The following is a 57,671-nucleotide window of genomic DNA, read 5'->3' on the forward strand; positions in this document are numbered from 1 at the left end:
ACTACCCGGTCGTCGAGGCCCTGCCGTCCATCCTGTTGAAGCGCAAGCTCAACCGCGGTTTCGAGGCGCTGACCGTGCTGCCGGGCGGCGATCTGGTCATGGCGGTGCAGAGTCCCCTGCTGGTGCCCGACGCCACCGCGGGACAGGCGTCCCGCAATGTACGACTGCTGCGCTTCTCCCCCGAGGAGGAAGAAGTGACCGCGGAGTACTCCTACCGCTTCGACGCGGTGAACGTCGTCGATCCGTCCGAGACCGACACCTCCGAACTGAAGCTCTCCTCGCTGGTTCCCATCGACGATGACACCGTCCTGGTGCAGGAGCGTACGGACAAGTCCTCGCGTCTGCACCGGGTGAACCTGCCGAGCGGTGAAGGCATCCTGGGCAGCCGCTGGGACGACCTCGCGACCTCCCCGAGCTATGAGCAGCTCGATGACCCGGCGGCGGCCGGAGTCCCCGTGCTCGCCAAGCAACTGGTCGTCGACTTCGGCAAGGTACCCGGAGTGCCGGGCAAGGTCGAGGGCATCGCCGCCGTGGGCCGCGACACCCTGGCCCTGATCAACGACAACGACTTCGGTATGTCCGACGGTCCTGAGGCGTTCGACGCCGAGGGCCGGCTGGTGGACAGCGGTCTGGAGACCAGGGTGACGCACGTCAAGCTGCCGCGCCCGCTGCGCGGCTGACCTGGGGCGATACCCAGTTCAGCGAGGGGCGGTCGCTGGGACTCACGTTCCGGTGGCTGCCCCTCGCGGTCTCCCGATGCGGCTTGTTGCCCGCAAGGGGCCGGGCCGATGGCCTGTCACCGAGCGGCCCGCGCCCGCGTCAGCAGCCGCGGCGTTCCGACCGGGTCCGTGGCCACGGGTCTGCGCCCCTCGCTGGCTGGCCCGAGCGGGCTGGAGCTGTGCGGGCTGGAGCCGTGCCCAGCGGGCTCGCCGCTCCCCTGGCCCGACGCACCACCGCGGCACACCCACCCCTGATGCCTCCGGGGGGGCGCTTCCTGACGAGCCCCTGACTCATCCGGCCCACCGGCTGTGCGACACCAGGCACCTCGGGAGCCGCGACATCCCCGGGCGACGACTCCCGGCGGGAGATCCTCAGATCGACCTCGACCGCCGGCCAGCGGACGGGTCCGACGTCCCTACTTCTGATCACCGCACCAGGAGAGGCCCAATGGATCGCAGAAGACTCCTCCAGGGCGCCGCCGCAGCGGCGGCCACCAGCATGCTCGCTTCCACCTCCCGCGCCCACGCTGCCAACGGTTCGGCAGCCGACCCCCTGCCCGATGCTCCCAGGCAGTCGCCGGGCACCGCACCCCTCAGCAGCACGGACTACCCCTCCGCGCAGTGGATGGCCGCCGCCTCGGCCAACTACACGGTCTCCAACCGGCCTTCCTCGTACTCGATCGACTTCGTCGTCATCCACGTGGCCCAGGAGACCTTCGCCGATACGGTCAGCATCTTCCAGAACCCGGCGAAACAGGTCTCCGCGCATTACGTCGTCGGCTCGTCGGACGGCTCGGTCGCGCAGTGCGTGCGGGAGCGGCACATCGGCTGGCACGCCGGCAACTGGGACTACAACACCCGCAGCGTCGGCATCGAGCACGAGGGCTGGGTGGACCAGCCCGCCTACTTCACCCATGCGCTCTACGAGAGCTCCGCCGCGCTCACCGCATCGATCTGCGACCGGTACGGCATCCCCAAGGACCGCGCGCGGATCATCGGACACCATGAGGTGCCCGGCGCCGACCACACCGATCCCGGTCCGCTCTGGGACTGGGGGCGCTATATCCGCCTGGTGAACCTCGCCTGACCACCCCGGGCCCCGGGCGGTGACGACCAGGGGTCAAAATACCGGAGTGGGAGCCTACTGACTGCACGTCATCTGACGTGGTTGTCCGGCTCGGCGCGCTAGGTCACGATGGTTCCAGGGAGGCCGATTTGACCGATGCATGGGTGGCCCTGGAACCAGGCGCGGATCCGGTGACGCGGATCGCTGACCTGCGCAGGGCCTACGACTCGTATGTGAGTGCGGGCCGGGTGGAGCGACCGGTGCGATCCGTGGTGGCCGACTCCTGGCGTCGGTCGGCCAGGGCCCAGGTCAGCCCCGAGGGCGTGGCGTCCATCGAGTTGAACGACGACGCGCTCACCACGTATCGCGAGAGCCATCCACTTGCCCGGGTGATGCCGCTGATACGGGAGCTCACCGGTGCCTACGCGATGGACGGCGACCATCTGGTCGCGGTGTGCGACGCGCATGGGCGCATGCTGTGGGTGGAGGGTCCGCCCAGCACGCGTCAGCGGGCAGAGGTGATGAACTTCGTGCCGGGCGCACGCTGGTCGGAGGCCGTGGCCGGGACGAACGCGCCGGGCACCGCGATCGCGGTGGACCGCCCCGTCCAGGTCTTCGCCGCCGAGCACTTCCGCCGCCCGGTACACGCTTGGACCTGCGCTGCGGCGCCCATCCACGACCCCGGTACCGGACGGCTGTTGGGCGCGGTCGACATCACGGGCGGGGACCGGCTGGCCCATCCGCACAGTCTCGCCTTCATCACCGCGGTTGCCCGGGCCGCCGAGTCCCAACTCGCCCTCCTCTCCCCCGCACCCGCCGAGGGAAGCGTGCGGCTGACGGCCCTCGGCCGCAACGAAGCCCTGCTGCTGGCCGACGGGCGCACCTTACGACTGAGCCGCCGCCACAGTGAGATCCTGGTACTGCTGGCCCACCGCCCCGAGGGCGTGTGCGGCGACGAGTTGTTGATGGAACTGTACGAGGACGAGTCGGTCACCCCGGTCACCCTGCGCGCCGAACTGTCGCGGCTGCGCCATCTCCTGGGCACCGACCTCCTGCGTTCAAGGCCCTACCGTCTCGCCTCGCTGGTGGACACGGATTTCGGTGCGGTGATGCGAAGGCTCGCGTCGGGAACGGTGACCGGAGCGCTCAGCGCCTACGCCGGGCCTCTCCTGCCAGCGTCCCTGGCGCCCGCGGTGGTGCGGCTACGGCGTCGGCTCACCGACCAACTGCGGGCAGCACTGATCTCACGGGGGGACCCGGGACTACTGGCGGACTGGGCGTACAGCCCCTGGGGCGAAGATGACCTTCCGGTGTGGCGGGCGTTGGCGGGTGTGCTCCCCGGGGCCCAACGTCCGGCGGCGCTGGCGCGCATCCGGGAGTTGGACGGCTGGCAGGGAGCCTGAGTCGCGGCGTCCCCCCGCGGCGCGCCTCCTGTACGCGGGGTGCCCCTCGCGGGCCGGCGCCTCGGGCCGGCGCGCTAGGGAAGCCTGAGTGTGGGGTTGTAGACATCCAGCCACATGGCGAAGTCCAGGGTCCGCTCCAGGCCCAGCCGGGTCAGTCGGTCCATCGAGGCCGATTCCCGTCGGGTCGCGTCCTCCAGCCACTCGCGGTCCAGCAACTCGAACACTCCGTGGTTCCGGCGCGTCAGCAGATCCTTGGCCTGCTGTTGGAGCTCTCGGGTGTAGTAGGGGTCTTGGGTCGACGGATAGGCGCTCTTGGGCCGCCAGGCGACCGAGGAAGGCAGCATGTCCTTGATGGCCCCGCGCAGCAGGCTCTTCTCCCTGCCGTCATAGGTCTTCAACGACCAGGGAGTGTTGTAGACGTACTCGACGAGCCGGTGGTCGCAGAACGGCACCCGGACTTCGAGCCCGACCGCCATGCTGAGCCGGTCCTTGCGGTCGAGCAGGAACCGCATAAAGCGGGTCAGGTGCAGGTAGATCATGATCCGCATGCGGTACTCGAAGTCGTCCTCGGAGTCGAACTCATCGCCGGATTCGAGCCGCTCGACCTCTCTGAGGGCACTTTCGTATCCCTCTCGCCGGTACTCCTCCAGGTCCAGACCGGACCACAGCTGCGGGTTCAGGCCCGTGCCGTCCTTGTCGAACGCACCGATGTTGAGGGCGATCCACGGGAAGGTCCGAGCCTGCTGGATCTGGGGTATGTGCATGTGCTTGTACCCACCGAACAGCTCGTCCGCCGCCTCGCCGGACAGGGCCACCGTCGACCTCTTGCGGATCTCGCGAAAGAGCAGGTACGCCGAGAAGTCGATATCGCCGATACCCATCGGCACATCACGGGCGATGACGGCGGCCTTGCGGACCTCGGGATCGGCCAGTGCCTTCGGGCCGATCACGATGTCGGCGTGTTCCGAACCGACGTGCTTGGCGACTTCCCGCACATAGGGCGCGTCAAGGGTGTCGCGCAGGTCGTCCGAGGTGAAGTTCTCGGCCTGGTCCATGAAGTCGACCGCGAAGGTCCGCACGCGCTCCTCGCCCAGATGGGCAGCGGCCAGCGCGGTGAGGGTGCCGGAATCCAGGCCGCCGGAGAGCAGGATGCAACGTGGCACATCCGCGACGAGCTGCCGGCGCACGGTGTCGTCGAGCAGTTCGCGGACACGCCGGACGGTGGTGTCCACATCGTCGGTGTGGGGTCGGGTCTCCAGCCTCCAGTAGGTGCGGGTACGCGATCCGCTGACGTCGACCGTGACCACCGTGCCGGGTTCGACCTGCTTCATTCCTGACCAGATCGCGTGTCCCGGTGTGAAGCAGTACGAGAGCGACTCGCGCAGCCCGTCGGCGTCGACCACGCGCTGGGCGAGCGGATTGGCCAGTATCGCCTTCGGCTCCGAGCCGAACAGCAGGCCATCTGATGTGGGGTAGTAGTAGAGCGGCTTGATCCCCAGCCGGTCGCGGATCATGACCAGCTTCTGGTCCCGTGCGTCCCAGATGGCGAACGCGTACATACCGTTGAGCCGATCGACCAGCGCCTCGCCCCAGTGCAGATAGGCGCGCAGTACTACTTCCGTGTCACTTGAGGTGTCGAACCGCTCCCCACGCCGAACCAACTCATCGCGCAGTTCGACGAAATTGTAGGTCTCGCCGCTGTAGACGAGCGAGACCTCGCCGTTCGGCGTGTGTACGGACATCGGCTGCTTGCCGCCCGGCAGATCGATGACGGCAAGCCTGCGGTGGCCGAGTGCGGCGTGCTGGTCGACCCATGTGCCGGAGGAGTCCGGACCTCGACACGCCATGGTCTGCGTCATCGTGTCGAGGGTCTCGCGTTCGTGCGTGAGGTTGCGGTTGAACGAGACCCAACCGGTGATTCCACACATCTGCCCGTCCTCCTCAAGGTCCTTGGAGTGATTCCGTTCCCCGGCTCGCCTGCGGCGCCCGTGGGGTCACCTGGGTCCTTCGGGAGCCCAGCGGTCAGTCACCACGTCGGCGTGGGGGGTCCTGGCTCTCCCCGACGTACTCGTCGATCCATTCCTTCAGCGGCATGATGGCGTTCCACACCTCGCGCACCGTGTCGATGGCCTGCGGCCGGTGCATCCACTCGGCCCGCTCGTACTCCTTGATCACCACCGCACCCTTCCAACGGAGGATCTCCGCACGGTGATGGTCGGCGGGATAGTCGGCGGGGGTGCGCTTGAGGACGGGTTGCACGCCTGGCCCCACGGGGAGTTGCCTGTCGGCCAGTTGTCGCCGGATGTCCTCGAACTCATGGGCGGATCGTCCGTCGGCGACGGCGGACCGGAATCGTTTGACCTGGTCCGGGGCGAAAGCCATGGCCCCGCCGGCCAGCCGCATATCGTCGCTCTCGATGCGGAGGAAGGCTCCGATCCCACCCACGGCCCGGTCGCTGGTCGTCACACCGACCCAGGTCTTGTAGGGGGACTTGTCCTTGGAGAACCTGACATCGCGATGGGGCCGGAAGGTGCGCAGCGGACCGAACTCCTCCTCAAGGTCCGCCATGAGTTGGTTGACCGGCCCCTTGACGTATTCCTCCCAGGTCGCCCGGTTGGCCTCCCAGTAGGTCTTGGAATTGTCCTTCTCCAAGCCTTCGAGGAAGGCGAACAGTTGAGGCGGGAAGCCATCGAAAGGCGGGGTTACCTGAACGCCTTCGTCAGTTGCCACTGCCGCTCACCTTCCCGTTGTATTCCAGGGCTTCGTTCATCCAAGAACCGAAGGCCTGATCCGATTCGATCCCGTACTCGGCGATCACGATCCAGCCCTTACCCATTTCCTTGCCGCGCATTTCCGCCACGTCGGCTCCATCGCGCTCAAGTAAGGCCTCGGCCCTGTCGGGGTCGCAGCGCAGCATGAGTTGGCCGCTGGGATTCGCGGCGACCGCCATCTTGCCGTTGACCATAAAGGCGAGGCTGCCGAACATCTTCACCTCGCGTACCTGCTCCTCGCCCGAGAGGAATTCACGAACACGGTCGGCGAGATCTTTGTCGTATGCCATTTCCGGCCCACTCCTAGACTGTGGCGACCAGGGGCAGCGAAGGGTCACCGCTCCATTCCACAAGGCCGTCATCGTAGATGGCGACGTCGGGCACGCCCAGCATCTTCAGAGCAAAGGCGTCGAGAGTCGCATCGACCCCCGCCGCGCAGTAGGCGATGACCTTTCCGGAGTCTTTGGCACCGACCGCGTCGAGTTGGGAGGCGAGCTGCTGGTGGGGCAGGAAGCTGCCGGTGGCCGGGTCGATGAGTGATGCCGCCGGAACGTTCACACTGGAGGGGATGTGCCCCGTTCGGCCGTGCGCGACCGGGATCCGGCCGGCGTGCTGGTCGGGGGAGAGTGCGTTGATCAGACAGACGTCGGGGTCTTCGATGGCCCTCTGCACCTGCTCGCGGGTGACGAACAGCTCGGGGCGGGGTTGGGGCACGAAGGTGCCTCGGATCGCTGTTGGAGCGTCGGTGGCCACGGGCCGGCCCTCGTCGGTCCACTTCCGCCAGCCGCCGTTGAGTACGGTGGCGTTCGTGTGGCCCACCGATTGCAGCAGCCACCAGAGCCGGGTGGCGAAGGCCGTGTGCGCCCTGTCGTAGAGGACCACCGTGTCGTCGTTGCTGATGCCCAGCTTCTCGATGGCGGCAACCAACCGATCGGTCGGCAAAAGCCCGAACGGCTTGGGCGCTGTGAGGTCGGAGAGTTCGATCAGGAGGTCGGCGAAGACGGCACCGGGGATATGGCCCTGGCCGTACCCTTCCCGACCGCTGCCGAGTTCGACTCCGCCCTCGGGCAGTGGGCGGAAGTCCACCGTGCAGTCGACGACGACGATTCCCGGTTCCCCCAGGCGCTCGGCAAGCCACCCGGTCTCGACAAGCGCCGACCCCGGGCTGGTGCCCTTCTCGCCCGTTCCGCCGGGGAGGGCGCCCTCGCCAGGATCGGGTAGCCGCCCACGGGTCATCAGGGCGTAGGCGAGCACGGCGATGAGCAGGGTGCAGCCGGCGCAGATGAAGAACGCGACATGGATGGCGTCGACGAAGGACTGGTTCACCGCCGCGGTGAAGTCCGCGCTGCTGATGGGGAGGTCCCGGAGCTGGTCGCTCGCCTGCCCCGCACCCGCGCCGGCCCCGCCGACCCGGTCCGCGATCTGATCACCGGCAGCGGCGGGCACACCGAGGTCGGAGAGTGCGGCGACGACCTTGTCCTTGAACTGCGAGACGACGACCGTGCCCAACACCGCCGCTCCGGCGGTGAATCCGGCGACGCGGGTGGTGTTGATCACCGATGAGCCCAGGCCCGCCCGCTCCGGTGGGGTGGAGGCCATCACCGCCACGGTCAGGGGCGCGAACATGCAGCCGATGCCCCCGCCGACGAGGGCGACCTTCCACCACACCGCGCCGAAGCCGGTGCCGGGCTCGACCGTGGTCAGCAGCAGGAATCCCACGGTCACCAGGAGTCCACCCACGATGATCGGGACGCGTGGCCCGGTCCTGCCGGCCACAACGCTGGCCAGGGGCGAGAGGAAGAAGATGCCCAGTGTCAGTGGGAGGAGGCGAAGGCCGGACTCCAGCGCGGAGTGCTCCTGCACGTTCTGGAAGTACTGGGCCATGAAGAACATCGCACCGACGATGACGAACCCGAGGAGTGAGGCGATCGCGCCGGAGGCCGCGAAGGTGCGGTTGCGGAACAGCTCCAGGGGGAACATCGGTTCGCGGCTGCGCTTCTCCACCGCGATGAACCCGCCGAGCATCAGCACCGAGCCGACCAGAAGACCGATGATCATTGGCGAGTCCCAGCCCTCCCGCTCCCCCTGGATCAGCCCCATGATCAGGCAGAACAGGCCGCTGGTGGCGAGGATCTGGCCGGGGACGTCGAGGGGGCTGGCGTCCGGGTTCCGCGACTCGATCAGCCAGCGGGCGCCGAGGACAAGGGCCAGGACGCCGACCGGCAGGTTGAGCAGGAAGATCGCGTGCCAGCTGAAGGACTCGATCAGCACGCCACCGAGCAGGGGCCCCAGGGCGAGAGCGACACCGGAGACAGCGGTCCAGATGCCGATTGCCTTGGCTCGGCCCAGGGGGTCGGTGAACGTCGACACGAGCAGGGCCAGACTCGCGGTCTCGATGGCGGCGGCGCCGACCCCCTGCACGACCCGGCCGAGGACGAGCGTGCTGAAGCTGTCCGCGTAACCGCACAGGGCGGAACCCACGATGAAGAGCACCAGGCCGGTGAGGAACACCCGTTTGCGGCCCAGCCGGTCTCCCAGGGTGCCCGTCATCAGCATCAGCGCCGCAAACGGCAGGGTGTAGGCGTCGACGGTCCACTGCAGGTGAGAGATCTCCGCACCGAGATCCCGCTGGATCTCGGATAAGGCGACGAAGATGATGGACCCGTCAAGCAGGACCATGAACGTACCCAGGCTGGTGACCAGGAGGGTCAGTGCCCTGATCCTGCGTGATGTTGTCTGCATGGTGCGTGAGCTCCCTGAGAAATGGCGCGAGCCGCTTGCGGGGTTCTCAGCCGGCGACCGGCTGCTCCTGGTACTTCGGGAAGAGGCCGAGGAACTGCGGAGGGACGAGGAACGGGTGCACCTCGACGCGGTCCCAGACCTTGTTGATGACGTAGGGCTCGCTCCTGAGCCATTCGTCGACTTCTTCGCGGGTCTCGAAGTCCACGATCAGCACACCGCCGGTCATCTTTCCGGCGCCGTCCAGGATGCCTCCGCCGAAGAGGAAGGAGCCGTCGGCCATCATCTTCTCGCCGTTGGCCATATGGGCCGGCCGGACGCCCATTCGTCGCTCGAATGTTCCTGGGTCGGTGCTGTCATGGGCTATGACTGCGTACAACAACGCCGCCGTCCTCTCTGTGGGAAAACGATGGGGATCAGTCCTCGGCTCGCTGTCCCCACACCGCGACGGTGATCGGGGTGTAGAGGACGGTGTCCGAGGGCTGTTGGAGCTGATCGAAGGCGGCCTCGACCTCCTTCCGCCCCATCAGTCCGATCTTGGTGATCATGGGGGCGAGCTTGGCCAGGCTCAGCGCGACGGTCTGCATCTCGGGGCTCCCCGCCTGTACCGCGGTGAGCTGGCAGTCGGTGCCGAGGAACTTGAGCCCGGTCCGGCGGAACGCGGGCAGGAGCTTCATCCCGTATCCGGGGTCGGCGCCACCGAAGTAGAAGAAGGTCTCCAGAGCGGTGGCTGCCCGAGTGAGCAGCGGTGAGGGCGGGTCGACGCGTTGGATGCTGCGGATGTCCGCCTCTTCGACGAGAAGGTAGCCGCCTGGCTTCAGCGCCTTGGCGAACTCGCCGAGAACGCGCTCCCGGTCCGCCAGATGCATCAGAAGGATCTTGCAGTGCACAAGGTCGTAGGTGCCCGCCTCCAGCGGCGTTGTGGTGATGTCCTGCTGGCGGACCTCAAGGTTGGGGGCGGTGACCCCCTCCATGTACTTGGGCTCGATGTCGATGGCGTGGACCTTGCCGAAGTGGCCCACGCGGTTGGACAGCCATCGGGCGATCGACCCGGCACCCGCCCCGACTTCGGCGCAGGTCCAGCCCTCGCGCACCCCGATCTGTTCGAGGTAGCGGATGGTGGCGGGGTCCGTGAGGGCTGCCACCTGCTCAAGGCGGACCTTCTCGGGGTCGGCTTCTGGTTCAGCCAGATGCTGCACGTTCGTCAACTCCTCAGGAAGGTGTGCGCAGGAGGGTTCCGAGGCAATGGCGGGAGCCGGCGGTTGACCAGGTCATCCGTTGCCCGGCAGGGGTGTTCAGACGCCGGTCTCAAAGAGCCCGGGCACCTTCATCGCGAGCATCATGTCGCCCTTGACCTTCAGCTTTCCGGTCATGAAGGCGCGCATCGCGTCCTGCCGTCCCTCGGCTATCGCCACCCATGTCTCACCGCTGGTGATGAAGGTGGTGTCCGGGTTGTCCACTCCGCCCGGGATGAGGCGGCCGTGGCCGTCGATGATCTCAAAGGCCCATACGCCGGGGTCCTCGTCGGTGATCTTCCACTGCAGGGTCCGGGTAAGACCGGCCGCGGCCTCATGGTTGAACCGGGTTGAGAGTGCCGCGAACAACTCTCCGACGGTCATGGACATGGATCGGCTCCTTGTGGTCAGCCCAGGCCGAGCTGGCGCTGGATCTCCTTGACCTGCGGATAGACATCGAACAACTGGAGGTAGTTGCCCGCGGGGTCCTTGACGCCGAAGGTGCGGCCCGAACCCATGTCGACGACCGGGGTCCTGATCTCGTAACCACCGTCCTGGGCCGTCTTGTGGGCGACCTCGGCGTCATCGACGGCGAATCCGAGCATCAGCCCACCGCTGGCCTCCGGGATGAGCGCCTGCGTCGGCTTGTCGGCCCTGGTCGCGACGTCCTGGACGATGATGCTGGTACTGCGCTTCTCGGAGCGCAGCCAGATGAAGTCGGCTTCAGGAGAGGTGAACTGGGGAACGACGCTGAAGCCCAGAAGATCTGTGTAGAAGGCCTTGGTCCGTCCCACATCGCTTGCGAAGATGGTCACCGCATCCAGATGCGAGAGCATGCTGCGAGTCCCTCCCTCGGGGTTGTGGTGGTGAGGGGACAGCCCGTGGGGGCTGCTCGGTGAAGCTAGTACCGTCGACTTACCGGTTGCTTACGGGTCGCGAAAGTGGCGATGCCCGGTCCCGCAGGCGAGGGCGGATCGGCGGACCAGCGCAGAGGTCCCGGTTCCGGGCGATCAAGTCGTGCGGATCGGACACGACTTGGTCGGCGAGCACATGCTTCGTGGCGGGCCGCGAATCCGTCGTGGGCCGGGTTGGGGAAGCCCTCCAGGGCGAAGTGGCGTATCGGTCGAAGCAGAGGCCGAGGACGATGTTCGTCACGGCAGGGCATACGGGGGCTCCATCTGACCGGGCGGCCCCCAGCACCTGAGTCGGGAGCCGCCCTCGACCGCGACCAGATGAGTCGAGACGGTGTCACCGCGGAAGGTGGCCCGGTCCAGCCGCTCTCCGCGGAAGGCCTGGTGGAAGGCGTAGCCGTCGGTGGTCACCCGGCCCCATCGTTGTTCGGGGCGGGTTGATTCTCCGGGGTTCGCCCCGGTCGGGCGTGGGCGAGGCCCACACCGACGTAGAGGGGGTGGATTGGGGGAGCACCGGGCCCGGTGGCCGAGGCATCGAGTCGTCGCCTCCGCGGTGTGACGGCGTCCGGCGCCGCAGGCCCCGGTAGGCCCGCGTCTCGACTCGGCTGGTGGAAACCCGCTGCCCAGCAGGTCGGGTCATTCGATCCCCTCCCCTAGCACACGGGACTCTCCATCGGCGGGACTACCGCCGGCTTACACCCGGTGTAAGGCTGGCTGATGGAGAACGTCCCGCCCGTCGTCGTACCGCGGGACCATGGCTGGTCAGGCGCGAAAGACGGCGCCACCAGTCGGGCCGGGGCGCGTCGTGGGGTGGCACGTAAGCGATGAGCACGACGGCGTCGGGTGGTTTGCAGGATGCCGCGAGGGGAACTATCGGTCGAACACCTGACGGTGTTCCAGGGGGCGCTGGGGGGACAGATGGACCGATCACAGGAGGCTGCGCCGACGCCGATATCACCCGTATCCGCGGGGGGTGGTGGCATACCGCAGGGCGGTGCCCAGGAGGGTGATGGAGCGCGGCAGGAGTATGAGGCGTGGCTCTTCGGCCCGTTCCGGGTGCATCGCGGAGGTGCCCCCTTGGGAGACCCACGAGGAGGACGGGCGAGTGCGCGCCCGCTGCTCAAGTGGTTCCTGCTGAACCCCAGGCAGAAGTTCCGGGACATCGAGCTCTCCGAGTTGCTCTGGCCTGGCCGGGTGGGGAATCGAGCGAATGGTCTCCATGTGACGCAGCACTCCCTGCGCCGGGTGCTGGAGCCGGAGCTCGCCAGCCGACAGCCTTCGAGGTTCATCCGGTCGGACCCCAGCGGCCGCTACTGGTTTGACCCGTCCGACTGCTGGTGGACCGACGTTGATGATGTCGCTCAGCTGTCGAGAACGGCGTGTGCCGCACGACGGGCGGGTGAGTCGGCGGCGGCGATAGCGGCCTACGAGCGGTTGCTCGCCTACTACGATCAGGGCTTCCTGCCGGAGGAGATGTACCAGGACGCCTTCGCGCCCTTCCGGACGACCCATGAACGCGGGCACGAGGAGGCGCTGATCCAGTTGTTGCGCCTGCACCGTCAGGCCGGCCATCTCTACGAGGCGTTGACCTGCGCGACCAGAATCCTCGATGGTGATCCCTACTCGGAGGAGGCGGCCACATCCGTCGTGGAGATCCACCTGGAGCAGGGCAGCCTGACCGGAGCGATCTCGCAGTTGGAGCAGTTCATCCGTACCCTGCACGAGGACCTCGGTGTGTCGCCGAGCCCCGAGCTCCTCTCCTTGCGGGAGCGGGTGAGAACTCCGCGATGACAGTTGGCGCGCCGCATCGCGCCCCAGGCAGCGGACAGCCGCCTACCGGGATTCCCCTCCCCGGTCGGCACGACTACTCCCGGCGGGCGCGTACCTGCTGGCTGACTGCGGCCAGGCGGGGCCAGTCGCCCGCCATCCCGGCACGGTGCCCGATCTCACGCATCACGGCTGCGAACAGCGCTCCCGACTTGACCAACTGCGGACGCACATGTCCGAAGACCTCCAGGGTCACAATGCCGTACAGCTGTGCCCAGGAGAGTTCGAAGAGCCAGAGCAAACCCAGCCCGTCCCTCCCCAGGAGTCCGGCGAGGTCGGGCTTGCCCTCCTCAGCGGGCGAGTGGACTGCCACGAAATCCTCATCGAGCTCCTCGCGGGCGGGCAGGGGGAACGGGTTCTGCTGCGCCAGATTCATGAAGATCCGCCCGAAGAAATCGGCGAACATCTGCACTCCTCCGGCGGGGCTTCCCGCACTGGCCGGCGCGAGCGGGTGGAGCGACTGCCCTGCCTCCGACCGGGCGACATGCTCTCCCGAGAGTGAGTTCGTGTGGAACACCAACTGGAACTCGTCGATGTGATCCAGCGCCCAGTAGCGGAAGGTGGTGGCAGCCGCCACCATCTGCGCCGCGGGGTCGTTGTCCCCATAGGGCTCGGCGGCCGCGGCCATCTCGCGGACGATCTCGGCGAAGATGTCGTCTGACAGCAGTTCGTTGAGCGCGGCGACGCTGCCGACGTACCGGTACAGCGCAGGCGCGGTGAAGCCCATCTCCGCCGCCACAGCACGCAGCGTCACCTCTCGCCCCGCACTCAGCAGCGACCGGCCGACCTCAACGATCTCTTCGAGAGTGGACTGCCGAAGACGCTCCCGGCGGTTCAATGTCGGACGCGTCTGCTCGGTGCGTCCGGGACCGACCTGGCTCATCCGACACCTCCAAGTTGACCGTAGGGGCGCGCAGAAGGGCAGGTGCGCCGTACCCACCGGTTCTACGGTAACGCTTGACAACCCTCGTGAACACCCTTCACCGTTAACGCCAGTAACTGACCCTATACCCATACACGATCGCTAGAGAAATGTCGGGGAGGGCGAACGTGCACGGTATGACCTCAGGGACAGCCCTGCTCCCAAGATCCGAGTGGGTCCACCCGCGCGAGCGGGAGCATGTGGCCACCTACCGGGCCTACTTGTTCGGCCCCTTCCGGGTCTTCAAGGGCGAAGAGGTGCTGGGCCAGCGCCGACAGCGCAGGGAGAAGGCGCTGCTGCTGCTCAAGTGGTTCCTTCTGAACCCGGGCAAGCCGGCGTCCATGGACCAACTCATCGACCTCGGGTGGCAGGACACCGCGCCCGAGAAGGCGGCCAGTGGCTTTCACGTCGGGATGCACTGCCTGCGGCGGATGCTTGAGCCGGACCTGCGCCCGGGGCAGGAGTCGTCCTTCATCCACCGCAGTGGCACCAACTTCTACCGCTTCGAGGCCAACGAGGGCTGGTGGAGCGATGCCAACGAGGTCGAGCGGCTCTTCGAGCAGGCGCGCGCCAGCGATGCCCACTGCGACGCCCGCCGCGCCTGCTTCTACTACAGCCGCGTCGCCGCCTACACCGTCCGCCGATTCCTTGAGGACGAGGAGTCACAACAGCAGTGGCTCGCACCGTACCGGAGGCAGTACGAGGGACTCTGTTCGCAGGCACTGATCCGTCTGATCCAGATCCACCGGGCGAGGGGAGAGCTGGACGAGGCCCTGGAGTACGCCTACGAGAAGCTGCGGCTGGATCCGTACAACGAACTCGCGGCCACCACCATCATCGAGGCCCACCTCCAGCTCGGCCGGCCGACCCATGCACTACGCCAGCTGTCGGTGTTCCTGCTGTCCCTCGAACGCGACCTCGGTGCCGCGGCCGGCAGCAACCTCCTGGCCCTGCGGGAGAAGATCATGCGTATGCCCCCGAACGGCCATGGTCCCGGGGCGTCCGCGCCCTGCCCGATCGGCGGGTGAGGCAACACCTTCCCGGGACGTTCTGCCGGTGGCCCCACGCAGCCTTCAGCGCACAACGAAGTGCTCCAGGGCCGATGGACGGATACGGCGATGTGTGGAGTGCCCTGCTGGCGGCGGCGCTCGTCCGGATGAGCGGCCAGAACCGGTTCGCTACGTGGGACATGACGTTGTGTCGGATGCCAGCCGACGCGTACCACCCCCTTCGCCCAGCGCCCTCCCGGCCGTGGCCGGACGAGAGGGCGACGCAGCGACCAGGGGGCGACCGAGATGGCGCTGGCCGTCTGGCGACGGGCCCACTGGGGCGGTCAGGACCCGTTCGACGCGTTCTGGGCGGCGATGAAGGGCGCCTGGTCGAAGACGATCCGGATATGCGTGATGGTGCCGTCCTTGACGGTCAGGCACTCGGCGCCCGGGGCGCTCTCGACCGGCAGCGTCTTGGTGTCGTACATCAGTAGCGCGGTCGTCTCGTCGCCGAACGCGGCGATCAGGTGCGAGTCGGTGAGGATGTGGGTGAACGGCTCCATGAAGCCCCGGAAGGCCTGCGCGCCTTGGAGCCGTCCGGCCGGTGCCTCGCACGCGATGTCGTCGGCGATGTAGGTCATGGCGCGGTCGAAGTCATGACCGGTCCAGGCCCGGTGGTAGGCGAGGGCGGTGTCCAGGGCTGGGCTGGGCGCGGCGGTCATAGCGGTTTTCCCCTTGTGCGACGAGTTGTACCCGCCAGCGGTCGGTCAGGCCTCCGATCGCCGGTGCTTTCCCAACGAGGGACCGCCCGTCCGGGACACGCGGCTGCCCGCACCGGGCAAGGGCATCTCGCGCGGGCGAAGCGCACGCGCCTGACCAGGATGTTCACCGGCCGAACTGCTCAGGGTAATGCGGGAGCGAGTCCCTCAGCTTGCATCTGAAGTAAGTCGTCCGTAATCCCTCCCTCGGAGAGTCAACTGAGATGAAGGGGGACGTATGACCCAACCAGCACGGCATCGGATATCTGACCTGTCCGCCGAGAAGCGGGCTCTGCTCACCCAGAGACTCCGCAGACGCGCCGCCGAGGGAACCACCGAGCCCGACCGTTACGACGTCGTGGTCCTGGGAGGCGGTGCCGCCGGCCTCACTCTCGCACTCCACCTGCGCCGGGTACGTCCGGGCATTCGGGTACTGGTCGCCGAGCGGCAGGAGCACCCGGTGCCCGAGGCCGCGCACAAGGTCGGTGAGTCGACCGTGGAGATCGCCGCCCACTATCTGCGTGACGTCCTCGGACTCGGTGCACACCTGGAGACCGAGCAGATCCGCAAGTTCGGTCTGCGCATGTTCTTCAGCGGCCACGCCAACGACGACATCGCCAAGCGGGTCGAACTGGGCAGCTCGGTCTTTCCGCCCCTGGCCACCTACCAGCTCGACCGCGGACGCCTGGAGAACGCACTCGGCGCAGCCTGCGCCCGCGAGGGCATCGACTTCCGCGCGGGGAGCAAGGTGCTTCAGGTGGAGTTCTCGACCGACCGTTCAGAGCACGATGTGCAACTGCTCGTGGACTCCGAGAAGCGCAGCGTCCAGGCCCGATGGGTGGTCGACGCCACTGGCCGCGGCCACTTCCTCCAGCGGCGGTTCGCCCTCCGCAAGGACGTGGGGCACAAGGCCAACGCGGCCTGGTTCCGGGTCGGCCACCCCATCGATCTCGGAACCTGGAGCGACGATCCGGATTGGCACTCCCGAATCCGGGAGGGCCGGCGCGAACTGTCCACCAACCACCTGATGGGGCCCGGCTACTGGGTGTGGCTCATCCGGCTCGCGTCCGGGGCCATCAGCATCGGCATCGTCGCCGACGACGCGACCCACTCCTTCGAGGGATTCAACACCCTGGAGCGCGCCCTGGACTGGCTCGCAGAGCATGAGCCGCAGTGCGCCGAGGCCGTGGAGGAGCACCGCGACAAGATCCAGGACTTCCGCGTCATGAAGGACTACTCCTACAGCTGCGACCAGGTCTACGACGGCGCTGCGCGCTGGTGCCTGACCGGCGAGTCCGGAATCTTCCTGGACCCGCTCTACTCCCCCGGCCTGGACCTGATCGCCGTCAGCAACGGGCTGGTGGCCGACCTTGTGACCAGGTCCCTCGACGGTGAGGACGTCACCGTCAGGGCGTCCGTGCATGACTCGCTCTTCCGGCGCGTCACCGACATGTGGCTCGCCATCTACGAGAACCAGTACGCGTTGATGGGCAACGCCCGTGTGATGGTCTCGAAAGTCATCTGGGACACCTCCTTCTACTGGGGAGTCTTCGGGCTGCTCTTCTTCCAGGGCAAGTTCACCACGGTGGCCGAGAGCCCCTCCGTCGCCTCCGACCTGGAGCGCCTCGCCGACATCAGCAATCGGGTCCAGGCGTTCTTCCGCGAGTGGGCCGCCATCGACGACTCCCCCCTTGAGGCCCGATTCGTCGATCTCTACTCCCCGTTGAACTTCATGGTGCAGCTGCACGCGGGCATGGCCGATGACCTGTCCGACGATCAGTTCCCCGAGCGCTTCTCCGCCAACACCAGGCTCTTCGCCCAGTTGGCCGGTCAACTGGTCACCGCGGTCATCGATGCCCATGGCGACCGATACGGCGACGACCGGGTCATCGCACAGGTCCAGAGCTGGCAGCGCGACCCCCTGATCGCCGACCTGATCGCCATCCATCGACAGGAGAGGCATCGCAACCGCACCAGTGAGGGCTGGATCGTCCTGCGCGAGCCTGGCGCGGGAGAAGGCACCGCAGGTCACGAACGGGACGGAGCGGACAGCATGGAACAGCACAGCAGCGAGGTCAGCTATGTCTGAGACCTCCGAACGCTTCGATGTGGCGATTCTCGGCGGTGGCATCGCCGGACTGACCCTGGCTCTCCAGCTCAAGCGCACCGACCCCGATCTCCATATCGCGGTGCTGGAACGGCAACGGCATCCTGTGCCCGAGGCCGCGCACAAGGTCGGTGAGTCCAGTGTGGAGATCCAGGCCCACTATCTGCGCGATGTCCTCGGGCTCGAAGAGCACCTCAACCGGCACCAGTTGCACAAGTTCGGCCTGCGGATGTTCCTCTCCCACGCGGGGAACGAGGACATCACCAGACGTGTCGAGTACGGCCAGATCGCCGAAGCGCCCCTGGCGGCATACCAACTCGACCGCGGCCGGTTGGAGAACGCACTCGGCACCATCGTCACCGGTCTCGGAGTCGACTTCCGACAGCGCTGCAAGGTTCGGGAGGTTGACCTCAGCACCACCGGTGACCACCACGTCGTACGCGTCCTCGACGGGGAGGACGAGCGCACCCTGAAGGCGCGCTGGGTCGTCGACGCGTCGGGACGCGCCGGCCTGCTCAAGCGCAAACTGGGCCTGGCCAGGGCGGTGGGACACCGCGCCAACGCCTCCTGGTTCCGCATCGACAGGGAAGTCGACGTACAGCAGTGGTCCAAGGACGAGCAGTGGCGGGCCCGGGTGAGCGACGGTCTGCGCCGCCTGTCGACCAACCATCTGATGGGACCCGGCTACTGGGTCTGGCTGATCCCGCTGGCCTCAGGGTCGACGAGCATCGGCATCGTCGCCGACGACGCGACCCACTCCTTCGAGGGATTCAACACCCTGGAGCGCGCCCTGGACTGGCTCACCGAACATGAGCCGCAGTGCGCGGCCGAGGTCCGGCGGCATCTGGCGAAGATCCAGGACTTCCGGGTGATGAAGGACTACGCCTACGGTTGCCAACAGGTGTACTCCGAGGACCGCTGGTGCCTGACCGGTGAGGCGGGCGTCTCGATCGACCCGCTCTACTCATCGGGCGGCGACCTGATGGCGATCAGCAACGGACTCATCACCGACCTCGTCATCAGGGACCGCCGGGGCGAGGACGTCCAGGAACGGACCGTGGCGCACAACCAGGTCTATCTGGTGCTGAGCGAGATCTGGTTGGTCGCCTATGAGGGCCAGTACCCCGTCATGGGCAATCCGCAGGCGATGGTGGCGAAGGTCATCTGGGACACGATCATCTACTGGGCGGTGCCCGGCCTGCTGTTCTTCCACGACAAGCTCCGCAGCCTGGGCGAGAGCCCCAGGGCCTTCGCCAACCTCCAGCGCACCTGGCTGCTGCACACCCGGGTGCAGGAGTTCTTCAGGGAATGGCACCTCGTCAGCAACGAGCCGGCGTCCGATGTGTTCGCGGATCCCTACAGCCTGATGGAGTTCATCGTCGATCTGCACAACGGCATGGCCGCCGGACTCGATGACGAGGAGCTTGAGGAGCAGTTCGGACGCAATGTGATCCTGCTGGAGGAGCTCGCGGGTCAGTTGGTCAGCACCGTCATCGAGCGGCTGGAGCAGCGCGGCGCGGACGACGACGCCAAGGCCCGGATCGGCCAGTGGCGTACCGATGAACTCCTGCGGGAGGCCGTCGAGCGGTACCAGCAGCGCGACCCGGACGATCCCATCGACAGCGCCTGGATCACCCTCGGGGCGCAGAGCGCGGCGGTGGCGCCATGACCGATGAGAGCGCGACGATCGGGCGGGACGGGATGGAAGCGGATCCGGATGGTGTCGTGGATGTCGCCGTGGTGGGTGGCGGAGCCGCCGGGCTGACCCTGGCGCTGCACCTGCGCGAGCAGCGTCCGGGCACTCGGATCGTGGTGTTGGAGCGCCAGGGACACCCGGTGCCGGAGGCGACCCACAAGGTGGGTGAGTCCACCGTGGAGATCGCCGGCTACTACCTGCGGCAGATCCTGGGGCTGGAACACCATCTGCAGTCACAGCAGTTGAACAAGTACGGGCTGCGGGTCTTCTTCTCCAAGGAAGGAAACGACGACATCACCCGCCGGGTGGAACTCGGACACTCGGTCCGTCCATCGGGGGCGGTCGGCACCTACCAACTCGACCGAGGCCGCCTGGAGAACGCGCTGGGCCACGAACTACTCGCGCGTGGCGTCCAGTTCGTCTCCGGGGCGAAGGTCGAGAGCGTGGACCTGCTGCCCGAAGCCGACCACCATCGGCTCCAGGTCCGCACCGACGACGGCGTCACCCGTCAGATCCGTGCGAGGTGGGTGGTCGACGCCACCGGCCGGACGTCCCTGCTGAAGCGCCGGCTCGGTCTGGCCAAGAAGGTCGGCCATCGGGCCAACGCCGTCTGGTTCAGGGTCGGCTGCCCCATCGATGTGGATCAGTGGTCCGACGACCCCCAGTGGCATGCCAGGATCGAGGAGGGCAGGCGCGAACTGTCCACCAACCACCTGATGGGACCCGGCTACTGGGTCTGGCTCATCCGGCTCGCCTCCGGATCCACCAGCGTGGGCATCGTCACCGACCCCGACCTCCACCGGTTCGAGCGGCTCAACCAGTTCGAACGTGCTCTGGAATGGCTTGGGCAGCACGAGCCGCAGTGCGCGGACGTCATCCGCGAGCACCGCGACAAGCTCCAGGACTTCCGGGTCATGAAGGACTACGCCTACAGCTGCGAGCAGGTCTTCTCCGAGGACCGCTGGTGCCTCGCCGGGGAGGCCGGTGTCTTCCTCGACCCCCTGTACTCCCCGGGTCTTGACCTGATCGCCATCAGCAACGGCCTGATCACCGACCTGATCTCGCACGCCCTCGACGGCGACGACGTCGGGGAACTCGCCGCGATCCACAACCAGGTGTTCCTGTTGATCGCCGATGGTTGGCTGAGTATCTACGAGAACCAGTACGCGCTGATGGGCAACGCCCGGGTCATGCTCGCCAAGGTGATCTGGGATACGGCCGTGTACTGGGCTGCTCCTGGGCTGCTCTACTTCCACGACGCGCTGCGGCACCTGGTGGACCGGCCCGACATGGTGACCGGCCTGGCCCGCTTCAGCGCGGCCGGTCGGGAGGTGCAGCGCTTCTTCCGGGAGTGGGGTGCCGTCGACGATGAACCACGCAATCAGACCCCCTTCGTCCGCTTCTACGACTTCGACTTCATGAGCCGCCTCCACATCGGCATGACGGCAGGTCTCTCGGACGCCGACCTGGACGCGCAGTTCGCGGACAACATCCGTTTTGTCGAGCATCTGTCGGGCCAGTTGGTGGTGACGGTTCTGGAGGAGTTCGAAGCCGAGCCCTGGAACCCGGCCAAGCGGGAGCAGGCGCGGCGATGGCGGTCCGATCAGGCCCTGATGTCGCTCGTCGAGGTTCATCTGCGAGAGCGTGAGTCGACGCCGATCAGTGACCAGTGGATCAGGCTCCAGCCGGCCGATGAGACCGTCGGCACGGGAGAAGTCCGATGAACGGCGTGCTGGGTGAGGGCGCGATCCCGCACGAGCGCATCGCGCGACTTCCCCAGGACAAGCGCGCCCGTCTTGTCCAGCGTCTGCGGAGCCAGACAGAAGACGGCCACGGCGTGGACAGGTGGTTCGTCCGGTACTCCGCCGTCGATCGGCCGGCGGTCCGGCTGTTCTGCTTTCCCTACGCCGGTGGCGGCGGCTCCGCGTTCCGTGGCTGGAGCGAAGGGCTGCCGGCAGGTGTCGATGTCTGGGCTGCCCAGCTTCCGGGCCGGGAATCCCGGGTGACCGAGCCCGCCCTGCGGCGGCTCGACCCTCTGATCGAGACCTTGCACGAGGCCATCCTGCCGAAGCTGGACCTGCCGTACGCGTTCTTTGGCCACAGCATGGGCGCGCTGGTGGCGTTCGAGCTCACCCGGCGCCTGCGACGCGCCGGGGCGCCCTTGCCGTCCCGGTTGCTGCTCGGTGCGTTTCGGGCACCTCAGCTGCCCAACCCCCACATCAGGATTCACCATTTGCCCGACGAGGTACTGAAGACGGTGCTCGGTAAGGAGGGCACGCCTCGGCAGGTGCTGGAGAGCGAGGAGTTGATGCGCGCTCTGCTGCCGACGCTCCGCGCGGACTTGGAGATCTGCGACACCTACCGATACCGCGAGGAACCTCCCCTGACCATGCCCATGTCCGTCTTCGGAGGACATCAGGACGTGCGGGTGAGCCGCGGTGATCTCGATATGTGGCGCACCCAGGCCAACGGGCCGTTTCGGCTCGTCATGCTCCCGAGCTCGCACTTCTTTCTCCACAGTTCACAGGACCTGCTGCTGGCCGAGCTCTCCCGGGAGCTCGGGTCGGCACCTCGCCCAGCGGAAGGGGAAAGGCGCCATGACTGACCTGCCGCCCGCCGACGCGCCGCCAGAACCCATCGCCATCATCGGAATCGGTTGCCGTCTTCCCGGCGGTTGCGCCACTCCCGCGGAGTTCTGGAACCTTCTGTGCGCCGGCGCTGACGCGACCAGTGAGCTGCCTCCGGACCGCTGGGACGCCGGCAAGTTCTACGACCCGGACGCCGCCAAACTCGGCAAGACCAGCACCATGCGGGGAGGGTTCCTCGACCGGATCGACGCGTTCGACGCCCAGTTCTTCGGGATCTCCCCGCGCGAGGCCATCTGGCTCGACCCGCAGCAGCGCCTGCTGCTCCAGGCCGCCTGGGAGGCCCTGGAGGACGGTGGCCAGGTGATCGACAGCCTCGCCGGCAGCGACACGGGCGTCTTCATGGGCGGCTTCACCCTGGACTACCAGCTGCTCCAGAACTACGGCGTACACAGCCGCTACGAGCTCCAGTCCCACTCGGCCACCGGCATGATGATGACGATGCTGGCCAACCGGCTGTCGTACGCGTTCGACTTCCGGGGGCCGAGCCTGGCCGTGGACACCGCCTGTTCGGGCTCGCTGGTCGCGGTCCACCTGGCGGCGCGGAGCATCTGGAACGGCGAGTCCTCGCTGGCGCTGGCGGGTGGTGCGAACGTCATGATCGCGCCCAATATGACCATCGCTGAGTCCAAGGGCGGATTCCTCTCCCCCGACGGCCGCTGTAAGGCGTTCGACGCGTCCGCCGACGGATACGCGCGCGGCGAGGGCGTCGGTGTCGTCCTGCTCAAGCCGCTGGCGCGGGCGGTTGCCGACCGCGACCCGATCTACGCGCTGATCCGCGGATCGGCCGTCACCCAGGACGGCCACAGCAACGGCATCACCGTCCCCAACGGCGACGCACAGGAAGCGGCGATGCGCGCCGCCTGCCGGCAGGCGGGCATCGCGCCGCACGAGGTCCAGTACGTCGAGGCCCACGGAACCGGGACCCCGGTGGGGGATCCCGTCGAGGCCGGCGCGATCGGCCGGGTCTTCTCCGAGGGACGCCCCGCTGGTCAGCGCCTGGTCATCGGGTCGGTCAAGACCAACATCGGACACCTCGAAGCGGCCGCCGGGGTGGCAGGTCTGATCAAGACGGCGCTCTCCCTGAAGCACGGCCGGATACCCGGGCAACTGCACCACCGCAGACCCAACCCCGCCATCGCGTTCGAGGACTTGCAACTCCACGTCCAGACCGAGCTGGGCGACTGGCCCTTGGTGCCCGGCCCGCGTCACGCCGGGGTCAACTCCTTCGGCTTCGGTGGCACCAACGCCCATGTGCTCCTCCAGGAACCGCCCTGCGGGCCGTCCCACGCGCCGCGCGCCGGGGAGCAACGGCGCTGTCTCGTACCGCTGTCGGCCCGCGCCCCCGAAGCGCTGGCGGACCTGGCGGCATCCCTGCGCGGTGTCCTGGCCGAGACCGCACACGACCTGAAGGACATCGGATACACCCGCGCCCTACGCCGCGGCCACCACGACCACCGGCTCGCGGTCGTGGCGGCCACCGCGGCCGAGGCCGCCGAGAAACTCGGCGCCTACGGCGCGGGGCACGAGACCAGGGGCGTCGCGGCCGGACGCGCTCCTGCGAAGGACCGGCCCAAGCTGGCCTTCGTCTGCTCCGGTATGGGGCCCCAGTGGTGGGCCATGGCACGACAGCTGCTGGAGACCGAGCCGGTCTTCCGTGCCGCCGTCGAGCGATGTGACCGGGAGCTGGGCAAGTACACCCAGTGGTCCCTGCTCGATGAGCTCCTCGCACCGCGGGAGACATCCCGCATGGACGAGACCGAGATCGCCCAGCCAGCCAACTTCGCGGTCCAACTGGGCCTGGCCGAGCTGTGGCGTTCGTGGGGAGTCGAACCCGACGGCATCGTCGGGCACAGCACGGGCGAGGTCGCCGCACAGTACCTCGCGGGTGTTCTCAGCTTCGAGGACGCGGTGAAGGTGAACTTCTACCGCAGCAGTCTCCAGCAGCGGGCATCCGGGACCGGCCGCATGCTCGCCGTGGGCATGACCCCCGAGACCCTCAATCAGGCCGTGGCCGACGCGGGTCCCCTTGTTTCGGTGGCGGCCATCAACAGTTCGACCGCGGTGACCCTGGCCGGTGACGCCGGAATCCTTGAGGGCATGGCGGCCCAGCTCCAGACCTTCGGGGTCTTCCACCGCATGCTGACCGTCAAGGTCCCCTACCACAGCCACTACATGGACCCGCTGCGGGAGGACCTGGAAAAGGGACTGGGCGACCTCCGCCCGGCTTCCGCCGCCCTCCCCCTGTACTCGACGGTGACCGGCACCCGCATCGACGGCCGGGGCGCCGATGCCCACTACTGGTGGCAGAACGTCCGCGCGACCGTCCTGTTCGCGGCGGCCGTCCGCCAGATGCTGGCCGACGGCTACACCCGGTTCATCGAGCTCAGCCCGCACCCCGTACTGGCCGGTTCCCTGCGCGAACTGCTCGCGGAGCAACAGCAGGAGGGGCTTGTGGTGCCGTCCCTGCGGCGCGACGAACCCGACGACGCGGTGCTCCTCGGTTCGCTGGGTGCCCTCTACAGCCAGGGCCAGGACGTGAACTGGGAGGTGTTCTACGGCGAGGACTCCCGTCTGGTGGAGCTGCCGTCCTATCCGTGGCAGCTCAAGAGCTACTGGAACGAGTCGTTGGAGGCCTTCGAGGACCGCCACTACACAGAGGTCCACCCCCTGCTCGGGCAGCACGTCAACGCCACCCATCCCACATGGGAGAAGGAGGTCAACCCCCGGCTACTGCCCTGGCTGGCCGACCACCAGGTCCAGGGACACACCGTGCTGCCGGGCGCCGCGTTCATCGAACTGGCGCTGGCCGCGGCGCGCGAGGTGTACGGCGAAGGCGACTACACCCTCGAAGACCTGGAACTGCGCAAGGCCCTCATACTCCCCGGCACGGCCGACCCTCGGCTGCGCACCACCCTCTACCAGGAGTCGGGCCGGGTCGAGGTCTCCAGCTACGCGGCCTCGCCCGGCGGGGACCGCGCCTGGAGGCTGCACGCGACCGCTCGGCTCAACCAGCGCCCACCGGACCGTACGCACACGGACCTGGACGGTGCGCGTGCCCGGTGTGAACAACACATCCCCCGCGCTGAGTTCTACGAACTGGCCCAGCAGATGGGCTTCGGTTACGGGCCCGCTTTCCGGACGGTCGAGGAGATCGCCACCGGCCCGTCGCACGCCGTTGGGCGGTTGCGGATCCCCGAGCCCGTGCGGGTCGGGCTGGAGAGCTACCGGTTCCACCCCAGCCTGATCGACGCGGCGTTCCAGGTGCTGCTGACGTCCGCCATGCCACGGGCGGCGGAGGGGCCCCTTCCGTCCAGCCCCTACCTGCCGGTGGGCATCGACAGCATCACCGTCCTCGGTCACCCGGCCGAGGAGATGTTCGTGGTCGCCGAGGTCACCGAGGCCGACGCGCGGGTCATCGTCAGCGATATCTCCTTGTGCGACGCCCGGGGCAGGGCTCTCGTCCTCATCCGGGGGTTCAGGGCGCAGTCCCTCGACACCGCCTCCAGTCTGACCCCAGAACGCATCGACCAGGGACTCTACGAAGTCCAGTGGCACCCCGCGCCGCTTCAGGACGACCGGGAGCCCAAGGACGGCGACGCCGCCGACGACGACCCGTCGGGCACCTGGGTCCTGTTCACCGGCACGAACGGGGTCGGCGTCGAGGCGAGACGTCAACTGACCCGGGCCGGACGCCGTGTCGTCACCGTGTCACCCGGCGCGGTGCCCGAGCCCCTGGAGACCCCGGACGGCGGCTATGTGCTCGACCCCAGCCGCGCCGAGCACTACCGGTGGCTGCTGGGGAAACTCGCCCAGGAGACCGGGATCGGCAAGGTCGTGCACCTGTGGAGCCTCGATGCGCCCTTCAGCGAGGACAGCCCGCTCACGGCACTCCAGGACGGCCAGGACCTGGGCGTCCTCTCGGTTCTGCACCTGATGCAGGCGCTCTCGGCCGAGGTCACCCAGCGGCTGCCGCAGGTGTGGCTGGTCACCCGTACGGCACAGGCAGTCGCCCACGCCCCGCGGCCGCTCGCGCTGTCGCAGGCTCCGATGTGGGGGATCGGCCGGGTGATCGGGCACCAGGAGTTCACCGGCATGTGGGGCGGCATCGTCGATCTCGACGCAGGGCCGGACGCTCAGCAGGCACGCCACCTCGTCGATGAGCTCACCGCGCGACACGGTGAGGATCAGATCGCGTTCCGGAACGGGCAGCGGTACGCCGTACGTCTGGCGCGTTGCGAGAACATCGCCCCGCCCTTCCCGGTGACCCTCCGCGATGATGTGACCTACCTGGTCACCGGGGGTACGGGGGCGCTCGGACGGGTGGTCGCCCGGTTCCTGGCGGATCGGGGCGCACGCCACCTCGTGCTGATGGGGCGGACTCCGGTTCCCCCGCGCGACACCTGGCGCGATCTACCCGCCGAGCACGATCAACGCGACCTGATCGACGAACTGCTGCGGTGGGAAGGCAGCGGGGTGCGGGTCCACTGCGCTGCGGTCGACTGCGCCGACGAGGCGCGGTTGCACACGTGGTTCGCGGAACACCAGCGGCTTCACCGGCCGCCGATCGCCGGAGTCGTGCACGCCGCCGGTGTCGTCGAGGACGAGCTGATACCGCGGATGAGCCGGGAGACCTTCCAACGGGTGATGCGACCCAAGTTGCACAGCGGTTGGCTGTTGCACCGCCTGTTCGCCGACGCCCCGCTGGAGTTCTTCGTCCTGTTCGGATCCGTGGGGTCCGTCATCGCCTCCCCCGGACAAGCCAACTACGCGGCCGGGAACGCCTTCCTCGACGCGCTCGCCCAGCACCGACGGTCCCTGGGCCTGCCTGCGCTGAGCATCAGCTGGGGCCCGTGGTCGGTCGGCATGGTGGAGAAGCTCAACCTGGAGCAGTTGTACGCGCGGCGGGGCATCGAGCTGATCACCCCCGAGGCCGGCACCCGGATTCTGGGCCGTCTCATCGGTCAGCGCCTGGCCCATGTCGTGGCGATCACAGCCGACTGGGCAACCGCCCGGGCGACGTCCATGGCAGGACGACTCCCGCCGATGTTCGGCGGGCTCGGCCAGGAGCAGGCCGACCATCAGGCAGCGGACGAAGGGCCCGGCGCCGAAGCCGTACTCGCCTCCCTGCGGCGCACACCGCAAGCAGACCGTCCGGGTGTACTCGCGGCACATCTGCACAGCGTCGCCGCGCTGGTGCTCAAGCTGGACCCGGCGGAGTTCGGCGACGAGGAGAACCTCAGCAACCTGGGCATCGACTCGCTGTTGGCAGTCGAGGTCAAGTACCGCGTCGAGGCGACACTGCGCGTGGACGTCTCGGTCCTTGACCTGCTCCAGGGGGTGAGCGTCCTCGACCTCACGGCCCGGATCCTGCCGCTTCTCGTACTGGAGGAGGAGTCTGGCGAGCCCTCCCCCGCCGCACCGGCCGCCACCGGTGCGGACACACCGGACCAAGGACGTCAGGAGGACGAACTCGCCGCACTGCTCGCGCGGGTGCCTCCCGACGAGTTGGAGCGGCTGCTCGACGAACTGGAGCAGGACCCCACCGAAACCCGTCGGGAGCGATGAGCCATGTCCCTGTCGCTGAGGAGAGTACGTCGTGCCGTGATGGGAGTCTCGGACGCGGAGGCGACCGCCTTCAGCCGGGGTGACACCCCGACGTGGAAACACCTGGAGACCGCCGTGCGCAGCGCGGTCGGCGGATATCACGAGGTCCTGGACGGCAGTCACTTCGAGGACCTGATCCCACGGCTGGATCGGACACCCCTGGAGTTCCGCGGATACGCCTACGAGGGCGCGGCCATGGGACTGACCGGCCTGGACTGCTTCCTGCCGGGCAGATCCCGGCTCCAGGCCTATCTGGCCGGCCCCGGTAGCCCCCACATCTATATGGCCCATATCGGAGCGGGCGAGGCACTGGCCAGACTGCGCCGCAAGCCGGAGCCGTTGATGCGGCGCCTGGCCGATCCGGCGCTGCGGTGGCTGGTGATGGACGGATACGGCTTCCACGAAGGCTTCTTCAAGCAGCGCCGGTTCGTGGAGCGGCAACAGGTTCCCGTACATCTGTCGGCCTTCGCCCGGCGCGTCTTCGACCAGGGCATCGGGCGGAGCATCTGGTTCACCTCGGGCGCCGACGCCGACCGGATCTCCCGCGCGATCGCCGCGTTCCCAGCCCACCGGCATGCCGACCTCTGGTTGGGCATCGGCGTGGCCTGCGGGTACGTCGGCGGAGTCGACCGGGCGACCATCGAGGCACTGCGTGCGGCCGCCGGTCGGCACACCTCCCAGGTGGCGGTCGGAACGGCCTTCGTGGCCAAGGGGCGGCTTCGCGCCGGCAACCCGATACCCGACACCGAACTGGCCTGTCAGGTGCTGTGCGGAATCTCAGGCCAGGCGGCCGCCCGACTGGTCGACGAAGCCTTCGAGGACCTGCCCGACACGCCTTCCGCGCCGGCCTACGACACCTTGCAGCGACGCCTGGCGACCAGTCTCGCCGCCTCCCCTTCCGCCGCGGGGGATGCCTCATGACCCTGTTGGGTGCCGTGATGAGGCCACTGTTCGAGGTCACCCCATCCGACCTTCCGGCCGTCGCGGTGGGCTCGGGCGCCACCGCGGAGCGACTGAGCAGAGTGGTCTTCACCGTGACGGAGTGCTGCGAGGTCACCCTCCTCAACCGGCGGGAGTCGACGCTGGTCGACAAGTTGGACGCGTACCCCGAGGAGCTACGCGGGTTCGCCTACGAGGGAGCGGGGGTCGGGCTCGCGGCCCTGGACCATCTGCTGCCGTGGAAGCAGCGCACCCGCCGCTTCGTGGACGGGGCCGGGAGCCCGTATGTCTTCGCGGTCTATCTCGGTGCCGGCATGGGGCTGGCACGGCTGGGCCGAAACCCCGAGCCGTTTCGCCGACGGCTGCGGGACGAGGTGTTCAACTGGGTGGTCCTCGACGGATACGGCTTCCACGAGGGCTTCTTCGCCCATCGCCGCCATGTCCAGGAGCGCGCCACACCCAGGCATCTCAGCGGCTATGGGCTGAGCGCCTTCGACCACGGTCTGGGGCGCAGTATCTGGTTCGCCACGGGTGCGGACGTCAGGCGGGTCGTGGCAACCATCGAGGCGTTCCCCGAGTTGCGCCGGGGCGATCTATGGGCTGGTGTCGGTCTGGCCTGCGGATACACCGGAGGGGTGGACGAACCGACGGTCAAGGCACTGCGCGTGCGTGCGGACGCCTACCGCGGGCGACTCGCGGAAGGCGTGGTCGTCGCGGCCAGGGCCCGGCACCAGGTGGGCAACACGGCCGAGCACAACGAGATCGCCTGCCAGGTGGTCTGCGGAATCGACAGCCGCGAGGCGGCGGACCTGGCCGCCACCGCTCTGGTCGATCTACCGACCGACGAGGTCGAGCCGGCCTATGAGATCTGGCGCCAACGCATTCGCGGTCAGTTCGTCTGAACCATCACGTCGGCACCGCCTCGAAGATGGGGGAAAAGTGTCCAACTCGGAAATCGCCATCCATTTCTTCCTACAACTGACCGTGATTCTCGCTGCCTGCCGCCTGGTCGGTCTGCTCGTCCGGAGCATGGGGCAACCGCAGGTCGTGGGAGAGATGATCGCCGGCGTCCTGCTCGGGCCGTCCCTGTTGGGAGTGGTGTTCCCCGACTGGCAGGAGAAGCTGTTCCCGACCGGGCCGTCCATGACGATGATCTATGTGATCAGCCAGGTCGGACTGGTGCTGTACATGTTCCTGATCGGCCTGGAGTTCGACCTCGGGCTGATTCGCCACCGGATACCCAGTGCCGTCTCGATCTCACTGGCGGGAATCCTCGCCCCGCTCATACTGGGCGCGCTGACCGCGGCCCTGCTGATGCGAGAGGGCGACACCTACTTCACCGACGGCGTCAAGACCTGGCAGGCCATGCTGTTCATGGGATCGGCCATCGCCATCACCGCCTTCCCGATGCTCGCCCGCATCATCTTCGAGCGCAAACTGACCGGGACCTCGCTGGGCACCCTCGCACTGGCGGCGGGAGCCACGGACGACGCGGTCTCCTGGTGCCTGCTCGCCGTCGTCCTCGCCGTCTTCAAGGGCGACATGATGATCGCGATCCTGGCGGTCGGCGGCGGCATCGTCTACGCCATCACCGTGCTGACCATCGGCAGACGGCTGCTGAGCCGGCTGGGGACCAAGGCCGAACGGGAGGGCGGCGTCAGCCCGAATGTCCTGGCACTGGTGCTGACGCTGCTCATGCTGGCGGCGTGGTTCACCGACTACGTCGGTATCTACGCGGTGTTCGGGGCGTTCATCCTCGGGGCCGCGATGCCGCGCGGTGTCTTCGCCGAGCGCATACGCAGCGGTTTCGAGCCGCTCGTCACCTATCTGCTGCTGCCTCTGTTCTTCGTGTTCTCCGGTCTCAACACCCAGATCGGCCTCGTCAACAGCCTCAGCCTGTGGGGAGTGGCACTGCTCATCCTCCTGGTCTCCGTGCTGGGCAAGGGGGTCGCCTGCTGGTTCGCCGCAAGGCTCAACAACGAACCGCAGCGCGAGGCGCTGGCGTTGGGAAGCCTGATGAACGCGCGGGGCCTGATGGAGCTCATCCTGCTCAACATCGGGCTCCAGGCCGGACTGATCACACCGACCCTCTTCACCATCCTGGTCTTCATGGCCATCGTGACCACGCTCATGGCCACCCCGCTGTTCGAGTTCGTCTACGGCCGGTTCCGTTCCCAGCCGCCTCCAGCGGCCACCGCCGCCGACGGCGAGACCGCCACGAGCCTGGCCAAGGCGCCGGGGGGCCGATGATGCCCCTGCCACTCGGTACGCTGCTCAAGCCGGTCTTCCCGCTGTCCGCGGACGCCTTCCCGAAAATGGCAGCCGACCGTTTCGGCGCCCAGGAGGACATGGACAAGACCTGGCTCACCTTCGAACCGGTCGCCCGCACGCTCGTGGACAGCTTCTACATGACCCTGGACCACCCGGAGCACAGGAGCCTCGTCCCTCGGTTGGACGCATCGCCACCCGGGCTGCGGGGGATCGCCTACGAAGGCGCCGGCATGGGGCTGATGCTGCTTGACAGCCTGTTCCCGTACAGGAGGCGACTGCCGGCGTTCATCCACGGACCCGGCGCGCCCTACCGCTGTCTGATCTACATCGGTGCGGGACTCGTCCTGCCTCGCGTCCCCGTCAGCCCACAGCGCTTCCTCTCCCGCCAGGACCCCTTCCTGCGCTGGCTGGTGATGGACGGCTACGGCTTCTACGAGGGCTTCTTCTCCTGGCGGGACATCGTCGAACGACACCGGACCCCGCGCGGGATCCACGGATACGCGGCCCGCGCCTTCGACCACGGTCTGGGGCGCAGCCTGTGGTTCTCCACCGGGGCCAATGTCGAACGGATCATCGACACCATTCACACCTTTCCGGCCCGGCGGCAGGGCGATCTATGGAGCGGCATCGGCCTGGCCTGCGCCTACGCCGCGGGAGTCATGGATCGCAACGCCATCGTCACGCTCTTGGAGGCGGCCGGTCAGCATCGCGCGGACCTCGCCACCGGCACCGCGATCGCGTCCATCTTCCGTGAACAGTCCGGGCAGCCCGCCCCGCACACCGACCTGGCGTGCGACGTCGTGTGGCGGAGGGAAGCGGCGGCGGTCGCCGCGATCGCCCACAGCGCCGGCCATCCCGTCGCACGGGGAGGCATCGCCGACGGTGCGAGCCCCGAACCGGCCTACGAACGGTGGCGCCAGGAGATCCGAGCGGTCTGGCTCGGCACACCGGTTCCCGCCTCGACAGCGAAGGAGCCGGGCGCATGACCGCTGTGGGAACCGTCCGCAGACGACTGTTCGGAATCCCCTCCGCCAAGGCGGTGTTCTCCCGGCCGGGGTTCGCACCGGAGGCGTGGGAGCGCTTCGCGCCGGTGGCGTGCTCCCTTATGGAGGGCTACCACGCGGCTCTTGAGGACCCCCGGTTGAGCGTTCTCGCGGCGCGTTTGGAGGCGGTGGAGGACCCGTTGAAGGGGTTCGCCTTCGAGGGAGCGGGTATGGGCCTCGCGGCGTTGGACGCCGTCACACCGTGGCGGCGACGACTCGATGCCTTTGTCGCCGGGCCCGGTGCTCCCCATATCTACCCCGTCTACGTCGGTGTGGGCCTTGCCTACGCCCGACTGGGGCGAACCCCGGAGAGCCAACTCGCCCGCCTCGACCCGCTACTGGGCTGGGTGACCGCCGACGGCTACGGCTTCCACCAGGCCTTCTTCAAGCGCCGACGCCATGTCGAGCAGCACGCCGTACCGACCCGGCTGACCGCCTATGGCCGCCGGTTCTTCGATCAGGGAGTGGGCCGGGCCCTGTGGTTCTCCAGCGGCGCGATGGTGGACCGCGTAGCCCGTCTCATCGCCGGATTCCCGTCCGACCGGCACGCGGACCTCTGGAGTGGTGTGGGCCTGGCATCGGCCTACGGCGGCGGTGCGGACGAGGCCGCACTGCGTTCGGTCCTCACCCACGCGGCCGCCTACCGGCCCCAACTGGCCCGCGGTGCGGCGACCGCGGCATGGGGACGTCTCAAGGCCGGCAACCAAGCCGCCCACACCGACCTCGGCTGCGAGGTCTTCTGCGGTCGTAGCGGCTCCGATGCGGCGGCCGTCGTCGAGCAGGCGGCCCACGACCTGCCCGTGATCAGTGTGGAACCGGCCTACGAGATCTGGCGCCGGCGCACCGAGGACAGGCTCATGGCCTGAGGTCGACAGCACCGGTCGAGCGGCACCACCGATTGATCCATTCACGTCCGGAGCCACCCGAAGGAAGGGAATCAGCCGTGTACGACGCCATCGTGATCGGTGCCCGTGTGTCCGGCGCACCCACTGCCATGCTGCTCGCCCGGAGGGGATACCGGGTGCTGCTGCTGGACCGGGCCACTTTCCCCAGTGACACCGTCTCGACTCATATGATCACCGTCGAGGGCAGCGCCCAACTCAGGCGCTGGGGCCTGCTCGGCCAGATAGAGGCCTCCCGATGCCCCGCCGTGACGAACATCGTCCTCGACCTCTGCTTCGACCGGTACGGCCACTTCACCCTGGAGGGCTTCCCCTACCCGGTCGACGACGGATTCGCCGCCCTGTACGCGCCCAAGCGCACGATCCTGGACAAGATCCTGGTCGACGCGGCAGCGGCTGCGGGCGCCGACGTCCGCGAGGGGTTCTCCGTCCGGGAGGTGCTCACCGAGGACGGCCGAGTGGTGGGGGTCCGCGGGCGCGGGGCCAGCGGCATCACCATCACCGAGCGGGCGCGTATGGTCATCGGCGCGGACGGGCTGCGGTCGATCGTCGCGCAGACCGTCTCGGCGCCCGAGTACCACGTCGTTCCCCCCAAGGCGTTCGGCTACTACACCTACTGGGACGACGTGGAGCTCAGGGGCCTGGAGTTCTACACCCGCCCGGGCGGCACCGTGATCGCGTTTCCGACCCATGACGATCAGGCCGCCGTGTTCGTCGAGCGGCCCGAGCGCGACTTCGCCGACTTCAAGGCCGATGTGCATGCCGGCTACCGGAAGACGGTCGACGACATCGCTCCCGACCTGGGCTCGCGCCTCGAAGCCGGGAGACTCGCGCACCGGTTCATGGGAGCGGGAAACCGCCCCAACTTCTTCCGGAAGCCCTTCGGACCCGGGTGGGCCCTGGTCGGTGACGCGGGCGTCCACAAGGACCCGATCACCGCCCAGGGCATCACCGACGCGTTCCGGGATGCCGAACTGCTCGCTCAGGCGCTCGACGACGGGTTCTCCGGGCGGATGCCCGTCGAAACAGCTCTGCGTACCTACGAGTACCGGCGCAACGAGGCACTCAAGCCCCTCTACGACTTCATCGTGGACCATGCCGCCATGGAACCGTTCGAACCCGCCTTCCAGGACGTGCTCGCCGCGATGCGGAACGACCAGGACGCCGTCAACCGGTTCTTCGGAGTCATCCAGAACACCGTCCCCTGGGCGGAGTTCTTCTCCCCCCGGAATCTGTCCGCCCTCATGGGCCTCACCGACCCGGACGTTCCCGCCAGGCCGAGACTCGCCGACGTCGGCTGAGCGGGCACACCCCAGACGGTCCCCGGGACCCGGTCCCGTTCCATCCCTCACTTCCATGTGGAGGCTCCCATGGCCTATGTGATCACCGAAGCCTGCGCCGGGAACAAGGACACCGCCTGTTGGGAAGCGTGTCCTGTCGACGCGATCCACCCCGGCCCCAACGAGGCGTCCTTCGGCGAGCACACCCAGCTCTATATCGACCCGACCGAGTGCATCGACTGCAGCGCCTGCGAGCCGGTGTGTCCCGTGGAAGCGATCTTCCCCGAGGACGATGTGCCGGAGGAGTCGCGGAACTCCATCGCCGTCAACCACCACTTCTTCGGTGCCCAGACGTCCTGATGCCACCGGAACTCCGTCACTGGTCGGTTGGCTGTCGGGTCCCAGCGGTGGCCGTCCGTGGGGTAGCCGTACAGCAGCCCTCGCATGAAGTGCGTACAGGCTGTTTGTACGTACAGTGCACGCAGACTGTACGGACCTCAAGAGGGCAGGCAGGATGGAAACAGCCAGCAGTAAGCACTCCGAGCGTTCCCGGGCCACTCGGAGCGCGCTTGTGGCAGCCGCCCGGCGGCTGTTCGCCGAACGCGGTTACGCCGGTGTGGGAACCGAGGAGATCGTCAAGGCGGCGGGAGTGACCCGCGGGGCGCTCTACCACCAGTTCCGCGACAAGTCCGACCTGTTTGACGCCACGGTCCAGGCTGTCGAGGCGGACATCACCCAGCACATCAGGACCGAGGTCCTGGCGACCGCGCCCGACCCGGTCCAAGCCCTCAGGGAGGGCGCTCGTGCCTTCCTCGACGCCTTCACCGAACCGGAGGCGGAACGCATCCTGCTGCTCGATGCCCCGGGAGTCCTCGGATGGCGGCGTTGGCGCGAGATCGGCCAGGAACACGGCCTCGGGGTGATCACCACCGCCCTGGAGGCGGCGATGGCCAAGGGAGCTCTCGCCCCGCGTCCCGTCCACCCGCTGGCGCATGTCCTGCTCGGCGCACTCAACGAAGCCGCGCTCACGGTCGCCCACTCCGATGACCCCGAGGCCACCCGCGCCGAGATGACCGATGCCCTGGATCATCTACTGGACGGACTCCTCGCCCGCGGCGGGAACTGATGGCACCACCCGCTGTCGCCCACCCGGGCGGGCGGGCGGGTGCCGGGGGCGGTCCGCCGGGATAGGGGCGGACTTCCGCTAGCGCACCGACGTCAGTGAGGCGTAGACCACCACGTTGTCGGAGTATCGGCGTGTGGTCTCGTCGTACTCGCCGCCGCAGGTGATCAGTCGGAGTCCGGCGTGATCGAGATTGCGGTAGACCTCAACCGTGGGGAACTCGTCCTTGGCGTAGCGGACGGTCCGGTCGACCGTGAAGACGGCCGTCTTTCCATCCGCGCGGCCGACCTCGATGAGGGTGCCCTTCTCGGCCTTGCCCAGCTCGAAGAAGACGGCGGGTTCCTCGTTCCAGGTGACGTGTCCGGCGATGACAGCGGGCCCGAGTTCGCCGGGGGTGGGGCCGGGGGTGAACCAGCCCGCCCTATCCGGGTCGTCGGGTGTCTCCATGGCCTTCTCGGCGTCGAGCCCGAGGTCCAGCAGGGTGGAATCGACGCCGAGGGCCGGGATCGCGATCCGCTCGGGCGCGGACTTGCTGAGCACGGCTCCTCGCGGGGGCCCCGAAGCGTCGTGCCCCTCGTGGTTGCCGCTCTGGTTCTCGTCGGGTCCCGCGGGCGGGCCGGATACCCCACCCGAAGCCGTGGGGACCGTATCGGCCTGCGGCGGGGCGGGTTCCTGACGCAGGCCCCCCGCGGTGAGCAGCGCGATCGCCAGGACCGCCAGGACGGCGGCCGCCGTGAGCAGCACCCGCCGTCCCGTCGCCGTACCGGTTACCCGCTCCGGATGCCCGTCCCCGTCGGCCGGGGTCGGGGGTTGCGGACTCTCGTTCATGACCGGGGCTTCTTCTCAGCGACCGGGTCGGCTGGTACGGCGGGCCGCCAGGACCAGGGCTCCAGCGGCTGCGGCAACTGCGGCACCACCGGCGGCCAGCAGCTGCGGCGACTCGGTGCCAGCGGTGCCGCCCGTACCGGTCTCCACTCCGCCGACCGGCACGGAACCGACCGCGGCGCCCTTGAGCATGCCGCAACTCGCGGGCGCGGTCGCCTCCTGCGGGAGCTTGGGGTCGAGCTCGCTCTTGCCCTTGTTGAAGTCGTAGGTGCCGTTCTTGTTGGTGTCGATGCCGTGCTGGACGACGTGCAGGTCCTTGATGTTGTCGGCGACCTTCCGCGAGACGGTGATGGTCCGCTCGTAGGACACATGGCCCTTGGCGTCGGCCACCGGCATCCGGTCCACCGCGAGCCCGCTCTTCTTGCTGATGTCGCCCTTGGTGGTCAGCGAGATATTGATGTCGCCGTAGGAGGGCAGGCCCTCCGCCGTGCTGACGACACCGTCCCCGTTCTTGTCGGCACTCGCGTCAGGGCAGTGGAAGTCGTGGCCGTCGGTGGAACCGTGGATGTGCTGTGCGTGCGGTGCGTTGGGGACGAGATTGTCGGCCTCGATCTTCACCGTCAGCTTCCGGCCGTCCAGGGTGAGCATGGCCGTGCCGGTGGCGCCGGAGTTGTTCAGCTGCGCCAGATCAACCTGATGGGTCTCCCCGCCGGCGGCCCCTGCGGTCCCCGCGAAGCCGAGCGCGAGGGCGGCGGGAAGAACGGTCAGAGCAGCGAGGCGGGTGGTGCGTCGAGTCTTCATGGGCGGGCTACCTCCGTCGTCGTGGTCCCCCGGGTACGGGAGCCCACAGGTGCGGTGACGAACTCGGACCGCCGGTACACGGCTTCCTCAAGGCGAAAGCCGGGACGGTCTCACATGGGTTGTTCGGAGCCGCCGCCCCCGCGGATTGGTCATATGTTCGAAGAGTCGACAATCCGTGCCCTCTGTCCACGGGCTCAACACTCCCCATGGCCCGTTCCGCCACTCCAGGACTCCGACTGCTGGCCAGGGACCCCCGGCCCGCCGCCGGGCCGCCGCCGGGCCGAGTTCCGGCACAGTGCCAGTGCCGGGCTCTTGAACCACCTCCGGTCCACCCTGCGCCGCTGCCCGCCCGCATGGCCGACGTCCCCTTGACGAGGGCACCAGGAGCTTGGGGCAAGCATGTCGTTGGTGTCCGCTGCGGACGCCCCGACCATGAGGGGGCGCCCTGGGCCGACGACGCTTTCGCAGCGATGCCGTCGGTCATCCGGCCCGGTGTTCCCGTACCGGTGGCGGGTCTGTTTCCGCGGGGATCGGGTCAACTGCGATACACCGAGGGGGTATTGACAGTCGCGGTTATCGGCGTCACGGTGAGGGTTCTTCTGTGGCCTGAGAGCGGAGGTCGCCCCTTGACCGGTTCGTCAGCACCTCGTTCGGAGACCGACCTCGTCGACCGCTTACGTGAGCTCCGGCCGCTCATCCGCTCGCACGCGGCGCGCGCGGAGCAGCAACGGCGGGTGACGGGCGAGGTGGTCGAGGCCCTCACGGGCGCCGGTACGCTTCGGATGAACGTACCCCGCCACTACGGGGGCTACCAGACCTCGTTGCGGACCCAGGTCGACGCACTGAGCGAGGTCTCCGCCGCGTGCGGGTCGGCCGGGTACCTGGCGGTGATCCAGGCCGGGACTGCGTTCATCGCGGCCCTGTTCCCCGACGAGGCTCAGGACGAGATCTTCACCAGTCCCGATGCACGGGTCGGTGGCACCCTGATCCCCAGCTCGAAAGCCGTTCCGGCGGCCGACGGTTATGTGGTGAGCGGAAACTCCCCCTTCGCGACCGGCTGCCAGGACGCCGACTGGCATCTGCTGACCGCGCTGGCAGACACCGGGGAAGGCCCCCCGGAGGTGCTGTGGCTGGCGATCCCCATGGCCGATCTCCAGGTGCTGGACGACTGGGACGTCACCGGTCTGGCCGGGAGCGGCAGCAACACCGTCGTTGCCCAGAACGTTCACGTGCCCGCCCATCGCGTGCTGCCGGTGGGACCGTTGCTGGAGGGTGCGTTTCCATCGCAGCGCAACAGCACCGACCCGTTCTACCGGATGCCGGTGATGCTGCTGTTCTGCGCCTGGACGGCCGCGAACGCCCTCGGTCTGGCACAGGCGGCCCTGACGGAGTTCGGGCAGCGCATCCATCAACGGGGCATCACCTACACCTTCTACGAGCGCCAGCACGAGGCCCCGGTGACGCACCTCCAGTTCGCCGAGGCCGCGATGAAGGTCTCCTCCGCTGAACTGCTCACCGCCGACTTCGTGGAGCTGATCGAATTTAAGGCGGCCAGCGGAGAGCCGTACACGACGCAGGAGCGGGCCCGGATCAGGGCGCAGTGCGGGTATCTGGCGCGCTTGTGCAAGGAGGCCGTCGACCTGATCGGGTCCGCTTCGGGTGCCTCGTCCCTGCACCGGGAGGTGCCGATCCAGCGGATCGTGCGGGACCTGAACGCCCTGAACCTGCACTCGTTCGTCAACCCGGCCGCCAACCTGGAGCTGTATGGCAGGGTGCTGTCGGGGCTCGACGCCGGGACGCCCTTCCTCTAGGAGTGCTTCAGGGCGGCGGGCAACGCGGTCCAGGACCGGGAGCGGGAGCGGGTCGTGGCGGGAGAAGCCCAAGGCGTCCGCTCCGCCGAGGCCCGGGGCCGCCGATGTGTTCTCGGCCAGGGCCGCGGCGGAACCGCACAGAACGGGCTCCCCCACCGACACCCTTGGTGACTCAACACGACTCCCATGGTGTCCAGCGCCATGGAAAGCCCGCAGGTCCCGGTGTTCCTCTGCGCCAGGGCTCCCCCGGTTCGAGGGCATCCGGGATCATGGGGCATGCTCCCGGATGAGTGGTACCTCACCCAAGATGTCGATGACTTCCTTGCCCGAGTCGGGGACTTCCTGCTCTCGCGCCCCGCCCTGCACAACACTGCGCTGACGGACATCGAGAAACTGCGAGTACACGGAACGGCCGAACGCGACGCCGAAACCGCCGTCTTCGGCCGAATGGAGTCGGACGGCGAGGTCCGCGCGATCTGCTATCTCACTCCGCGCGGCCGCCTGGGCCTCACCGCGCTCTCCGTCGAACAGACCGATACCCTCGCTACTCACCTTGCTGGCCTCGGCCACTCCCCCGCCAACGTCATCGCGGACCACGACACCGCCGCCGCCTTCGCCGAGTCATGGCAGCGGCACTCCGGCGCGGCGCCGGTGCCCTTCTGGCGGACGCGTCTGTACCGTCTCGGTACGCTCACCCCACCGCGGGCGCGCCCAGCGGGGCGGGGTCGCGTCACGGGCGCGAAGGACCATGAGCAGGTCGTGCGCTGGTGTCGTGAGTTCTGTGCCGCCGTCGGGGAGCGGTCCTCCATCGACCTGATCGATGCCGGCTGCTGGGGGGACTCGCGTTTCGCCGACCGGCACTTCACCTTCTGGGAGACCCCGGACGGCACCCCCGTCTCCATGGCGGCCGCGACCTCGATCGTCGGCGGCATGGTCCGGGTGGACCCCGTCTACACCCCGGCCCACTTCCAGGGCCGCGGCTACGCGGGGGCCGTGACGGTCGAGGTGAGCAGGACCGCGCTGGCCGCGGGCGCGACGGACGTCGTCCTGTTCACGGACCCGGCGAACCCCATCAGCAATGCCCTCTACCAGCGCACCGGGTACATCCATGTCGCCGACTTCGCCGGGTACGAGTTCTCCTCCAGCGCACCACACGGGGGCCAGGTTCATGATCGACTCAACGCACTTGCCACCAGCACCAGCCGCGAGGGCCGCGAGGCGCCTGCCGAAGGCCGTGGTGAGCGAGCCGATCAGCACCGAGGTCAGTGACGCTCAGGAGTCGGGTCGCCCGGGGAGTCCCTCTCCCCCGTAGGGCCGGGCACCGGTCACTGGCCGGCACCGGCCCTGGCGAAGGGCGGGCAGAACACCTTGCTGGACCGGAGGGGATCTCCCCAACCCGAGGAGCCGAGCACAGCAGCATGACTCAGGGCCGCTGTCGCGGCCCGGCGAGGACACGCCCAACCGCTGGCGTCCCGGCCGTGGAACCACCGACCATCGCGTCCCGGATCGGAGATCCATCCAGCGGTGGGCATCAACGTCATATGCGCTCTTCTTGATCCTCAAACCTTTGCGGCTTAGCCACTTAAATATTGACACCAAGGACCGCCAACGACTGCGATCCACTGCCCGAACGGCACAACGGAGGGTTTCAGGGTATATCGATCCACCCTAGATGCCCACACTCGGGCGACAACAGATGATCATCACGCCCTTGACCTGCCTCTGGACGGGGAGCTAAATTTCGATTAGTGGATAGGCCACTATGTGGGTTGGCTGAGGTACGAGGCCCTTAGAGGCCACCCGGTCTTCCCGCCGCCGCACAGAGCGCGACCGTTTATGAGGGGGCACACCGTGTCGTTGCAGGAGTTCATCGCCACTCCGAAGTTCGACGACTACCGGGAGCAGTTCAAGGACTTCTTTCACCTTGAGCGAGCCGACGGAGTCATCGTGGCCAAGGCGCACACCCTCGGAGGGCCCATCCAGCTGAGCGTCCAGAACCATCGCGCGCTCGGCCAGATGCTCAAAACCATCGGAGCCGATCCCGAGAACGAGGTCCTGATTCTGACGGGCTCCGGCGACGAGTTCATGATGGACGCGGACCCCGAGGGTTTTGCACTCGAAGACGAGGACATGCCGTACTGGGCGTACGAGTACGCCTACAAAGACGGCCGCATCAACGTCAGTTCACTGATCAACGACCTGGAGATTCCCACCATCGGGATCTTCAACGGGTCGGGATTCCACTCCGAGATCGTGTTGATGTGCGACATCACACTCTGCGCGCAGGACGCTACCGTATTCGACCTGCACTTCGACATCGGCTCGGTTCCCGCGGACGGAATCCACAGTTGCTTCCAGGAGCTGCTGGGAGTGAAGCGTGCCGCCTACGCCCTGCTCACCGGTGAAGCGATCTCAGCACAACAGGCCCTGGAGTGGGGCATGGTCAACGAGGTACTTCCGCGCGAAGACCTCCTGGACCGCGCGCAGGTCATCGCCCAGCACATCATGGGGCAGCCGCGCATCACACGCCGTCTCACCACTCAGATCATCCGTCGTCCCTGGCGTCGGCGCATCACCGACGACCTTGACGGCGGCTTCGGAATCCAGATGTTCGGACATGTGGTGAAGCAGAAGTCGATTCACAGCAAGGGGCACATCGCCGACACCGTCGGCTATGTGCGCGAGGGCCGCAAGAACAACTTCGACTGAGCCAGCCGGGGTCGCGGACGATTCCTGACACACAGCCGCTGGTGGTCGTGATCGAGGTAGCTTCGATCACGACCACCAGCGATGTCGCGTTGTCGAACCAGGCAGCGGCCGGCCGGCTTCATTGACTCGCCCGCAGATGCTTCATCATCACCTCGTGGTGGTGACGCACCGCATACAGCGCCCCGTCGACGTCCCGCTTCTGCACGGCGCGGAGGATGGGCTCATGGATCGCCGTCAGCGCGTCGATCTGGGCGGACTCAAGCCAGCTGGGGACCGTGCCCTTGTCAATCCAGGCGCGGTACTCATAGTTGATCAGTGCGGTGTGAACGCTGTCGAACACGGCGGCGAGATAGGCGTTGTGCGACGCGCTGATCAACGTCGCGTGGAAGTAGGTGTCGGCGCTCATCCAACTGGCCGTGTCTCCCGCGCTCTGCGCAAGCCGGCACAGGGCGCGCTCCGCTTCCGCGAGTTCGTCAGACGTGGCCCGCTCGATCGCCTTGACGATACCGGTCGACTCAAGGCCGAGCCGCAACTCCGCCAACGCGTCGACCGAGCCCGGTTCCACATCGAGCATCAGATTGATCGATGTCGCGAGATTCACCTCGGGCCGCATCCGAACGTACGCCCCGGAGCCGCGGCGCGATTCCACGAGCCCCTTGACCACGAGAATACGGATGGCCTGGCTCACCGTGGCACGGCTTGTCGACAGGAGAACGGCGAGATCACGCTCGGACGGCAGCCGTGACCCGTCAGTGAGCTCCTGAGCCAGGATCAGCCGCTGGACGCGTGCCGCGATCTCCTCCGCTGCGCCCTCCGGCTGACTGAGTCCGATGCCCTGGAGGGCCTGCCACGGACTGTTGGCCAAAACTTCCTTCGTTCGGGCCACTTGAATCCTCCACCCGTCCATTCGGTCGTGGGCCGCACGAGGGACCCGCCAGGAGGCGCGCACAGCCCATTCTCGTCCCCGTAGCCCGCGCATACCGGGAAAGCGCGCCGAGCCGAGCACGGAGCAGGCCGGTCAGATCCACGCACCGTCCACACCGGCCCCGCTGTTCCCTCCCCCGTACGCTACCCCAGGCCTCACCACCCACAAGAGCGGCCACGGTTCGCTGCGACAGGAACGGTGCCCCCCATCCGGTTCAGCAAGGAAAGGACGGAAGGCCCGCTCGAGGTTCACACCGCGGAATCCACACCGCGGACGGAGCCGAAACCGTTCTGGAACCACTTCCCGCACACCGCTCGGTATGACCGCCGCTGGCAGTTCGTCACCGGGTGCGCGACGGCTCGGTGGCGGGAGCATGCGGCTCGGCTCGCAGCCGCCACCCCGTGCTCTGTTCCCGCTGGTGCCAGAACTCGTGGAAGCGTCCGCGAGCCGCCAGTAGTTCCTCGACGGTGCCGTCCTCGACCACGGTGCCGTCCGCAAGGAACAGGACCCGGTCGGCGTTGCCGACGGTGGCCGGCCGGTGGGTGACGACAACCCGGGTCCTCGGCCGGCTTTCGGCAGTCAGGGCGTCCACGACGGCGGCCTCGTTCTCGGTGTCCAGGGCACTGGTGGCCTCGTCCACGAGCAGCAGCGGGGCGGGCTTGAGCAGGGCGCGGGCGATGGCGATGCGCTGTCGCTCGCCGCCCGAGAGCGCTGTGCCACCCTCGCCGACGCGGCTGTCCGCGCCGTCTGGCAGCCGGTCGGTGATCTCGTCCACCCGGGCCAGTGCGAGGGCCTGCGCGAGCCGTTCGTCATCCGCGTCCGGGTCGCCGACCAGGACGTTCTCGCGGATCGTTCCGTCGAACAGATAGGAGTGCTGGAAGATCATGCTGCTCAGTGCCCGCCGGGCCTCACCGTCGAAGGTGGCCGTGTCCACGTCGTCGGCGAGTACGCGTCCGCGGGTGGGGGTGTGAAGCCCGGCGAGCAGGGCGAGCACCGTGCTCTTGCCCGAGCCCGAGGGGCCCACGATCGCGGTGGTGGTGCCCGCCTCCAGGGTGAGGTTCAGGCCGCGCAGGACCCGGTGGCCGTTGTCGTAGGCGAAGTCGACGTTGTCGAACTCGATCCGCGGCGCCTGGCCGTGGCCGACCGCGGTGCCGGTGGCAGTGGTGGGTGCGGTGATCACGGCGTGGACCCGGTCGAGGGTGGTCCGGACGGTCTCGACCGCCGGGGCCAGCTCCGCCAGCGTGGTGAACGGCTCCAGGTAGCGGACGACGACGATGATGAGGGCGACCGCCTCCGGTGCCGTCAACTCCCCGCGCAGCGTCAGCACCGCGGCGACACCCGCGAGCAGTACGAGCGCCACCTGGCCCGCCAGGCTGAACAGCAACTGGCCCGGGATCTGGAACAGCAGCAGCCTCATCGTGGACCCGTGCTGCTCGGCGAGGGCCCGTCCGACATGGCTGTGTGCGGGATCGACCCGGCGTGCCGCGCGCAGCGCCTGCTGGGTGCCGGCGAACTCGATGAGCCGTTCGGTCAGTGCGCTGTTGGTCTCGGCGGCGATGGCGTCGGCACGGCGACTGATCCGGCCGGAGGCCCACAGCGCCCCGAGCAGCACCGGCACGCCGAGCGCGGCGGCCAGTGCGAGCTGCCAGGCGACCGGCACCAGGGCGATGGCGATCGCGGCGGGGAGCAGGATCGCGCCGATCAGCGGGGTGAGCAGATGGGCGAACAGGCCGACCAGTTCGGGCCCTCCGGAGGCGATCGCCCCGCGTGCTGTCGCGGTGTTACCCGCCAGCCAGCTCAGCCGGACCTGGGTCAGCCGGTCCGTGACGTCGTGCTGAACGCGATCCAGGAGTGCGAAGCCCAGGTCGTAGCCGAGCCGGGCGGCGACCGTGTCGGCCGCCCATCCGGTGGCGGTCACGGCGGTCAGTGCGCCCAGCCAGGGCAGTGCGCCGGCTGGATCGTCGCCGAACAGCTCGCGCAGCAGCGGCACCAGGAGTACGGCGCCCGCGGCACGCAGCAGCACCGAGAGCAGTGCGAGTGCGCCGTAGGCGGTGATCCGGGTGCGGCGGTCCGCCGGCAGCAGTCCCAGCAGTGAGCGGATCACGAGGTCACTCCTTGGGTGAGGGTTCCGGCCGGACCCGTGACGGGCTGCTCGGGGACGTTCCCGTCCGGGGCGTCACAGCGTGTGGGCGCCTCCTCCGGTGCGGGTCCGGCGCCGTCGGAGTCCCATAGACGGCGGTAGCGGCCGTCTGCGGCGAGGAGTTCATCATGGGTACCGGTCTCGGCGATCCGGCCGCCGTCCAGGACGACGATCCGGTCCGCACCGGTGACGGTGTGCAGTCGGTGTGCGATGACCAGGACCGTACGGTTTCGGGTGAGCCGGTCAAGCGCGCGCTGTACCAGGAACTCGGACTCGGGATCGGCGAAGGCGGTGGCCTCGTCCAGGACCAGGACCGGGGTGTCGGCGAGGATGGCTCGGGCGATGGTGAGCCGCTGCCGCTCGCCGCCCGACAGCTGTGTCCCGTCTTCGATGACGGTGTCGTAGCCGTGCGGGAACCGGGTGATCCGGTCGTGGATCTGTGCGTCGCGCGCCGCAGCCTCGATCTCCTCGTCGGAGGCGTCCGGTACGGCCAGTGCGATGTTCTCGCGAACGGAGCCGTTCACCAGCTGGACGTCCTGGAGCACGAACCCCACGTCGGTGTACAGCTCATCGGCGGTGAGCGAGCGGATGTCGCGTCCGTCGACGCGGATCGCTCCGCCGTCGACGTCGTGGAAGCGGGCGAGCAGCGCGGCGAGGGTGGACTTGCCCGAGCCTGATGGTCCGACCAGCGCCGTCACCGTCCCCGGTCGCAGTGTGAGCGACACGTCCCGGATCACCGGGACTCCCGGCCGGTATCCGAAGGTGGCCCGGTCGAACACGACCGTCCCCGCGGGGTCTTCGGGCGCGTCGGCGGCGCTGCCCTGTCGGGTGACGAGTTCCTTGTCATCGAGGGTGCCGGCGATGCCACGGGCCGCGAGCACCCCGTCGCGCAGTCCGCTGAGCCCGTAGCCGATGTTCAGCAGCCGGGCGCCGAAGGTCGTGCCGAGCAGAAGGAAGGGCAGTAGGTCGACGGGCTGCATGCGGTCCGTGACGATCAGCAGTGTTCCCGTCGTGATGATAAGCCACAGGAAGGTCGCGGGCCGGGTGACCATGTCCATGAAGGTCTTCTTGCCGATGAACGGCCGCTGCCAGTCGTTGAGGAACGTCAGGTACTCGTCCAGGCGCCGTCCGAAGGCGGAGGCCGCCGCACCACCGAACACCCGGACAACCGGCTGGCCTTCGAGGTAGGCGCCGGCCTCGCCGCCCATGCGCTCGGCCCACTGCTGGGCCTGCGCGATCTTCGGGCCGGACTGGACCATCATGACCGCCATGGCCACGACGTAGACGAGGATGGGCACCAACAGCACCAGGGCCGGCCGCCAGTCCACGGTGAACAGGTAGACGAGGACCGCGACCGGGGCGATGACCGCGGCGACCGCGTCCGGGACGGCGTGGGTGACCAGGTAGTGCAGGGACAGCGTGTCGTCCTGCACCACCTTCTTGGTTCCGGCCGAGCCGCGTGCGGAGTACCAGCCGAGCGGCAGCCGCGCCAGCTTGCCGAGCAGCCGGGTGCGCAACTCGCGTGCGAATCGGGCATCCACCGCGTGCAGCCACAGGGTCAGCGCGGCTCCGAGGGCGGTACCGACGCCGAGCAGTACGAGCGCGAAGGTGCCGATCGTGCGCAGCCGGGACTGGTCCGCGCCGTCGAGGAGTAGCCGGGCCAGTTCGACCAGCAGGACGAACGGGGCGAGTTGGAGCAGGGTGATGAGGGCCTGGAGCACTCCGGCGAGCAGCAGTGTCCCCCGGACGGGGGCCAGCAGCCGCCCTGCCGACTGCGACCGCCAGCGCCCGTGGGCGACGGTCGGTCCGGGTGCGCCGGGACGTGTGCGCGGAGCGATGGGCGGCGGCGAGTGGGGCGGTTCCCCGGTGTGTCGTGGTACGGACGGCTCGACGGGCCGAAACGCCCCGGGCGGCGGTACGGAGGTGGTGGGCGCGGGTACGGCGGTCACCGTCGGGCCGGTGGCGAGTTCGGCCTCGGTAGGCCCCCGCGCCGCGGTGATCTCGGGAATCGGAGCGGCTTCGCCCTCCTTGCCGTCCCGGAGTCTGCCCATGGCCCGTCCGTGGATCCAGTACGCCCGGCCGGTCAGCTCCGACTTGGGGAATCCGAACTCCTCGCGCAGCCGTTTGCGAACCAGTTTGAACGAGGTCTGCTCGGCGGCGATCCAGGCGGACCAGTCCGACCAGTCGCGGGCTTCGACCGCCGCCGCCAGATGTGTCCCATCGCCCCGGGGCACCCGGTGCAGCCGCAGCCGTGGGTGTGCCGCCAGCGGGATCAGACGGTCGTCCGCGCTGTGTTCCTCCAGATACAGCTCGACCGGGACGCCGTGCGGCACCACCCCCAGGATCGAGTTGATCGCCGGGATCGATGCCGCGTCCCCGAACAACAGGTATCCGGCGGGTAGTTCGCCGGTCGGCTCGAACTTCGTGGAGCCGAGGGACATCACCGGCACCCGGGCCCCCGGTTGTGCGAGTGCCGCCCAGCGCGAGCCGGGGCCCGCGGGCTCGTGCAGGACGAAGTCCACCGCGAACGCGCCGGTCTCCGGATCCGCCTCGGTGATCGTGTAGGCCCGCTGGTGCTCGGTGTCCGCACCGTCCGGGTCCGGAATCCACAGGCGCAGCCATGCGGTCGGCTCGGCCACGGCGTCCTCGAAGAGCGTCGGCGAGACGAGTCGGACACGGACGAAGTGCGGCGCCAACCGCACCTTCTCCACGACCGTCGCCTCGTGGTCGCGGGCGCCGAAACCGCGCAGCACCACGCCCTGGAATCCTCGTGACACTAGTTTCTCCCATCGGGCGAAGGCGAGGGCCGGACGTCCAGTGCGACCATGACCTCTGCCAGGGGGCGCCCTGGTGGCGCCGCGTCGGTCAGACCGCGAATGTAGGCCGTGACGACCAGGCGGAAGTAGTCGGTGAGGGAGATGTCCGGCAGGTTCGCGTGCGCCTGTGCGAGGACTCCCTCGGTGGCCAGCAGTGCGCGGGATTCGGCGAGTTGCCGTTCCATTCGGCGGTCGTCGCGTCCGCCCGTCAGATAGGCCGTCTGACGCTCCTGGGCCGCGGCCTGCGCGATGGCGAACCCGGCCACCGAGGAGCAGATGACCACCGCGACGTCCGGGCTGTGGCCGCGTTCGACCAGGGCAGTGATCTCCCTGGCGAGCACGTCGGCGCCCGCCGCGCCCCGCGGGAACAGCTCCTGCAGATAGCGGGCCATTCCCGGCCGGTCGAGGACGAACTCCCGCAGGGCGACGGCGAAGCGCAGCAGGTGCGCGGCGGTGTCCTCGGGCGGGTTCGGGATGCTCAACTCGTTGAGCATGCTCTCGCCGACCAGCCGGTCCAGGCCCGCTTTGCCGTCCACGTACCGGTACAGAGCGGCGGACGCGACACCAAGGCGTGAGGCGACCCCCTGGAGGGTCAGCTCCGCGAGACCGGTCTCCCGTCCGACCCGCTCGATGTCGGTCAGTGAGATACGCGGGGGTCGCCCCTCATCGCCTCTCCTGCCCACCATGCCGTCACCGCCCCTCACGCCGAGGCCCACACCCCCCATGAAGTTAGGGTGAGCTTAGTTAAGGCATTAACTTAGCTCGTGGAGGGGATCAGGACAACCATGGCGACTGGCCCGCGCCCCGGGCCGCTGGCTGGAGGCCGTTCCCGAAGGCGGCCGGTCAGGCGGTGGTGCGGATGAGCAGGGAGCTGGCCGGGCCGTCGATGGAGTACTGCCAGAAGTCCGCGTCCCGGTTCGCCGGCGCGGGCGGGGGGCGTCACCGGCCGCGGACCTGGGTGAACGCCGTCTCTTGCGTCGCCCCGCGGGTCGGACAGCCGCCAGGCGTAGAACGCCGGCGGGGCCACCGGCACGGTCAGGAACACCCCTCTTCAGCGGGGCCTCGCCGCCGGTGACCGCGCGTGGACGGTGAAGCCGCAGGGTGCCCGTTCCCGTCGGGAACGGGGGCGGGTTGGCGAACCACGGTGACCAGCCGCCCGGTCTTTCACCCTGTCGGTACGCGTACTCCCGGCCGCACCACTCAGGGCCCGTCCAGCAGCCCAAGCCTCGCCGCCCGCACCCCCGCCGCGAAGCGGCTCTCCGCGCCGAGGCGGGTCACCAGGCCGGCCAGCAGGCGGCGCAGAGTACGTTCGGAGCAGCCCAGACGGCGGGCTATCGTCTCGTCCTTGGTGCCCGCCGCGAGGAGGGCGAGGACTTCACGTTCCCTTGGGGTCCACTCCTCCGCGCAGTCGGCGCCATAGGGGATTCCGGTTCCCCAGTGGTGTTCGAAGACCCGGGCGAAGCACGAGGCCAGCCGTGGACTGCGGAGCACCACGTCCTCGGCGGGCTCGGCGCCGTCCTCCACCGGGCCCAGGGCGAGGACGGTCACGGCGCGGTCGACCACATTGAGGTGGAGGGGGACGGCCGGGGCCAGCCGGATGCGCGCGCCGTGTTCGTGCATCCGGGAGAGATAGCGCGCCGCCCCGGGCTGACGCGCGGCCCGGGTCGCCACGAGGAGCGCGATGCGCACGCCACGCGCGAGCATGGCCAGATCCTCGCCGAGGCTCTTCTCCAGCGCATCTGGGTCGGGGAAGTTGGCACGCATACCGAGGATTTCGTCCAGACACAGGGTGTCCAGATCGTCCATCCGGTCCTGCAGCCGGGACCGGTCGGCGAAGAACTCCGCCTCCACGACCGCGCGTCCTGGGGGACGCAGACCGGGCATCAGCCGCAGGACGTCATGGAGCGCGTTCAACCCCTGCTCCAGCTCGCCGAGTCCGCGCCGCTGATCGGCGACCAGTTCGTGGAGAGCGCGCTCGGGTGAGCAGACGTGCCCCCGCTCACCGTCGACCAGCCGCCGCGCGGCGAGCCATTCCCGTACCGCTTCGGGCAGCACCTCCAGGCTCTCCCCGGCACCGTCCAGCTGCTGGTACGCGGCCCTCGCCGCAGCCTCGACCTCTTCGGGTACGACGCCGTCTCCGTACGGATCCTCCGCAGACATGACCCGACCCTAGAGCGGCTGTCCTTGCTTGACCATGGTCTCCACCGCCCCGCGGGCCCCGATGGCCGTATTCGGTCACGCCCGTTTCGGCCGTGGTCAACTCCGTGGCGACCCGGCTATGTTGTCGCCACGCCTGGCTGACACGGAGGTCCCAGTGAGCGGAGACCCTGCTCGCGACCACCCGTACCGGGGCGTATCGGCCATCCCTTCGCGAGGGACGGTCGAACCCGCGCCTTCGGCACTCCCCAGCCACCGCGCGCACCGAGTGCCTCGTGCCGATTCCCCACTTCTCCCTACGGCACGACCGCGCTTCCCCCACCCACCGGCCGTCCCAACCGTACGGCGGCCGGAACATGAAAGGTGACCGCCCCTCATGCGTAGACCTCACCTCGCCACCGCCACCGTCGCCCTCGGCCTCGCCGTCCCGCTCGCCCTGGTCCCGACCACCGGATCCGCCGCACCAGCCCCGGAGCCGGCCCCCTTGGTCAAGGTCGCCCAGGCCCCCGCCGCCGAAGAGATCAAAGGGCAGTACATCGTCACCCTCAAGAAGGGTGTCGACGCCGCGGCTCTCGCCGAGTCGAAGTCGGTGAAGACGGAGTACGTGTACGACGCGGTCCTCAACGGATTCGCCGCCGAACTGACCCCGGCCCGGCTCGCGGCGCTGCGCGCCGACTCCCGGGTCGCGTCCATCGAGGAGGACCAGAAGGTCATCTCCGCCGCGACGCAGTACAACCCCACCTACGGCCTGGACCGAATAGACCAGCGCAGCGGACGCGACAGCACGTACACCTACACCCGCAACGGCTCCGGCGTCACCGCCTACATCATCGACTCGGGGATCTTCGCCGGCCACCCCGACTTCGGCAACCGGGCCCGTAACGTCTTCGACGCCTTCGGCGGCAGCGGCGCGGACTGCAACGGCCACGGCACCCATGTCGCCGGTACGGTCGGCGGCACGACATACGGTGTGGCCAAGGGCGTCCAGCTGCGCGGTGTGAAGGTCCTCGACTGTCAGGGCTCGGGCTCCTTCTCCGGCATCATCGCCGGGTTCGACTGGGTCCGGCAGAACGCCGCGCGTCCCGCGGTGGCCAACGCCTCCCTCGGCGGCGGCTACTCCGCGGCCCTCAACAACGCGGCCACCGCCCTCGCCAACTCCGGTGTCCACACCACCGTCGCGGCGGGCAACAACAACCAGGACGCCTGCAACTACTCCCCGGCGAGCGCCGCCGGTGCCCTGTCGATCGCCGCCTCCGACTCAGCGGACAACAAGGCGAGCTTCAGCAACTACGGTCGGTGCGTCGACCTCTACGGCCCCGGTGTGAATGTCCTCTCCACCCGCTCCGGCGGCGGTACCACCACCATGAGCGGTACGTCGATGGCCGCACCGCATGTCGCGGGCGTGGCGGCGCTCTACAAGGCGACGTACGGTGACGCCTCCAGCACCACGGTCAACAACTGGATTGTCAACAACAGCACCGCCAACGCGATCCGCGGCAACTTCAGCGGCACCCCGAACCGGCTGCTGTTCAAGTCGACCCTCTGATCTCGGACCGCTCTGGTCCTTTCCTCCCCATGGCCCTGTGATGCTGTGGCCGGGGGCCCTGGAGACAGGGCCCCCGCGTTCCTGTGAGGTCGGACAGCAGGGCGTCGCGGACCGTCTCGTTCCTCGCCCCCTACGCCCAGTTCCCCGCCGGCGCCGCGAGGTCGACATCTGACCGGGTCCGAAGAACGCGACCGGGCCAGGGGCGAACTGTCGGACCATGACGGGGAGCCTTCCCGGGGGCTACCGGACCGGCCCCGCCCTCCTGTCCGGCGGCCAGCACCGTTGGGACACTATCCGGCCCCATGCTGGCTGATTGCCGACCTAGTCCTGAGCGTCACGGCTCTGACCTGCACACACGTCCAGGCCTACCAGATTGCTGTGCAAAGTCCGACGTTGCAATCAGATGCCGATTGCTGGCAGGGTAGAGGCTCTGAGAATCGCCGAAGCATGACCGAAGTGAAGCAATACAGAGAGGTACAGGCCTTGTTCGACGTGGTGCTGCGTGGAGACATGGTGGCAGCGTCCCTGTTCCGGGCCGATCCCGCAGTCGCTGGGGTACGCATCCCTACGGCAACCCGACCGGGTGCCCGCTCGGCACGGTGGCCGGGACCGGGCGGGCAGGGCGCGGTCCGTGCGCGCCCAGTCGGCGCCGACCGCTGCCGACCCGTCCGCGGATGTGGGCACACTCCGCCGGTCCGGAAAGGGTCGGGGGCAGCCCGGTGACCGAAGTTGACGGAAAGCCTGCCACGGCCCGTAACAACTCCGCCTCGCTGCGGCGGGCGCTCACCATCCTGCTCCACCTCGGAGAGGAAGGCCGCGCGCGGGGCGCCACGCTCGCGGAACTGACGTCGGGCCTGAGCATGAACAAGAGCACGGTGTTGCGTCTCCTGGCGCCCCTGTGCGAGGTGCGGTTGGTTGAGCAGGACGTACGGACCGGCCGCTACCGGCTCGGATCGCGCACCGCGCAGTTGGGCCATGTCTACCTGGACGGTCTGGACCTGCGGGACACCGCTCACGATGTGCTGGAGCGGTTGGCGTCCGACACCGGCGAGACCGCCTATCTGGTGATCCCCGATCTGCCGGATGTGGTCTATGTGGACAAGATCGAGAGTCCCCAGTCAGTGCGGATGCACTCCCCCATCGGAAGCCGTCGGCCCGCCTACTGCACGGGTGTGGGCAAGGCCGTGCTGGCCCACACCGACGTCGGGACGGTGAACGCGGCGTTGGCGCACGGCCTTCCCCGGCGCACCCCCCACACCCTGACCACTCCCGAGGCGCTCCACGCCGACCTGGCCGTGATCCGCTCGCGCGGCTACGCGGTGGACGACCTGGAGAACGAGCCGGACATCCGCTGCGTCGCGGCGCCGGTGTTCGACCACGCGGGCACGGCGGTCTGCGCGGTCAGTGTGTCCGGGCCTGCCGCGCGCATCACATCCGAGCGCGTTCCCGGCCTCGGCCCGCTGGTGTCAGCCGCCGCGGCTGAGATCTCCCGACGGCTCGGAGCGGCCCGCTGAGCATCTCGTCGTGCGTCCTCGCGGCCGCTTGAACCGGCCGCGAGCCACTGGCCGCAAGAACCGTCCCAGGCCGGAGGGGTCGCACGGTGCCGGACGGGGCACCGGTGGAATCAGCCGTCCACCGCGCCCCGTACCCCAGGTCAGGCGAGCCTGTGCGCGATCCGATCGTGATGGCGCAGGGCCGACACGGTGCCATCGGGTTCCCTGACGAAGGAGGCGGCGGCGCCGAGGGGGCTCCCGTCGGCAGCGAGCGCGACCAGGGTGTCCGGCGGGGCCAGCACCAACCGGTCCGGGGAATCGAGGGTGATGACGTACTGGTTCGGCCCCGGCGGTGCCTGGTTCGCGATGACCCTCATCTCCCCCTCGGCCCGCCCCCGGACCAGGGTGATCGTGCCGTAGAAGCCGCAGTCATAGGTCCCCAGCAGGGCTTCGGCCAGCTCATCGCCGACCGGACGCAGGGCACGGGTGGGCGCCGGTCCGAACGCCGCGGTGAGAATCAGCCGCTCAATGTCCTCCGCCACGCCCCAACCGTCGAGCGAGTTCGTCAGTACGGTGTAGGCGAGCTCGCGGGAAGGGATGAGCACCAGGCGGGACGCATAGCCGATGGTGAGCCCGTCGTGCGACATCGCGGGGCTGCCGCCGCGTTCTTCGAGCATCCAGGCGAGCCCGATGTCATGGCCCGCGCTCCCGCGATGGGCCTGGACGCGGAAGAGGCCGCTGGGCGCCGCGGACGAGGTGACATGGACCGCGTACCGCATGAGGTCGCGCGCCGTGCTGAGGACACCGCCGCCCGGCACATCCCAGCCCGGGAGCTGCCAGTGTCGCTGCCACCCCTGGTCGATGAGCAGGGTGGGCCGGCCGTGCCCGTCCCGGCCGTGCGGCGCGGCGACCCGCCGGGTCACCACCTGGTCGGCGGTGGTGAACGTGCCAGACATTCCGGCCGGGTCGAGGACCTCGTCCTGGAGGACGTCCGTGTAGTGCCGGCCGGTGACGCGCTCCACCACCGCGGCGGCCACCATGATCCCCGGACCGCTGTACGAGTAGTCCGTCCCCGGCGCGAAGAGCAGCGGTCGGCGGACGAAGTGGGCCAGTGACGCCTGGACGGAGTCGTCCGCGTGGTCGGCCAGCAGGGCCGGAGCGTCGGCGATCATGTTCTGCGCGTCGATGCCCGAGGTATGGGTGATCAGGTGCCGCAGAGTGATCCGCTCGTCCATCCCGGTGCCGGGGAACAGCGGTGCCACCGGGTCGTCCAGCTCCACCTGGCCACGGTCGGCCAGGCGCCCGATGACGAATCCGAGCAGGGTTTTGGAGATCGAGCCGACCTGGAAGATCGTGTCGGGGTCCACGGGGAGCCGGTGTGCCGTGTTGGTGTCGCCGTAGCCGAGCAGCGTGGTCTCACCGTCGGCCAGGACGCCCACGGCCGCGCCCGGCACTCCATGCCGGGAGAGGATTTCGGGGACATGCTCGTCGAGCAGGGTGGTGAAGTCGGACACGGTGATGTCTCTCCTGCGAGGGTGTCGGATGCGAGCCGGGGCTCAGGCGCCGGCCGCGGTACGGGTGTGGGGGTCGAGCCGGTCGCGCAGGACGTCGCCGAGGAGATTGAACGCGAGGACGAGGACCACGAACGCGATCGAGGGGAACGCCACGACCCAGGGATCGGTGAGCAGGTACTGCTGGGACGACGAGATCATGCTGCCGTAGTCGGCGTCGGGCGGACGGACGCCGAAGCCGAGGAAGCTCAGGGCCGCGTAGGCACCTTCCGCGGTGGAGAGGTTGATCGCGGTCATGATGACGAGCGGGGAGGCGATGTTGGGCAGGATGTGGCGGAACACGATCCACAGCCTGCCGCGGCCACACAGCCGGGCGGCGTCGACGAAGGCGCGCTGCGCGATCTCGATCGTCGAGCCGCGGGCGATGCGCGCGAACCGTGGGATGGTCACGATGCCGATGGCCAGCGACGCGTTGATCAGGCCGCTTCCCATCACCGCGAGCACGAGGATCGCGAGGAGGTACTCGGGGATCGCGAACAGCAGATCGACTATCCGGGACAGGACTCCGTCCCAGAGGCGGCCCAGGAACCCGGCCGCGATCCCGATCGCGGTGCCGATCAGCAGCGCGAACAGCACGGCGTAGGTCGCGGACAGCAGAGCGGGACGGGCGGCGGCGATGATCCGCGAGAACTGGTCACGTCCGAGCGCGTCCGTCCCCAGCCAGTGGTCGGCCGACGGTGAGGACAGCCGTGGGCCGGCGCTGACGTCGTTGGGACCGTACGGCACGAGGAACGAACCGAAGGCCGCCAGGAAGATGTAGCCGAGGATGAGGAAGACGGCGACGTTGGCGACGATGCCGCGCAGCGGCCAGCGGAAAGAGCGCTTTGGTGCGGGAGTGGGCGTGGTGGGTGGTGCGGTGGGAGGGGATGGGCGGGGATGAGCCGAGCTGGGCTTGGTCACGCTGACTCCCGTTTCCTAGGTGTGGATGATGCGCCGGTCGACGAACGGCAGCGCGATGTCGACGAGCAGGTTGCCGAGGATGAACGTGCCGGCGATGACGAGAGCCTGCGCGGTGAGTTGGGAGAAGTCCCGGTTGGAGATCGAGTCGAGCACTCCGCGCCCCAGGCCTGGCAGGCTGAAGATCTCCTCGACGATGAACAGTCCGCCGACGAGGAATCCGAAGATGAATCCGATCAGGGTGAGCACCGGGGGCAGGGCGGCACGCAGGGCGTAGACGTAGCGGATGCGCCACTCCGCGATGCCGTTGGTGCGTGCCGTGGTGATGTGGGGCTGGGCGAGAACCTCGATCATGGACGAGCGGGTCATCTGTGCCACCAGCGGCGCGGTGGGGATGCCGACCGCGAGGGCTGGCAGCAGCATGGTCTGGAGGTTGCCGACGGCGCTTTCGGAGAACGGGATGTAGCTCGCCGAGTACATGTTGGTCAGGTACTGCGCCGCCACATAGAGCGCGGCGGAGCCGGAGACGAAGCCGGGAAAGGCGAACACCACGAGCAGGGGGATGCGGATGCCCCAGTCGATGCCCTTGCCCGAGTGGGTCGCCGCGATGACCCCGACGGGGAGCCCGACGGCGACCGCGATGACGAGTCCGATCAGGGCCAACTCAAAGGAGATCGGCGCCTGTTGCGCGATCACATCGAGGTTCTCCTGGCCGGATATGGGTGATACCCCGAAGTCGCCGCGCAGGGTGCCCCAGAGCCAGTCCAGGTACTGCTGGTAGAGGGGCTGGTCCAGCCCGAGGTCGCGTTCGATGGCGGCGATGGTCTCGGGAGAGGCCTTGGCCCCGGCGATCACCGAAGCGGCGCTGCCCGGCACGAGGCCGCGGCCCGCGAAGAACACCAGCGCCGAGAGCGCCAGCAGCACACCGGCGGCACCGGTGAGCTTCTTGGCCAGGTAGAGGATCACAGCTCTCCTCCAAGATCTGCCGCGCCGCTCGTCGCGGAGTCGGCATGTACGGCCCGGGTCAGGGTGAGTTCGCCCGGCTTGTGGCAGCGCACCCGATGACCGGTGGACACCTCCGCCAGTTCGGGGGCGACTTGGACGCATCCGTCGTCGGCGATCGGGCAGCGCGGTGCGAAGCGGCAGCCCGGCGGGGGGTTCACCGCGCTCGGCGGCTCCCCTCGCAACACCACGCGTTCGATGCCCTCCTCCCCCTGGAAGATGCCGGGCTCGGTCGATCGCAGAGCGACGGCGTACGGGTGCAGCAGGCCCCGGTCGAACGCATCGGCCGGTGCCTCCTCCACGATCTGACCCAGATACATGACCGCCATCGAGTGGCTGACCTGCCGTACCGCGCGCAGGTCGTGCGAGATGAACACATACGCGGTGCCGGTCTCCCGCTGTAGCCGCTCCAGCAGGTCGAGCACCTGGGCCTGGAGGGAGGCGTCCAGCGAACTCACCGCCTCGTCGAGCAGGATGAGGTCGGGTCGGGCGATCAACGCACGCGCGATGCACACGCGTTGCTGCTGTCCCCCCGACAGCTGGTGGGGGTAGCGGGAGCCGAGTTCACGCGGCAGGCCGACTGCGGCGAAGGCGTCGTCTACGCGTTGCTCCCGCTCGGCCTTCCCCACACCACCGAGTGCCTCGGCGACGCTGGCCCGTACGTTCATACGGGGGTCCAGGGCGCTCGCGGGATCCTGGAAGACCGCCTGTACCCTGCCGCCCGCGCCGGCGGTGACATCGCGCAGTTCGGCGCCGACCTGCACCGAACCCGATGTCGGGGTGTCCAGTCCGGTGATCAGCCGCCCGAGTGTGGACTTTCCGCACCCCGACTCGCCGACCAGACCGAGCGTGCGTCCGGCCCGCAGTCGCACGCTGATGCCGTCCACCGCGTGCACCTGGGCGCGCTCACCCCGCAGGCTGGTGCGCCGTGTCCGGAAGTACTTGACTGCGTCATGGACGTCGAGCACCACGTCCCGCAGGTCCTCGGATGCCTCGGGCAGTGTCTGCTTCCCGGTCATGTCACCATCTCACTCGGGCCGTCCCCGTCACCGGGGACCCTGCCGCGGGCCGCGGCGATCAGGGATCGGGTGTAGGGGTGGGTGGGGCGGGTCAGGACTTCGGCCGCCGTGCCCTTCTCGACGATCTCGCCGCGGTACATCACCATGACCGTGGTGCACAACTCGGCGACCACACCGATGTCGTGCGAGATCAGCAGGAGGGTCATTCCGGCCTCGGCCACCCGCTCCCGCAGCAGTTCGACGACCTGCGCCTGAACGGTGACGTCCAGCGCCGTGGTGGGTTCGTCGGCGATCAGCAGGTCGGGATGGTTGAGCAGCGCCATGGCGATCATGACTCGCTGCCGCATTCCCCCCGACAACTCGTGGGGGTAGTTGCGCCGCTTGACCGCGGCGTCACCGATGCCGACCCGGTGCAACGCCTCCTCGACGATCGTCGTGCGCTCCTGGCGGCTGAGCGAGCGGTGGGCGGACAGCACGTCGGACAACTGTCGTCCGATGGTGAAGACCGGGTTGAGGTTGCCCAGGGGGTCCTGGGGAACGCGTGACATCCGGGTGCTGCGCAGGGCCCGCAGCTCGGAGGGTTTGAGGTCCGTCAGATCGTGGCCGTCGAGGTCGACGCGACCGGTGACCTGGGCCGAGGTCGGCAGCAGCCGCAGCACGGCCGCCGCCAGGGTCGACTTGCCGGACCCCGACTCGCCGACCAGACCGACGCGGTCGCCGGGCCTCAGGCTGAAGGAGACACCGTTGACCGCGGGCGGTTGGGTCCGGCCGTAGCGCACGGTGAGTCCCTCGATCACCAGCAGCGGGTCCTGTTCACCCGCCGCGCGGGTCGCGCCCCTGGGGGCGCGACCCGATACCGGGGTCCTAGCCACGGTTCACCCGGGTCAGGAACGCCCGGCTCTGGCTGGCCGGCATATCGACCCCGGTCAGTCCCTTCTGGTGGGCGACCAGCAGGTTCGTTGCGAGCAGTGTGACGGTGGGGTAGACGTTCTCGGCTTCCCACTGC

Annotated in this window: 48 protein-coding genes (2 of these 48 cut by a window edge); 23 read left to right on the plus strand and 25 right to left on the minus strand. The window is 68.6% G+C overall.

What is annotated here, in order from left to right; genetic code table 11:
* The 3 genes from NBG84_RS16500 to NBG84_RS16510 form a co-directional block, all read left to right on the plus strand.
* Window positions 1-680: the end of an esterase-like activity of phytase family protein gene (locus NBG84_RS16500; protein WP_250920210.1), read on the plus strand. The gene continues 685 nt to the left of window position 1, outside the view; 680 of the gene's 1,365 nt are visible here — the last part of the coding sequence; the start codon falls outside the window, past its left edge; its stop codon occupies window positions 678-680.
* A 487-nt stretch (window positions 681-1,167) separates the two neighbouring features.
* Window positions 1,168-1,806 carry an N-acetylmuramoyl-L-alanine amidase gene (locus NBG84_RS16505; RefSeq protein WP_250920211.1) on the plus strand — a complete coding sequence of 213 codons (639 nt, stop codon included), beginning with the start codon at window positions 1,168-1,170 and terminating at the stop codon, window positions 1,804-1,806.
* A 128-nt stretch (window positions 1,807-1,934) separates the two neighbouring features.
* Window positions 1,935-3,188: a GAF domain-containing protein gene (locus tag NBG84_RS16510; protein ID WP_250920212.1), complete on the plus strand. Its 1,254-nt coding sequence runs from the start codon at window positions 1,935-1,937 to the stop codon at window positions 3,186-3,188.
* Window positions 3,189-3,262: 74 nt separating this feature from the next.
* On the opposite strand, the gene asnB is transcribed toward NBG84_RS16510, so the two are convergent.
* The 10 genes from asnB to NBG84_RS16560 all read right to left on the minus strand — a co-directional run bounded on the left by asnB (window position 3,263) and on the right by NBG84_RS16560 (window position 12,065).
* Window positions 3,263-5,116, minus strand: a complete 1,854-nt coding sequence (gene asnB / locus NBG84_RS16515) for an asparagine synthase (glutamine-hydrolyzing) (protein WP_250920213.1) — start codon at window positions 5,114-5,116, stop codon at window positions 3,263-3,265.
* A gap of 94 nt (window positions 5,117-5,210) precedes the next feature.
* Window positions 5,211-5,918 carry a DUF2461 domain-containing protein gene (locus tag NBG84_RS16520; protein ID WP_250920214.1) on the minus strand — a complete coding sequence of 236 codons (708 nt, stop codon included), beginning with the start codon at window positions 5,916-5,918 and terminating at the stop codon, window positions 5,211-5,213.
* Window positions 5,908-6,249 carry a TfoX/Sxy family protein gene (locus tag NBG84_RS16525; protein WP_250920215.1) on the minus strand — a complete coding sequence of 114 codons (342 nt, stop codon included), beginning with the start codon at window positions 6,247-6,249 and terminating at the stop codon, window positions 5,908-5,910. The genes NBG84_RS16520 and NBG84_RS16525 overlap by 11 nt, the downstream gene beginning before the upstream one ends.
* A 13-nt stretch (window positions 6,250-6,262) precedes the next feature.
* On the minus strand, window positions 6,263-8,701 hold the full coding sequence (locus tag NBG84_RS16530; protein WP_250920216.1) for a DHA2 family efflux MFS transporter permease subunit: 2,439 nt from the start codon (window positions 8,699-8,701) through the stop codon (window positions 6,263-6,265).
* 46 nt (window positions 8,702-8,747) lie between these two features.
* Window positions 8,748-9,080 carry a YciI family protein gene (locus NBG84_RS16535; protein ID WP_250920217.1) on the minus strand — a complete coding sequence of 111 codons (333 nt, stop codon included), beginning with the start codon at window positions 9,078-9,080 and terminating at the stop codon, window positions 8,748-8,750.
* Window positions 9,081-9,114: 34 nt separating this feature from the next.
* Entirely contained in the window at window positions 9,115-9,897 is a 783-nt protein-coding gene (locus NBG84_RS16540; protein ID WP_250920218.1) for a class I SAM-dependent methyltransferase, read from the minus strand.
* A gap of 96 nt (window positions 9,898-9,993) precedes the next feature.
* A complete protein-coding gene (locus NBG84_RS16545; RefSeq protein ID WP_250920219.1) occupies window positions 9,994-10,323 on the minus strand; it encodes an SCP2 sterol-binding domain-containing protein in 330 nt (109 codons plus the stop codon).
* Between the two features lie 17 nt (window positions 10,324-10,340).
* On the minus strand, window positions 10,341-10,769 hold the full coding sequence (locus tag NBG84_RS16550) for a VOC family protein (RefSeq protein WP_250920220.1): 429 nt from the start codon (window positions 10,767-10,769) through the stop codon (window positions 10,341-10,343).
* A 315-nt stretch (window positions 10,770-11,084) separates the two neighbouring features.
* Entirely contained in the window at window positions 11,085-11,255 is a 171-nt protein-coding gene (locus tag NBG84_RS16555) for a hypothetical protein (protein WP_250920221.1), read from the minus strand.
* Window positions 11,256-11,798: 543 nt separating this feature from the next.
* Window positions 11,799-12,065 (minus strand): hypothetical protein, encoded by a 267-nt coding sequence (locus tag NBG84_RS16560; RefSeq protein ID WP_250920222.1) that lies wholly within the window; start codon window positions 12,063-12,065, stop codon window positions 11,799-11,801.
* Between NBG84_RS16560 and NBG84_RS16565 the strand changes: the two genes are divergently transcribed.
* The gene (locus tag NBG84_RS16565) at window positions 12,066-12,635 is read left to right on the plus strand and encodes an AfsR/SARP family transcriptional regulator (RefSeq protein WP_250920223.1); all 570 of its coding nucleotides are present in this window, start codon (window positions 12,066-12,068) and stop codon (window positions 12,633-12,635) included.
* Between the two features lie 73 nt (window positions 12,636-12,708).
* Here the strand turns inward: NBG84_RS16565 and NBG84_RS16570 are convergent, their stop codons facing one another.
* Window positions 12,709-13,554, minus strand: a complete 846-nt coding sequence (locus tag NBG84_RS16570) for a TetR/AcrR family transcriptional regulator (protein ID WP_250920224.1) — start codon at window positions 13,552-13,554, stop codon at window positions 12,709-12,711.
* A gap of 176 nt (window positions 13,555-13,730) precedes the next feature.
* Here NBG84_RS16570 and NBG84_RS16575 point away from each other — a divergent pair, with 176 nt between their 5' ends.
* Window positions 13,731-14,621 (plus strand): AfsR/SARP family transcriptional regulator, encoded by an 891-nt coding sequence (locus NBG84_RS16575; protein ID WP_250920225.1) that lies wholly within the window; start codon window positions 13,731-13,733, stop codon window positions 14,619-14,621.
* Window positions 14,622-14,926: 305 nt separating this feature from the next.
* Here NBG84_RS16575 and NBG84_RS16580 read toward each other — a convergent pair whose 3' ends face one another.
* Complete coding sequence (locus tag NBG84_RS16580) at window positions 14,927-15,304, minus strand: nuclear transport factor 2 family protein (RefSeq protein ID WP_250920226.1); 378 nt, start codon at window positions 15,302-15,304, stop codon at window positions 14,927-14,929.
* A gap of 274 nt (window positions 15,305-15,578) precedes the next feature.
* On the opposite strand from NBG84_RS16580, the gene NBG84_RS16585 reads away from it, so the two are divergent.
* The 13 genes from NBG84_RS16585 to NBG84_RS16645 all read left to right on the plus strand — a co-directional run bounded on the left by NBG84_RS16585 (window position 15,579) and on the right by NBG84_RS16645 (window position 34,956).
* On the plus strand, window positions 15,579-17,429 hold the full coding sequence (locus NBG84_RS16585) for an NAD(P)/FAD-dependent oxidoreductase (RefSeq protein WP_250920227.1): 1,851 nt from the start codon (window positions 15,579-15,581) through the stop codon (window positions 17,427-17,429).
* Window positions 17,422-19,116 carry an NAD(P)/FAD-dependent oxidoreductase gene (locus NBG84_RS16590; RefSeq protein WP_250920228.1) on the plus strand — a complete coding sequence of 565 codons (1,695 nt, stop codon included), beginning with the start codon at window positions 17,422-17,424 and terminating at the stop codon, window positions 19,114-19,116. The genes NBG84_RS16585 and NBG84_RS16590 overlap by 8 nt, the downstream gene beginning before the upstream one ends.
* Window positions 19,113-20,867 carry an NAD(P)/FAD-dependent oxidoreductase gene (locus NBG84_RS16595; protein ID WP_250920229.1) on the plus strand — a complete coding sequence of 585 codons (1,755 nt, stop codon included), beginning with the start codon at window positions 19,113-19,115 and terminating at the stop codon, window positions 20,865-20,867. Before NBG84_RS16590 ends, NBG84_RS16595 begins: the two co-directional genes overlap by 4 nt.
* Window positions 20,864-21,748, plus strand: a complete 885-nt coding sequence (locus NBG84_RS16600; protein WP_250920230.1) for a thioesterase II family protein — start codon at window positions 20,864-20,866, stop codon at window positions 21,746-21,748. Before NBG84_RS16595 ends, NBG84_RS16600 begins: the two co-directional genes overlap by 4 nt.
* Window positions 21,741-27,356, plus strand: coding sequence for a type I polyketide synthase (locus NBG84_RS16605; protein ID WP_250920231.1), 5,616 nt, complete (start codon window positions 21,741-21,743; stop codon window positions 27,354-27,356). Before NBG84_RS16600 ends, NBG84_RS16605 begins: the two co-directional genes overlap by 8 nt.
* Before the next feature lie 3 nt (window positions 27,357-27,359).
* The gene (locus NBG84_RS16610) at window positions 27,360-28,316 is read left to right on the plus strand and encodes a DUF1702 family protein (protein WP_250920232.1); all 957 of its coding nucleotides are present in this window, start codon (window positions 27,360-27,362) and stop codon (window positions 28,314-28,316) included.
* On the plus strand, window positions 28,313-29,236 hold the full coding sequence (locus NBG84_RS16615) for a DUF1702 family protein (protein ID WP_250920233.1): 924 nt from the start codon (window positions 28,313-28,315) through the stop codon (window positions 29,234-29,236). The genes NBG84_RS16610 and NBG84_RS16615 overlap by 4 nt, the downstream gene beginning before the upstream one ends.
* Before the next feature lie 37 nt (window positions 29,237-29,273).
* Entirely contained in the window at window positions 29,274-30,584 is a 1,311-nt protein-coding gene (locus NBG84_RS16620) for a cation:proton antiporter (RefSeq protein ID WP_250920234.1), read from the plus strand.
* Window positions 30,581-31,591 carry a DUF1702 family protein gene (locus NBG84_RS16625; RefSeq protein WP_250920235.1) on the plus strand — a complete coding sequence of 337 codons (1,011 nt, stop codon included), beginning with the start codon at window positions 30,581-30,583 and terminating at the stop codon, window positions 31,589-31,591. Before NBG84_RS16620 ends, NBG84_RS16625 begins: the two co-directional genes overlap by 4 nt.
* Window positions 31,588-32,514, plus strand: a complete 927-nt coding sequence (locus NBG84_RS16630) for a DUF1702 family protein (RefSeq protein ID WP_250920236.1) — start codon at window positions 31,588-31,590, stop codon at window positions 32,512-32,514. Before NBG84_RS16625 ends, NBG84_RS16630 begins: the two co-directional genes overlap by 4 nt.
* 77 nt (window positions 32,515-32,591) lie before the next feature.
* Window positions 32,592-33,851: an FAD-dependent monooxygenase gene (locus tag NBG84_RS16635; RefSeq protein ID WP_250920237.1), complete on the plus strand. Its 1,260-nt coding sequence runs from the start codon at window positions 32,592-32,594 to the stop codon at window positions 33,849-33,851.
* A 69-nt stretch (window positions 33,852-33,920) separates the two neighbouring features.
* Entirely contained in the window at window positions 33,921-34,190 is a 270-nt protein-coding gene (locus tag NBG84_RS16640) for a 4Fe-4S dicluster domain-containing protein (protein WP_250920238.1), read from the plus strand.
* 211 nt (window positions 34,191-34,401) lie between these two features.
* On the plus strand, window positions 34,402-34,956 hold the full coding sequence (locus tag NBG84_RS16645; protein ID WP_250920239.1) for a TetR/AcrR family transcriptional regulator: 555 nt from the start codon (window positions 34,402-34,404) through the stop codon (window positions 34,954-34,956).
* Window positions 34,957-35,034: 78 nt separating this feature from the next.
* Here NBG84_RS16645 and NBG84_RS16650 read toward each other — a convergent pair whose 3' ends face one another.
* Window positions 35,035-35,781, minus strand: a complete 747-nt coding sequence (locus NBG84_RS16650) for a class F sortase (RefSeq protein WP_250920240.1) — start codon at window positions 35,779-35,781, stop codon at window positions 35,035-35,037.
* Between the two features lie 15 nt (window positions 35,782-35,796).
* Window positions 35,797-36,579: a CHRD domain-containing protein gene (locus tag NBG84_RS16655; protein WP_250920241.1), complete on the minus strand. Its 783-nt coding sequence runs from the start codon at window positions 36,577-36,579 to the stop codon at window positions 35,797-35,799.
* 626 nt (window positions 36,580-37,205) lie between these two features.
* Here NBG84_RS16655 and NBG84_RS16660 point away from each other — a divergent pair.
* The 3 genes from NBG84_RS16660 to NBG84_RS16670 all read left to right on the plus strand — a co-directional run bounded on the left by NBG84_RS16660 (window position 37,206) and on the right by NBG84_RS16670 (window position 41,099).
* On the plus strand, window positions 37,206-38,390 hold the full coding sequence (locus NBG84_RS16660) for an acyl-CoA dehydrogenase family protein (RefSeq protein WP_250920242.1): 1,185 nt from the start codon (window positions 37,206-37,208) through the stop codon (window positions 38,388-38,390).
* A 276-nt stretch (window positions 38,391-38,666) separates the two neighbouring features.
* The gene (locus NBG84_RS16665) at window positions 38,667-39,659 is read left to right on the plus strand and encodes a GNAT family N-acetyltransferase (RefSeq protein WP_250920243.1); all 993 of its coding nucleotides are present in this window, start codon (window positions 38,667-38,669) and stop codon (window positions 39,657-39,659) included.
* A 582-nt stretch (window positions 39,660-40,241) separates the two neighbouring features.
* Window positions 40,242-41,099 (plus strand): enoyl-CoA hydratase/isomerase family protein, encoded by an 858-nt coding sequence (locus tag NBG84_RS16670; protein ID WP_250920244.1) that lies wholly within the window; start codon window positions 40,242-40,244, stop codon window positions 41,097-41,099.
* 118 nt (window positions 41,100-41,217) lie between these two features.
* Here NBG84_RS16670 and NBG84_RS16675 read toward each other — a convergent pair whose 3' ends face one another.
* From NBG84_RS16675 to NBG84_RS16695, 5 genes are all read right to left on the minus strand, one after another.
* Window positions 41,218-41,964 carry a FadR/GntR family transcriptional regulator gene (locus tag NBG84_RS16675; protein WP_250920245.1) on the minus strand — a complete coding sequence of 249 codons (747 nt, stop codon included), beginning with the start codon at window positions 41,962-41,964 and terminating at the stop codon, window positions 41,218-41,220.
* A gap of 400 nt (window positions 41,965-42,364) precedes the next feature.
* Window positions 42,365-44,128, minus strand: a complete 1,764-nt coding sequence (locus NBG84_RS16680) for an ABC transporter ATP-binding protein (protein ID WP_250920246.1) — start codon at window positions 44,126-44,128, stop codon at window positions 42,365-42,367.
* Window positions 44,125-46,941, minus strand: a complete 2,817-nt coding sequence (locus NBG84_RS16685; RefSeq protein ID WP_250920247.1) for an ABC transporter ATP-binding protein/permease — start codon at window positions 46,939-46,941, stop codon at window positions 44,125-44,127. The genes NBG84_RS16680 and NBG84_RS16685 overlap by 4 nt, the downstream gene beginning before the upstream one ends.
* The gene (locus NBG84_RS16690; RefSeq protein ID WP_250920248.1) at window positions 46,941-47,705 is read right to left on the minus strand and encodes a TetR/AcrR family transcriptional regulator; all 765 of its coding nucleotides are present in this window, start codon (window positions 47,703-47,705) and stop codon (window positions 46,941-46,943) included. The genes NBG84_RS16685 and NBG84_RS16690 overlap by 1 nt, the downstream gene beginning before the upstream one ends.
* A gap of 475 nt (window positions 47,706-48,180) precedes the next feature.
* A complete protein-coding gene (locus NBG84_RS16695) occupies window positions 48,181-49,140 on the minus strand; it encodes a helix-turn-helix transcriptional regulator (protein WP_250920249.1) in 960 nt (319 codons plus the stop codon).
* Between the two features lie 373 nt (window positions 49,141-49,513).
* On the opposite strand from NBG84_RS16695, the gene NBG84_RS16700 reads away from it, so the two are divergent.
* Window positions 49,514-50,683 carry a S8 family peptidase gene (locus tag NBG84_RS16700; RefSeq protein WP_250920250.1) on the plus strand — a complete coding sequence of 390 codons (1,170 nt, stop codon included), beginning with the start codon at window positions 49,514-49,516 and terminating at the stop codon, window positions 50,681-50,683.
* A gap of 719 nt (window positions 50,684-51,402) precedes the next feature.
* Entirely contained in the window at window positions 51,403-52,197 is a 795-nt protein-coding gene (locus NBG84_RS16705; protein ID WP_250920251.1) for an IclR family transcriptional regulator, read from the plus strand.
* Between the two features lie 140 nt (window positions 52,198-52,337).
* Here the strand turns inward: NBG84_RS16705 and NBG84_RS16710 are convergent, their stop codons facing one another.
* The 6 genes in view from NBG84_RS16710 to NBG84_RS16735 are tightly spaced (at most 42 nt apart) and all read right to left on the minus strand, a layout consistent with a single transcriptional unit that may run on beyond the window.
* A complete protein-coding gene (locus NBG84_RS16710) occupies window positions 52,338-53,690 on the minus strand; it encodes a serine hydrolase domain-containing protein (protein WP_250920252.1) in 1,353 nt (450 codons plus the stop codon).
* Between the two features lie 42 nt (window positions 53,691-53,732).
* Window positions 53,733-54,647, minus strand: coding sequence for an ABC transporter permease (locus tag NBG84_RS41125; RefSeq protein WP_250920253.1), 915 nt, complete (start codon window positions 54,645-54,647; stop codon window positions 53,733-53,735).
* Window positions 54,648-54,662: 15 nt separating this feature from the next.
* A complete protein-coding gene (locus NBG84_RS16720; RefSeq protein ID WP_250920254.1) occupies window positions 54,663-55,610 on the minus strand; it encodes an ABC transporter permease in 948 nt (315 codons plus the stop codon).
* Window positions 55,607-56,665: an oligopeptide/dipeptide ABC transporter ATP-binding protein gene (locus NBG84_RS16725; RefSeq protein ID WP_250920255.1), complete on the minus strand. Its 1,059-nt coding sequence runs from the start codon at window positions 56,663-56,665 to the stop codon at window positions 55,607-55,609. The genes NBG84_RS16720 and NBG84_RS16725 overlap by 4 nt, the downstream gene beginning before the upstream one ends.
* Window positions 56,662-57,537 (minus strand): ABC transporter ATP-binding protein, encoded by an 876-nt coding sequence (locus NBG84_RS16730; protein ID WP_250920256.1) that lies wholly within the window; start codon window positions 57,535-57,537, stop codon window positions 56,662-56,664. Before NBG84_RS16730 ends, NBG84_RS16725 begins: the two co-directional genes overlap by 4 nt.
* Window positions 57,530-57,671: the 3' portion of an ABC transporter substrate-binding protein gene (locus tag NBG84_RS16735; protein WP_250920257.1), read on the minus strand. It continues 1,391 nt past the right edge of the window; only the last 142 of its 1,533 coding nucleotides appear in the window; its start codon lies off the right edge, out of view; its stop codon occupies window positions 57,530-57,532. The genes NBG84_RS16730 and NBG84_RS16735 overlap by 8 nt, the downstream gene beginning before the upstream one ends.

This window comes from Streptomyces albipurpureus, from assembly GCF_023701525.1.
Lineage (GTDB): Bacteria > Actinomycetota > Actinomycetes > Streptomycetales > Streptomycetaceae > Streptomyces > Streptomyces albipurpureus.

Bases quoted from the DNA above. Each gene is read 5' to 3' on its own strand.
- NBG84_RS16590 (WP_250920228.1), top strand. From the start codon at position 17,422: ATGTCTGAGACCTCCGAACGCTTCGATGTGGCGATTCTCGGCGGTGGC.
- NBG84_RS16700 (WP_250920250.1), top strand. From the start codon at position 49,514: ATGCGTAGACCTCACCTCGCCACCGCCACCGTCGCCCTCGGCCTCGCC.
- NBG84_RS16585 (WP_250920227.1), top strand. From the start codon at position 15,579: ATGACCCAACCAGCACGGCATCGGATATCTGACCTGTCCGCCGAGAAG.
- NBG84_RS16505 (WP_250920211.1), top strand. From the start codon at position 1,168: ATGGATCGCAGAAGACTCCTCCAGGGCGCCGCCGCAGCGGCGGCCACC.
- NBG84_RS16640 (WP_250920238.1), top strand. From the start codon at position 33,921: ATGGCCTATGTGATCACCGAAGCCTGCGCCGGGAACAAGGACACCGCC.
- NBG84_RS16560 (WP_250920222.1), bottom strand. From the start codon at position 12,065: ATGGAGACCATTCGCTCGATTCCCCACCCGGCCAGGCCAGAGCAACTC.
- NBG84_RS16575 (WP_250920225.1), top strand. From the start codon at position 13,731: ATGACCTCAGGGACAGCCCTGCTCCCAAGATCCGAGTGGGTCCACCCG.
- NBG84_RS16630 (WP_250920236.1), top strand. From the start codon at position 31,588: ATGACCGCTGTGGGAACCGTCCGCAGACGACTGTTCGGAATCCCCTCC.
- NBG84_RS16650 (WP_250920240.1), bottom strand. From the start codon at position 35,781: ATGAACGAGAGTCCGCAACCCCCGACCCCGGCCGACGGGGACGGGCAT.
- NBG84_RS16725 (WP_250920255.1), bottom strand. From the start codon at position 56,665: ATGACCGGGAAGCAGACACTGCCCGAGGCATCCGAGGACCTGCGGGAC.
- NBG84_RS16580 (WP_250920226.1), bottom strand. From the start codon at position 15,304: ATGACCGCCGCGCCCAGCCCAGCCCTGGACACCGCCCTCGCCTACCAC.
- NBG84_RS16665 (WP_250920243.1), top strand. From the start codon at position 38,667: ATGCTCCCGGATGAGTGGTACCTCACCCAAGATGTCGATGACTTCCTT.
- NBG84_RS16615 (WP_250920233.1), top strand. From the start codon at position 28,313: ATGACCCTGTTGGGTGCCGTGATGAGGCCACTGTTCGAGGTCACCCCA.
- NBG84_RS16690 (WP_250920248.1), bottom strand. From the start codon at position 47,705: ATGGGGGGTGTGGGCCTCGGCGTGAGGGGCGGTGACGGCATGGTGGGC.
- NBG84_RS16530 (WP_250920216.1), bottom strand. From the start codon at position 8,701: ATGCAGACAACATCACGCAGGATCAGGGCACTGACCCTCCTGGTCACC.
- asnB (WP_250920213.1), bottom strand. From the start codon at position 5,116: ATGTGTGGAATCACCGGTTGGGTCTCGTTCAACCGCAACCTCACGCAC.
- NBG84_RS16570 (WP_250920224.1), bottom strand. From the start codon at position 13,554: ATGAGCCAGGTCGGTCCCGGACGCACCGAGCAGACGCGTCCGACATTG.
- NBG84_RS16595 (WP_250920229.1), top strand. From the start codon at position 19,113: ATGACCGATGAGAGCGCGACGATCGGGCGGGACGGGATGGAAGCGGAT.
- NBG84_RS16600 (WP_250920230.1), top strand. From the start codon at position 20,864: ATGAACGGCGTGCTGGGTGAGGGCGCGATCCCGCACGAGCGCATCGCG.
- NBG84_RS16545 (WP_250920219.1), bottom strand. From the start codon at position 10,323: ATGTCCATGACCGTCGGAGAGTTGTTCGCGGCACTCTCAACCCGGTTC.
- NBG84_RS16550 (WP_250920220.1), bottom strand. From the start codon at position 10,769: ATGCTCTCGCATCTGGATGCGGTGACCATCTTCGCAAGCGATGTGGGA.
- NBG84_RS16695 (WP_250920249.1), bottom strand. From the start codon at position 49,140: ATGTCTGCGGAGGATCCGTACGGAGACGGCGTCGTACCCGAAGAGGTC.
- NBG84_RS16625 (WP_250920235.1), top strand. From the start codon at position 30,581: ATGATGCCCCTGCCACTCGGTACGCTGCTCAAGCCGGTCTTCCCGCTG.
- NBG84_RS16655 (WP_250920241.1), bottom strand. From the start codon at position 36,579: ATGAAGACTCGACGCACCACCCGCCTCGCTGCTCTGACCGTTCTTCCC.
- NBG84_RS16605 (WP_250920231.1), top strand. From the start codon at position 21,741: ATGACTGACCTGCCGCCCGCCGACGCGCCGCCAGAACCCATCGCCATC.
- NBG84_RS16525 (WP_250920215.1), bottom strand. From the start codon at position 6,249: ATGGCATACGACAAAGATCTCGCCGACCGTGTTCGTGAATTCCTCTCG.
- NBG84_RS16610 (WP_250920232.1), top strand. From the start codon at position 27,360: ATGTCCCTGTCGCTGAGGAGAGTACGTCGTGCCGTGATGGGAGTCTCG.